Source organism: Parabacteroides sp. MSK.9.14 (assembly GCF_019041495.1).
In the GTDB taxonomy this organism is placed as follows: Bacteria; Bacteroidota; Bacteroidia; order Bacteroidales; family Tannerellaceae; genus Parabacteroides; species Parabacteroides merdae.
The window spans coordinates 1-57,671 of the sequence record NZ_JAHPXO010000010.1 but is presented as its reverse complement, the minus strand read 5'-3'; the positions used below and the strand labels follow the sequence as shown (position 1 = coordinate 57,671).

Sequence of the window (57,671 nt, the reverse complement as noted above, 5' to 3'; positions counted from 1 at the left end):
CCGATCAACTACATCAACAACTTTGCCGGCCTTTCCGCCAATCTGATCAAAGACTTGAAAGAAAACATTACGGACCAGCAGGCGATCATGTCAAAAGAGAACTACGCCGACAGCATCGAGATTCTCGATATGATCAACAGCAACTTGCAGAAGATAAACGAACACGGCTGCAACACTGTCCGGATCGTCAAAGCAATGGAAGAATTGTTAAAAGACCGTCACGGCGACGTCACTCCAACGGACATCTGCAACCTCTGCAAAGTGAACGTAGACGTGATCCGCAAGCAGTTCAAAGAAGACATTGAGAATAAGCAGATACAGATAGAACTCGACTGTCCGGCAGAACCCACGACCGCAGAGATCAACATTGAGCAGATGAACAAAGTGATGCTCAACCTACTCAAGAACAGCCTTTACGCATTGCTGAAAAAGTTACAGAAAAAGGACTTCACGCCAATCATCAACATACACGTAGAAAAGAGACTGAACGGGACAATTTTTCTCAGCATCCGCGATAACGGCATCGGCATCGAGGACAACATCAAAGCCAAGATATTCGAACCGTTCTTCACCACGAAGCCCACTGCCGAGGCTGCGGGTGTCGGTTTGTACCTCTGTCGTGAAGTCATCCTGAACCACCAAGGGTCCATCATCGTAAAAAGTGAAAAGGATAACTTTACCGAGTTTATGATTACGATTCCTATTTATCAAAAAAGCAACAACAATGAATGAGGACAGTATGAAAGAGTTAGAACGTCTGAGAAAACAGATCAGCCAACAGGAAAAGATGGCTTCACTCGGACTGTTGAGCGCAGGTATCGCACATGAGATACAGAACCCGCTCAACTTCGTGATCAACTTCAGCAAACTATCATGTAAGTTGCTGCAAGATATGGAAGACGTATTGGACGAACTGGAAAGCAAGCTCTCTGCCGAGGTGGACGAGGAGATTAGGGAAATCATGGACGACCTCAAAAGCAACATGTGCAAGATCGAGGAAAACGGCAACCGGGCATCAAGTATCGTCCGAGGCATCCTGCTCTATTCCCGCGGCAAAGACGATGAATATATAGCGACCGACCTCTGCCAGCTGACAAAAGAATATGTATGGCTTTCCTACCATGCTGTCCGCGCCAATAACAAGAGCTTCAATGTTACCATCATAGAAGAATACGACAATACACTCCCGTTGGTCAAAGTAATCCCGCAGGACTTCAGCCGCGCTGTTCTCAACCTGATGAACAACGCCTGTTATGCTGTCTTCAGCAAATCCAAAGGTGTCGCTGAAAATCCTTATAGTCCGACCATCAAGGTAAGACTGGCAAAAGACAGCGACCGGGTACGGTTGGTTATCGAAGACAACGGCCCGGGAATCACGAAGGAGGTCAAAGAGAAACTTTATACGCCGTTCTTCACCACCAAACCGGTCGGAGAAGGAACCGGTCTCGGCCTCTCTATCACCAAGTCGATCATCGAACAAAAACATAACGGAACGATCGAGATGGAATCGGAGCCGAACGAATTCACCCGTTTCACAATCACCATTCCGATTAAATAATCAGAGAAACAACGCTACTATGGCTATAAAAATATTAAGTGTAGACGACGAACTTGACCTGGAAATATTGCTGACTCAATATTTCCGGCGCAAAATAAAGAAAGGTGAATACGAATTCCATTTCGCCCACAACGGACTGGAAGCACTCCAAATGCTGCTTGCCATGCCGGACTTCGACGTGATCCTGAGCGATATCAACATGCCGGAAATGGACGGACTTACGTTACTCACAAAGATTAACGAGATGCGTAACCCTGCGCTAAAATGCATTATGGTATCGGCCTACGGCGATATGGAGAATATTCGTAGTGCCATGAATCAGGGAGCCTTCGACTTCACGACCAAGCCAATCAATCTCGAAGACCTCGAACGAACCATTGAAAAGGCAGCCGAGCAGATCGCTTTCATCAAGCAGGCACAAAGGGAACACACACAATTGGAATCCATCCAGAACGACCTGCATGTCGCCCAGGAAATCCAGCAAACAATCCTGCCCAAGACATTCCCTCCGTTTCCGGAGTTGAAATCGTTCGACTTGTATGCCTATATGAACGCAGCCAAATATGTAGGAGGGGATTTTTATGATTTCTTCCGCATCGACCAGGACCGCTTGGGCTTCGTCATTGCCGATGTGTCGGGCAAAGGTGTTCCCGCCGCAATCTTCATGGCTATCAGCCGGACTGTGATACGTGCCATCGCACTGACCGAAAACTCGGCTTCCATGTGTATGCAACGTTCCAACAACATTCTCTGCCAAGAAAGCGTAAACGACATGTTCGTGACCGTATTCTACGGTATCCTGAATATCCATACAGGCACCGTCACCTACAGTAATGCAGGGCACAACCCGCCTATCCTGATGAAAAAAGACGGTTCCGTTTCCAAAGTACCGTCCACTGGCGACATGATATTGGGGGCGATCAACGATGCCAGTTATCACGAAAAGGAACTGAAGATGTCACCCGGCGACAATCTCTTTCTCTATACCGATGGAGTAACAGAAGCGATGAATACGAAGCATGAATTATACAGCGAACAACGGCTGCTCGAAAACTGCCGGACACTTGCCGGAAAGAACCCGAAAGAGGTTGTGGAAAAGATAACCGAGACGGTTGGCGAATTTGTCGTCGGTGCTGTCCAATCGGACGATATTACATTGCTTTCGATCAGTTACAAAGGGTGACGAAAATGAATTGACCAAATTAAACGCACGAGTTACCAACTCATGAAAATGGATTCCCCCAAAAAATAAATATCCCAGCCTCCAATAGGAAGCCGGGATACTTATCTTTTTTATGTATAGAAATCTTGCTTACTTCAGCAAAGCATCGCGGATTCCCATGATCTCGGCATTAGCAGCACGAGCGCTCTGGATAGAAGCGACTTTTTCTTTCAGCGGAGCAATCGTTTCGCCTAACTGTTTCAAATCAGGATAGTAAGCAGCCAAATCGGCAACCACCTCTTCCAACATGCTGACACGTTTTTCCATATTTGTTGAAAGACCGGCAGAAGTAGCATCACCTTCTACAACCAATGTCGGATTGGCAATTAAACAAGCATATTCGGCAGAAGCAGCACCTAACATTTCAACTTCGGCATCTACTTTGTTTTCAGCAGCCATCTTTTCGATGATCTTGTCTTCCTGTGCGTTCAAGAAAGCCTGCAATTGTTCTTTAGTTGCATCTTTCGGAGCCTGTTCTTTCAGGATATCCAAAACAAACGACACATTCAGGTCTGTAGCCAACTTGGCTATTACGCCTTCCACTTCGGCTGTCGGCTTACCGATCGCTTTCAATACGTTATAATCAGCCATATACATACCCAATGCACGGGCTTTCTGTGTCGGTGTGCTCAATTCAGCAGCCTTGCCAACCGGCATCATATACTTGATATCACCCACATTTACTTTTACTTCACCTGTAGAAAGACGATAAGGAATATCAGAATCCGGCATATCCTTCAACAATTGAATTGTCTCTTGTTTCAACTCCTCAGTCAACAGATCTTTCGGAGCCTTACCTGCTATAACAGCAGCTTCTTCAGTCTTTTCAGCTTCTTCGCTTGTTTTCTTGGCTCCGTTGCAGGAAGTCATTCCAAACACTAATGCTGCTACGGCGAGCATGCTTAATACACTCTTTTTCATATTGTATAATTTAATAATTTATTATTTCGAGTCTTAAAATTCGTTCCGTTTCAAGAAACGTCCCGGAAACTCTGCGAATATAGCGATAATCGACAATAATGCAAAGAAACCTATAACCAATAAATTAAATTTATAAGTAGAAATATGATATCCGGCCCAATTTTTTTCATGGCTGTAGAAAGCGGCACGTCCGAAACGGTTGTCAGGCTCCACATAAACTTGCCCGATCGCTGGGTAGATACGATGGTTCGCTTCCTTATATAGATGACGTCCTCCAGTCCCCATAACCAGGTCTTCTATTGCCATATTATGATGGGCTTTCTTCATCTTCATCAGTTGCCCGGTCCCTTCTTTCCGGCCGCGTTCCTGCTGGATTTGATCGAGATAGGCAGTGAAGTTGTGCGCCCGTTCGTGCAAAGCGGCATCCACTTTGTCCAGATATGCCAGATATCCCTCTCCCTCCATGCGGGGAGCGATACGGGCTGCACGGCTCAATACGGCCAGCTCGTTCTCGACCGTTTTCCGCTTATCGGGATCATCTTTTAGCGCAATCTGTTCTACCAAGCTGCGCACCTCCGGTAAATGAACGTTCTCGTAATATTGCGCCAGATACTTTTCTTTCTCAATCGGGAAATAAGGACGGTTATAAGCGTTGTCGCAGAACTGCTCCACCATCAACGCTTCAAAAGCCCAGCGCGAAGGGATCACCTCGCCGATCAACGGCACGATGTTCTCATCCGAAGCCCGTGTATTGAGATCGTCAAACTTGATGACCAAGCCGCAAAGCAATATCTGTGGGATCAACAGAAGCGGGATCGTGATATAGATCGCAACAACCGAGCTCATCGTCTGCGAAAGGATCAGCCCGGTCAGATTCGCCAGGAACGACGTTGCCCACAGAATACTCCACCACGTGCCGAACATCTCGCTTCCCACTCCGATAATGGTATTCCCCACCCCGATGAACAAAAGCGATTGCAGCCCCGACACAGCCAATAGATACACCATCTTGGATGTCAGATAGCTGCTCCGGCTCAACCGAAGGAAATGTTCGCGCTTCAGGATCGTCCGGTCCTTTACAATCTCCTCGGCACTGATGCTCAATCCCATAAAGGAGACAACAATGACTGACATGAAGATATAAGACACGAAATTCTTGTTGGCAAGCAACGTATATTCATCCCCGTCCATATAGCGGGTCAGAAGGGCGACGATCAGCGCAAGCAAAGGGGCTTCCAATAGCGTGATAGCCAGATATTGCTTATTCGTCAGCTTCGTACGTATATTTCTTTCCAGGAAGATCAGGAATTGTTTGAACCAGGAAGGTTTCTTCTGCTGGTTCTTCGGTAATGCTTCCTCCTCGACAGGCGAAAAAGCGGGACGGGAAGCAAGATATTCGGCATGCCATTCCTCCGGTGTGAACTTTCGGATATTCGTTTGGTTTCCAGAGTCGTCGATCTTCTTAGAGTCAATGATATTCAAAATCAATTCGGGATTCACATTACCACAGACACTGCACACGCTGATATCCGGATCAGTATACTTGGCCGCCTGCTTGAAATAGGTGATTGCCTCTATCGGGTTCCCGTCATAGATCGGATAGCCTCCTCGGTCAAGTAGCCACAGGCAGTCAAACAACTTATAGATTTCGGACGAAGGCTGATGTATGTTCACCACCACCAATTTACCCCGGTGAGTCTGTTCCTTCAGGAGCATGATTACTTTTTCGGAATCGGAAGACGACAATCCCGATGTCGGCTCGTCAAGATACAGGATAGCCGGCTCACGTATCAGTTCGAGGGCGATATTCAAACGCTTTCGCTGACCTCCACTAATCGTCTTACGAATAGGGGAACCGACTTCGAGCCCCTTTATCTCTTCCAAGTCCAACTCCTTCAAAACCTTTTCCACACGTTGCCCAATCTCCTCGTCCGTCAAACGCGCGAAACAGAGTCGTGCCGTATACAAAAGGTTCTGATAAACGGTCAACTCCTCTATCAGCAAATCATCCTGAGGAACAAAACCGATCAATTGGCGTGCATCCGGAGAGTCGAGCGGATGGCCATTCACGGTGATCATTCCCTTATCGGGACGAATATTACCGTTCATGATTCCCAACAATGTCGACTTCCCGACCCCGCTCCCGCCCATAATGGCAACAAGCTGTCCGGATTCGAGATTGAAAGAGAAGTTATGCAACCCGTTATGGCTGTTCTTAAATGTAAAATCAATATCACGTCCGGCCAGATGAATGACCTCCTTGTGTTCGTTTTTATTAAAAACAGCAAGCAGGTTACTGTAATAGACCGGCAGGAACAAAGGCCCTTTCAGCACACTGCTATGTTGCCAGGCATAAAACATATCCGACGAAAGCGGAATATCATTCATAAATACCTGCCCGTTCCCATGATAGGTGAAAATATGCTTGTCGAAGCGACGGATATAGAGCACACGGATGACCCCTTCCATCCCTTTCCGCGTGATATGGTTGACCTCCGCCTCCTCCTCTCCGCTGATCGTCAGCAAAGACAAAGAAGTTTGCCCTGTGATAAAGGCAAGCGCATCATCAAATTCTTCCTGAGGGATCGAAAAAATATCAGCTACCAGGCGGAACAGAGCCAGATGTTGATCCGCCTCCTCGCTGTTCGTATAGGCAAACTCCACGAAACGGATCAGCAAAAGCAATTGTTCTTCGGCTCTCAACTTTACTTTCATCTGTTCGCATATATTCCGAACAATCTGCTCTTTGTCCAGTACAAAGAGCGAATCGTCATACATATCGCGCAATGCGTTGTAAAGTTCAATATACTCTTTATGGGAACGTACCCCGAAGTGGCTGGAGAGATAAGAATGAACGGCACGACTTGCCTGCTCCCTTTCAATCCGCACGGAGGAAGCGAAAATAGCAAATAGATTTAATAAACCGTTTAATATGGTCTCATTCATTTATTTTGTCTGTGTAAGATAAATTGCCTGCAAAGATAGTAAAGATTCGAAGGAAAAAACAAAGAATATCAGAAACGTAAACAGCCAAAGTTATACATGATACCTTACCGGCACTACCTGGAACATCTCTCAGGCAAGCGACCGACTAACCCATTTCATGCCATCAACTAAGTCAAAACACCCCAAGAACTAAATCAGAACATATAGTAAAGTATCTATTGGTAGTTACTACCTGTTGCTTATACGTAGTACTATCTATCATCAATTAGTAGTTACTACATATTCGCGATAGATAGTAACTACATATAAATAATATGCAGTATGTTTTGAATTAGTTTACTATGACTTCCGAAATAGTTTATGGCATGTTCCGGACCAGTTACTCTTTTAGAACAGACAGATTCCGAGCAAAGTAGCAGAAGACCAAAGGTTTCGGATCATAAGGAATATATACAATAATGTATAGAGAATTTTAAATGTCAGAAAACATTTTATCAATAGTTATTTTTACGGCTTGGGTTACTCTCTCTGAACTGCGCCCTAAAGCCTCACAGATAAAAAAGGTATTGACACCTGATCTCTTTAAGACTGTCCATAACGCTTTAACCAAATTGTATTCATATCAGAAAAAGAAATATCCAAATGCTTGTTGAATTTTATAAGAGAGTGCATAGTACATTTATACATATCCGCATAACGTAAACGATTTGCTGATTCAAGTTCTTGAATATACTGGTTAAAGACCTCTTGTACAGTTTTACGCTTTACTGGTTTGTTCACCTTCTCCATTAAAGACGTTGCAGTAAATTCTTTTTCCTGTGATTTGAACTCTATAACCTTATCTGTATAGACTTTTACTTTCTCTGCTATTAACCTTTCTATATACTCCTTATTTGGACATTTAGAAGTTGGTTTGTTGGCTTTAAAGTCCCAATATTTAGGCAATATGGAAATACCAAGACTTTGATATTTCATTTTTCGATCCTTACAAACACGAATCATCAAAGGTGATTCATTGTTTTTCAACACTTTAGATTTGTAACATACGACATTGACTGTTGTACTCATGGTTTAAACGCTGGTTTAAACATCGGTTTAAACAAACCACGAAAACCACAGAAAACACCATAAAAAAAGCAGTTACCTAAAAAGATAACTGCTTGATTTTGTGAGCCGAAAGCCGGACTTGAACCGGCGACCTACGCATTACGAATGCGTTGCTCTACCAGCTGAGCTATTTCGGCAACATTTACTTCCTGAATGCGGGCGCAAATATAATATGTTTATTTGACATCTGAAAGAAGTTTTGCTAAAAAATCATCCAAATCTGCATCCAAATCTTTTAAAAGAGGATCATCCAAACGAAGATTTTCATCGTCCAAGAACAGAAGTTCCTCAATGACAGAGAAATCCTCGTCAGTCAGGCTTACCGAGAACGGTTTCAGAAAACAAGGGTTATCAAAAACTTTTTTTGTAACCAGAACGGCAAGCACAGCTTTCAAAGTTGCAGCAACCTGTTGAGTAAATTGATCATCATCACATGCCGTATTCACCCAATCGAAAATGATTGTCTTCTCAACCAGCACATCCTCTTCATCATAAATAAGCAATTCACCACTTTCAGCATCTACCTGCACATATAAATCGCTGTAACAGTTGCCAGCTTCATTCGCAGCAAGCTTATTGATGGCCGAATTGAAAGTCGTTTCTATGACAGCCTGAACCTTTGCATTATTTGCACTCATATCTTAGTTATTTATTCTTTATTCGAAACGTCTGCCAAAAGTAATAATAATTCAGAGAATATAAGATTATTATTCTCCAAATTGCTTATTTAGTTTCTGATCTGAACGGATACGCTTGCCAAGAGCCTCTACATACAGCCGTTGCATTTTCGTGTAATTATAATCTTCGCCCTTTTTATTATTAAAAATCTCGTAAGATTTAGCAGCCCAGTCATAGGCATCCTTCAACTGAGTCTTCATTTCATAAAACAAAGCCAAGTTCGATGCAGCCTTTGCCCGCTCTTTCCAACGTGAAGAATTTTCATACACATGCTTCCAACGTGAAGCCGCTTCCTCCCATTTGTCAGACAAGGCATAGGCGGTCGCTTCTTTCCAACGCGCCCCTTCACCTTTATAGAACCAACGGCTTTCATTATCCCAATGAGGAACAAAGTTCGGAGTAACCTTCCTACCAATATACTGCCCAGCAGCCCGTAAAGCTTCATCCGGCGACGGTAAATAAAGTTTCAACAACTCCATATTATCCGCACTTTCAGACCAGAAAACACTATCCTGCACGTAAACAGTAGCCAACGGATTATCCCGTCCGGGAAGATAACCACGGACGACCCCAGTAATCTCGATATCGACTCCTCCCACGACAAAGCCTTCGGCAAAAGCGACAACATCCTTTTCCATCCGGAACAACAGGCGATCGAGCGAAATAACAGCATCCGTCCCTGTCTCCCGGCACAATTCTTTCACCGTTTCGGGTGTCAACTTTTCATCCACCAAATATTTTGTATCCTGACGAGTGCCATCATGATAGAGAAGAACATCATTGAAGAAAGAGACATCCACAATCGATTTGCCTAAGGAATGGCAGGCATCATACAAAGCACTATCCGCATGGGCACGGGCCGTGTCCTGCACAGTTCCATATAAATTATAGGTATAGCCGACATCGTCGGGCTGGGGAACGGCGTTATTAACAATCAAAACCTTGTCGACATTCTTCGGGAAAGTAATCTCGGCCGGATTATAAGTTTCTATTCCAATATATTCAATGGTGTTGCACGCCGAAAACAGGCAGGCCATCAATAGATACAACGTTGTTCTCATCTTTACATTTATGATTTATAATTTATGAATTATGCTTCACAACTTGTGCTTCATAAATCATAAATCACAAATCATAAATCATAATTCTTATCATGCCATATCACTAACGGCCTTGAAATAGCCGATAGACTCTGCGATACCGAGGAAAGGATCTTTCATGTCCTTTTCGAACTCAAGACTGCACATTCCTGTATAGTTCACCTCGCGCATCATACGAATCAATGCGGGGAAATCGATCTTTCCGCGCCCGATCTCAATGCCGCGTCCAGCCTTTGAAGAATCCGTCACATCTTTAATGTGCATATCGAACACACGGGTATGATATTTCTTCAAGTCGGCAACAGGATCGCAACCGTTACGCAGATCGTGACCAACATCCAGACACATACCGATACGCGGGTCCAAATCTTTCGTATGTTCCCAAACGTCCGTTGCATCCGGATAAGTCTTGATATCGGGTCCGTGCAAATGGATCGCATAATTGAAGTCGTACTCTTTCACTTTCTTGTCCACATAGGGCAAAAGTTCGTAATTCGGTACGCCGACAATCGTTTTCACGCCTACTCGTTTCGCATATTCAAAACCACGATCTATTTCAGCCTCGCTCTTCATATAGATAGGACCGACAGCATATCCAGTCACACCATAAGAAGCGCATTTGTCATGGAAAGCCTTGATTTGATCGTCATTGCTATCCAACGGCAGGTGAAAATCCTTGATACAAAGATAATGAATATCCAGACGCTGCAAAGTTTTTAACGTAGTTTCCAAGTCAAAGTTTACAAATGTATACCCGGCCATACCCAAATGAAAAGGATTTACGGCCTTAGCTGCCTTAGGCTTCACGGGATCGGGCAATCCGGCCTTTGCTACGCTTGCCGTACCCAACAGGATAGCTCCTGCCAGCCCTTTCTTAAAAAAAGATCTTCTTGATTTCTCCATGATATTAAATTAAAATTATGTGCTTGTATATTATGACAGCAAATATAATCTTTTTTTAGTGTGCACGATAACATTTGGAAAGAAAATAGAATACTTTGCAATAATTAATTCATATCGTCGCAAAGTCAACTCCCCCAACCGCTTCCTCCATCTTTTCTCCGGCAGGAAGAGCCATTAAAACAGAACGCAAACTATCTGTCTCATTGTTTGCATTCAACAAGACAGTAGTTTGCGTCAATAACATAAGGCCAACCAGAAGAAATACTTCATCTGGTTATATTTCTGAAACCTACTTCTTCAAAGCCGCGATGCTTTCTTCGATAGACTTGATTTTACTTTCTGCATCGGCCTGTTTCTTACGTTCCATTTCAATGACTTTGGCCGGAGCCTTGCTTACAAAACTTTCGTTGCTTAACTTTTTCATGACAGAAGCCAGGAAGCCTTGCTGGTATTTCAGTTCATCCTGAAGCTTAGCCAGTTCCTCCTCCACGTTGATCATATTACCCAATGGGACAGCATATTCCGTCGTACGCACCAGGAAGGAAGCAGAACCGGCCGTTTTTTCTTCCGTACGGATGATAGACGACAAATTACACATTTTGGCAATTACGGCGTTGAAGTGATCGTTGTGTTCACCCAATACCTGCAATTCCAATGCTTCCTTATTCGGTATATTTTTCTGAAGACGTATCGTACGCACTCCACCCACAATTTCTTTTGCAATTTCGAAATCTTCCAGATATAAGTTATCAACAGGAGCAACCTCCGGTATCAGTGCGACCATCAAGCTCTCGCCTTCCTTACGCGGCTCCAACGCTTGCCACAACTCCTCTGTAATAAAGGGCATAAACGGATGAAGCAGGCGAAGCAGGGCATCGAAGAAGCCAAGTGTCGATAAGTAAGTTGACTTATCAACAGGCTGTTGATAACCCGGCTTAACCATTTCTAAGTACCAAGAAGAGAACTCATCCCAAAAGAGTTTGTAAACAGCCATCATTGCTTCACTCAAGCGGTATTTGCCGAACAGATCGTCCATTTCAGCGATCGTCTTGTCCAGTTGCATCTTAAACCATTTGACAGCTGTGGCTGCCGCTTCGGGCTGTTCGATAGTTGAATCAACCGTCCATCCTTTAATCAGACGGAAAGCATTCCATATCTTATTGTTAAAATTACGTCCCTGCTCGCACAACGCATCGTCAAAAGGAATGTCGTTTCCGGCAGGCGCCGCCATCATCAATCCCATACGCACACCGTCAGCACCGTATTGCTCGATAAGCTGCAGCGGGTCGGGAGAATTTCCCAATGACTTGGACATCTTACGACCCAGTTTGTCACGTACGATACCGGTAAAATAAACATTCTTGAACGGCATCTTACCCCGATATTCGTAACCGGCCATAATCATACGGGCTACCCAGAAGAAAATAATATCCGGTCCTGTCACCAAGTCGCTCGTCGGATAGTAGTAGTTAATCTCCTGGTTGTCCGGATCGTTGATACCATTAAACAGAGAGATCGGCCATAACCAGGAAGAGAACCAGGTATCCAGCACATCCTCGTCCTGACGTAGATCAGCCATCGTCAAAGAAGCGTTACCTGTCTTTTCTTTTGCTATTTCTAAAGCTTTCTCTGCCGTTTCGGCTACAACATACCCCCCTTCGGGCAGGAAATAAGCCGGAATACGGTGTCCCCACCACAACTGACGGCTGATACACCAGTCCTTGATGTTTTCCATCCAATGACGATAGGTATTCTTAAACTTCGGAGGATAGAACTTGATGTCGTCCTTCATCACCGGTTCCAAAGCGATCTGTGCGAGGTGTTCCATCTTCAAGAACCATTGCATAGACAACTTCGGTTCGATAGGCACATTGGTGCGTTCGGAGAAACCGACTTTATTTTCATAAGCTTCCACCTTTTCCATCAAGCCGGCAGCCTCCAGGTCTTTTTCGATCTGCTTACGAACATCGAAACGGTCCATACCGACATACAAACCGCCAGCCTCGCTGATCGTACCGTTATCATTGAATATATCGATAGAAGGCAAATTATATTTTTCGCCCAACATATAGTCGTTCACATCGTGTGCCGGAGTTACCTTCAGACAACCTGTACCGAACTCGATATCCACATAATCGTCCTCGATCACAGGAATCACACGGTTTACCAACGGAACAATCACTTTCTTCCCTTTCAACCAAGTGTTCTTCGGGTCGTTCGGATTGATACACATGGCCGTATCCCCCATGATTGTTTCGGGACGGGTTGTTGCGACAATCGCATAACGGCCTTCCGGATCACCTTCCACCTTGTAGCGGAGGTAATACAGTTTGCTGTGCTCTTCCTTATATATAACCTCTTCGTCGGACAGGGCAGTCAGCGCTTTCGGATCCCAGTTCACCATACGGACACCACGATATATCAGTCCTTTATTATAGAGATCGACAAAAACCTTGATCACACTTTCGGAACGCAATTCGTCCATCGTGAAAGCCGTACGGTCCCAATCACAGGACGCCCCCAGCTTACGCAACTGCTTAAGGATGATGCCTCCGTGTTCTTCCTTCCATTCCCAAGCATGTTTCAAGAAATCTTCACGCGTCAGGTCAGTCTTCTTAATTCCCTGCTGTGCAAGGCGATTCACGACTTTCGCTTCGGTTGCAATGGAAGCATGGTCCGTTCCCGGCACCCAACAAGCGTTCTTCCCCTGCATACGGGCACGACGGATCAGAATATCCTGAATGGTATTGTTAAGCATGTGTCCCATATGAAGCACGCCTGTGACGTTTGGGGGCGGAATAACAATCGTATACGGCTCACGACCATCGGGTTTCGACTTGAAAAAGCCGTTATCCAACCAATACTGATACCACTTACCCTCTACTTCTGCGGGGTTGTACTTACTTGCAATTTCCATATTGTTTCGTTATAATTATATCTATGTTCGGCACAGACAAAAGAAGTCCGCTATTTTAAGATGCAAAAGTACAAAAATAATATAGATAAGCATATAAGAGCTAAATTTTATCAGGGCAGCTGCACCAAAATTCGGAACCACAGCAAAAAAGTATCCTCAAGCATGTACATGTAGATGAACTGACCTTTGAGATCTGAAATGTTCAACAGGGCAAGCATTACCTTGCTATGCATAAACTAGCTTTAACACATGACCTGCCCCGAAAGTGACGAAGAACCAAGTTTTCTGCAAATCCTCTATCACTCTATCACTACGAAGGTTGTAGCTATTAATATTCAAGTGTCAGAGGCAGTGATACAGGACGTTTTCTTCTATCACTCCTCTATCACTTCTGAGGCATGTCGTTTTTATCATACAATTGAGAACCAACATATTGTCTTCTATTACTTTTGAAAAAGCATATAAAATAATCGAATAAATAAATGTAAAAACGAATATAACAGGTATTAAATTGGCGGAATACGGTTCTTCATTCCACAAAAGCTATCTCTTTTTTTAACAAAGACAAGCACATCATTCCGTAAACACCCCCATGCTGCCATCCTTTACACCCGGATGTACCGGCCCTCTACACCCGGGTGTAAAAGGGGGCAACATGGGGGTGTTCGGCAACTAAAGTACCATGCCGGACAATGAAAACCAACCGGTTTTACCTATTTTACAGCTTTTTTTGAATAAAATGATCGAGTGAGTTGCAGGGATGGGGAACAATGTTTCAGAAGTGATAGAGGAGTGATAAAGGAGTGATAGAGGAAAACGTCCTGTATCACTCCTCTAACGCTTGAATATTAATAGCTACAACCTTCGTAGTGATAGAGTGATAGAGGATTTGCAGAAAACGTCAATCAAAAGTCTTTGTTAAGGACATAGTCTTTTGCAAATAGCAGCAAAGTAAAATCGGCAGGCAAGAAAGGAAGCGAAAATACATGGTAACCGTATCAAATAATCACTGCCGGAAAACTCCGATTTTTCCATCTTCCGTCAGAGTTTCAACCGTAATCCGGGGATATTTACAACGACTGTTGTTGTAAAAACGAATATAAGCCTTTCCCTGTTCATCCGTTGACAATGCCGGATTCCAATAAAGGGTACGACGATAATCATTTTCTTTCGGCAATACGCGATAATCGGGCTGATAGAAGTCTTTCACTTCACTATATCCTTCCAGCCAGGTTTTGCGTACGCCTTTTCCACCTTTCACAGAGATCTGATCTTCCGGATAAGTTTCGATCAAGACAACACACCGATATAATTTATCGATATTAATCGGTGTAAAACGCGGATCGGCATACCGGCAGATCGTTCCAAAGTCTTCACTGATATAAACGGATTTAATCGCCTCTAAAGGAAGTAAGCGGTACTTATTATAATCCATTTCATTGTGGTAGGTACGTTCGTAATTGATCGCAAAAAGGACCATCCGCCCTTTATAAAAAAGATATTCCTGCCCGCCTGGACTATGCTCCCGATAGAACTCAGAATTCATATTAATCATCAGTTCATGAATATCATCGCCGATAAAACCATTACGGTCCTGAATATCGTCCATTTCGGAAGCGACATCATAATAAGCGATCGACTTGGTCCGGGTTTTATAAACTTCGGCAGCTTTATCTAGTTTCTTGGCCTTAACCACCACTTCATCGATCCGATGAATCTTTTCGTCCATTCCCAGTTTTCGCAGAGAATCTTCATACGCCTTGAATAATTGCTCCATGTTTTCTTGCATAAATACCGTATCATTCAGCTGTGTATCGGGCAAAGAGACCTTTTCATCGCCTGAAATATGCACCTGCAATTCTGCCATTGGATATCTCCGAGGCTCCGGATGAAACACCCGGTCCAGAACAATCCGATGATCTTTCTTCTTCCCCTTTTCGGAAACAGATAGAATCAGATTCCATTTTCCTTCCACCTGAGAAATAAAAGAAAACCGTCCTGAACTATCCGTAGTAAAAACATCGAAGCAGGATGTATTCTGATCCGTCGGATTGTCTTCCTCGCCTCGCTTCGTCAGAAAAGAAGTTACTTGCACATCCGGACGCGGCTTACTACGAACCATTGAAACTACCTGGCCGTGCAGTTCGATTCCCTGCTCCGGCAGATACTTCAGTTCAAAAGGTTCCACACCGGCCCAATGCTTCCATTCATAACGCCTCCAGCCTTGCACCATCAACAATTCATCCAAAGCCCGACGATGCAACGTATCATCCGACTCAAAATACCAGGAAGGACGGCGTACATACCCTTTGATTTCCGACATCAGCAACAGATCCGTCAACATCGAATGCCTGCTTTCCACTTCTTCCCGGCCATCCCGGACCGACACCGACAAGAGCGTTTGTGCCGGCTGTCCTTGCGGATCATTCACTTCGAAAGAAATACCTATTGAATCATACGGAAGATACTGTTCTTTATCCGTCCGAACAGCCAACGACAAGGTATCCGGCTTTCCAACAAAAACCAACCGGTCAGCCAAAACCTGTCCGGCTTTATCAAACAAGACCAGTTGAGACACACCCACCGGTAAATTCTTCTTATCCAGTCGAAAAGAGAAGGGCTGATTCCTCTTGACCGTCAGCATACAGAAATTATATAATTTACCTCGGCTCATAACCGCTACTCCCAATACCTGAGCCGCCGTAAAACGATTCTTCTGTACCGTAATAGCCAAACTATCCGGGATACTTAGATTGTCAACCGAAAAAGCGAATCCCTGTTCCTCTGCTTCCGGTAAAGAAAAGCGATATTTCTTGTCTCGCCAAACAACTTCCGCCTTTACTTCTTCCGTATCAGCTACATAGGTAAAAACACCTTTTCCTTCGTGACTTGTCCGGAATGTCGAAACGACCTCTTTTTCCTTATTCAGGATACAACCGGAGACATCCACCGGATTACCGAAAGCATCGGTCGCTTCAAAGGCAACCCGCACCGGGACATCGCGAATCAACGTTCCGCCCTCAGGATAAAAGCGGAGATTCAGTTTCTTTTCTTTCCTGGTCTTTTCCCTTTTCTGCGGATACTTTCCCGGATGTCGGCAAATTTCTTTTTGGGTATAATCGCCTTCTGAATCCGGTTTGTCGAACACCGGGAAAATACGTGAGAAGACTGTTGCCTCTCCAAAGTTCAACATATATTTGGTATAAGCACGTACCTCATAAAAACCGGAATAGAAAGGTAAGTGCGTCAACGTAAAATTCCCCTGGCAACGACCGTTGCGGATTGGTAAAATCTGCCTGGAGACAATCTCACCTCCAGGATTCAGTAATTCCACATACAACGTCTTGCTCCACGCTGTAGGCCGATTGAATTCGGAAGTCACGACATAACACTGAAACCAAATCTGATCGCCCTGATAATAGCTGGTATTATCAAAATGCAGATATACCTTTTCCTGAGGCAAAGCCTTTCCAAACTGTTCTAAGGCAGAGACAAAACCCTGTAAGCGGACAGCAATACTGTCCGGAATCGGATATGCGTAAACCGAAACAAACCAGAGAAAGCCCAGCAATCCGATACCTCGTCTTATAAACTTACGTAAAGACATCGTCGTTTATTTAATCGCTTCTTCCAATTGTTTCTTCAGTTCTTCCATCTTCTCCGACGAAGCCGCTACTTTCTGACGTATCTTTCCATCTTTACCAATGATTACGCAATGTGGAATATACAAGGCTCCATTCGAACCAAACGTATCATAAATTTCCTGCTTGAAAGCCTCTTGAATGCGAATATGTTCCCCTTTCAGGTCATAATGAGCAGCCATCTTCTTCCATTTCTCTTCGGCTTCCGGATTATCAATCGAGAGATACAGCAAAACAATATCTTTTTCCTGAGCATATTCCTGCAACGGCTTTACAAAAGCAAAGGAATCACGGCAAGGACCACACCACGTTGCCCAAATGTCCATAAAGATAACTTTCCCTTTATACGGTGCGATAATATCCTGGAAAGTTTTCGCTTGTGAGACATCCGGGAAATGAAGATCTTCCGGAATCCGGGTGTGGTTAAACGCCCGGTTCTTTTCCATTGCTTCCTGCACCAGCGGTTGCCAGGAAGTTTCCGGATATAATTGCAGGAAACGTTCGGCATAAACCGGCATCTTCGGATCGTTCATCTGCCTTTCCTGATCTTCCAGGAAAAGCTGGGCCATGGCTGCCTCTTGTGCCTTGCCCTGTAAACGATGTTCAAAACCGTAATACATCAAACCGATACCTTTTTCTACACCTTCCGGAATAGATTCCTGACGCATATAATATCGGATACCAATTTCATTGGAGACCACATCATAAAAGGCCGGACTGAAAGTACTGTTCGGATTATCCGGGATACAAAAGGCCGTCATCTGATCCAACTCGACAAACCAATTCTGCCTTGTCGCTTCCGATGCCTGATAAAATGCACCCATCGTCTGGTTCTGAAAAGCCAGCAACAACTGCATCCGTATATCTTGCCGGGCTTTTTCCTGTAAGTCTTCATCCAAACCCGTCAATTGCGATTCCAGAGAGACTGCATCATCTTTCAGTTTTTGGGCTACAGATGTTGCTACAGTATCTTTAGCAATCTGCCAACGGTCGCCACGGCGGGCACGCAAATCCCAAACAGCGGCATTCAGTCGATTGAGCAATCGGGAAACGGCTACTGCCTTCTCATCCACTCCCCGGATAGTCAAAGGTTTTTGAGCCGTTGCATCTACATCCAATTGTATTTTTCCTCCTTTCGATATAACCGAACCCAATACCGCTTTTCCATACAAAATGAAATTCACCCGTTCATAATCTTCAACCGGTAACGTCAATGTAAATGTACTATCGCTTTGGATTTGTAACGTATCGATCGTTTTCGTATTCATCATGCCTGCGATAGATTGCTGGTAAACGATCATTCCACCGTTCAAGTTCCGCACGGTTCCGGTGATTTGGATTTCTTTCTGATCCGAACAAGACAATAGGGCTGTTCCTAAAAGAAGAACACAAACGGACTTCGGCATTTTTCTACTCCAATTCATGGTATCTCTATTTCATGGCTTAAATTTAGAGCCTGTTTAAAAATGATTGAAATCTTTTTTTAAAGAAGTTTCCGTATTAGCCGGATTATTTCTTTTTTAAAGTGACCAAACTTAAAAAAAATGTATCAAACTGATTTAACGGAAACCGAGTGCAATATATAACAAAAGTGTTGAACCTGCAAGAAAGAGGAAATATGATTCGCGACTGATTTGGAACGCCATATTTTATTTAGTTAAGACCGGTTGTCAATGGTAGATGCTTCCCCTAGACTTTTCTAGGTGGCAGTTGGTCTATTACTACTATCGTAAATGGGCTTCCCAATTAAACTTTGGTCACCATAGCCAATATGCATGACAGAAAAGCCGCATACTTACTGATAACAGAGAGGGAATTCCTAATAAATACAAAGAAAAACAGTAACAGCCGATTTATTTTATTTGTCCGCATCTCCTTGCAGCATTGACCAAAAGCCTGTATCTTTGTAAACTATATATAATTAGGAATATGGCAAGACGCTCAGAATACAGAGGCACAGATAGATCCAGAGCCCCTCGAGGACGTAAAGTTACAGTGAAAGAAGAGAATACGTTACTTCCTTTCCTGTTCGGTCTTTTAAACGAACAAAGTAAAAGTTCAGTCAAGGCACTACTCGCCCACGGACAGATTTCAGTCAATGGCACGGTAACCTCCCAGTTCAACACGCCGCTCACACCGGGCAACGAGGTGTTAATCAGCTACGAACGGGGAAAAGTCGAGTTCAACAATCCACTGCTCACAATTGTTTGGGAAGACGACGACCTGATAGTCGTAAACAAGAAAGAAGGCTTACTTTCGGTTTCCAGCACGCGCGTGAAGGAACGGACAGCTCTTCATCTGCTCAGCGAATATGTCAAGAAGACAGATCCACGTAACAAGATATTCGTGCTCCATCGCCTGGACCGCGACACTTCGGGGCTGATGATGTTCGCCAAGAATCTGCAAGTGCAAAAGGCATTGCAATCGAACTGGAACTCTGCCATCACGGCACGCACATACGTGGCCGTAGTGGAAGGACGCCCTGAGAAAGATTCCGACCTAATCGTCTCCAACCTGACCGAAAATGCAAAGATGCAGGTGTATGTGACAGCCGAAGGAGACGGGAAAGAGGCGATCACCCGCTACCGCCTGCTGCACAGCAACGGAGCCTACTCGCTGTTGGAACTCGACCTGGAGACAGGACGCAAGAACCAGATACGCGCACAGATGCAATCAATCGGACACTCCATCGCCGGCGATTACAAGTATGGTGCGGAGACAGATCCTACCGGACGGCTGATGCTTCACGCCCGACGGCTCAACTTCATTCATCCGGTAACAGGCGAAGAGATGCATTTCGAAACACGCATTCCTGATAAATTTACCTCTTTAGCTAAATAACAAAAATAGTAAAAATAATATGAAGAAGCTCTTTAGTACCTTGATGTTGGTGCTTGTCGCACTGACCGTACAGGCACAGATTCTCCAGCCTGTAAAATGGAAGATACAACTGAACGACTCCGGCTCCGCAGAGAAAGAGATCGTTTTTACCGCTACTGCCGATAAAGGCTGGCATTTGTATGACCAGGACTTGCCGGAAGGAGGCCCTGTCTCCACTTCGTTCACATTCGAGACACTGAAAGGAGCCGAGCTGATCGGCAAACCGACTTCATCTGTCAAACCGACCACCGTATACGACGAACTGTTCGCCATGAACCTGCGTTGGTATCCAGGGACCGTTTCGTTCACCCAAAAGTTCAAAGTGACCGACCCAGCCAAGTTCAAAGCCGAAGGTGAAGTGGAATTTATGGCTTGCAACGACGAGACTTGTCTGCCCCCCGATCGCGTCAGTTTTTCGTTCGACAAAAAGAATATAAAGATGACAGCCGCCGCCGAAACAGTGGTCGAAAAACCGGAAGTCGAACAAGACGATGTGACAGCCGTGCAGCCGGATACTGAAAAAGTGGTGGAAGAAGTGGCCGAGCTGAAGGCTCCCGCCCCTGTTACCAACAAGGACAAAGCAGAGAACAGGCCAGTCCGCGCCTCCAACGAGCTGACCGACGACGCAGCCCTCTGGACTCCTGTCATCGACCAGTTGAAGGCATTCGGCGACACGACGGTTTCAGCAACCGACACATCTTGGTTGTTCATCTTCTTCGCCGGTTTCCTGGGTGGATTGATCGCCTTGCTGACACCTTGCGTATGGCCGATGATCCCGATGACGGTCAGCTTCTTCCTTAAACGGACGAAGGACCGCAAGAAGGCGATACGAGATGCGATGACGTACGGACTTTCAATCATTGTGATTTATCTGGTGATGGGATTGCTGATTACGGGTATATTCGGGGCAAGTGCGCTGAACGACCTGTCGACGAATGCGATCTTCAATATCATATTCTTCTTGTTGTTAGTAGTCTTTGCCATCTCTTTCTTCGGAGCGTTCGAAATGGTATTACCCTCCTCCTGGACGAATAAACTGGACACGAAGGCGGATTCGACGACGGGCATTATCAGTATTTTCTTCATGTCGTTCACGTTGGTGTTGGTTTCCTTCTCTTGCACAGGTCCGATTATCGGGACTTTGCTGGTACAGGCTGCTTCGATGGGAACGGCGGTAGGACCGGCCATCGGCATGTTCGGTTTCGCTTTGGCATTGTCTATTCCGTTCAGCCTTTTCGCCATCTTCCCGAACATGCTGCAAAGCATGCCGAAATCCGGAGGCTGGCTGAACTCCGTCAAGGTGGTGTTAGGCTTCCTTGAACTGGCACTGGCGCTGAAGTTCCTTTCGGTTGCCGACCTGGCTTACGGATGGCGCTTGCTGGACCGCGAAGTGTTTATCGTGCTTTGGATCGTGATCTTTATCCTGTTGGGTTGTTACCTGTTGGGTAAGATCAAGTTCAGCCACGACAGCGACCTTCCGTACGTATCCGTGCCGCGCCTGTTCATGGCGATCATTTCTTTCTCTTTTGCCGTTTATATGGTTCCGGGCCTTTGGGGGGCTCCTCTAAAAGCGATCAGTGCTTTCGCTCCTCCCTTGTACACTCAGGATTTCAACCTGTACAACAGTGAAGTGCATGCTGCTTTTGACGATTACGAAACCGGTATGGCTTATGCCAAGAAGGTGAACAAGCCGGTCATGATCGATTTCTCCGGTTTCGGTTGCGTGAACTGCCGCAAGATGGAAGCATCCGTTTGGACCGACCCGAAAGTGAAACAGATATTGGAAAATGATTATGTCTTGATCACCTTGATGGTCGATGATAAGACGAAGCTGCCGCAGCCGATCACAATCGAAGAGCATGGCAAGACTCGCAAATTGAAAACAATCGGCGACAAATGGAGTTACTTGCAGCGTAGTAAGTTCGGTGCAAACGCCCAACCGTTTTACATTCTGCTGAATGCCGAAGGCAAACCGCTCGGCCCGTCGTATGCATTTAACGAAAGTGTCCCCGACTATATCAAATTCCTGGAAAACGGGCTGAAGGTATTTAAAGAACAAGAAAAGAATAAATAACATCTTATAGGCTGTGTGTTAAAAGATAGAGAATTCAATCTCTTGCCGGGGAATTCATCTCCCGGCAAGAGAAAGATGAAATTTGACACACCTCCTTCCTCTCCAACCAAACAACTAAAAATGGCAACAAAACAAGAAAAGATGGAAGCCTTCGGACAGCTGCTCGACATTCTGGACGAGCTTCGTGTGAAATGTCCGTGGGACCGTAAGCAAACGAACGAAAGTCTTCGCACGAATACGATCGAAGAGACTTACGAATTATGCGATGCCATCATGAAAGATGACAACAATAACATCAAAAAAGAATTGGGCGACCTGCTCCTGCACATTGTCTTCTATGCCAAGATCGGTGAAGAAAAAGCGGTGTTCGACATCAAAGACGTGTGCGACAGCCTTTGCCAGAAACTGATCTACCGCCATCCGCATGTCTTCGGAAACGCTCAGGCCGAAACAGCCGGCAAGGTTGAACAGAGCTGGGAACAACTCAAACTAAAGGAAAAAGGCGGCAACAAGACAGTTCTCGAAGGTGTCCCCACTTCACTTCCTTCCGTAGTCAAAGCTCACCGCATCCAGGACAAAGCCCGCAACGTGGGTTTCGACTGGGAACAACGCGACCAGGTCTGGGATAAGGTGCACGAAGAGTTTACCGAACTGAAGACTGAAATCGACAAGATGGATGCAGATAAGATGGAAGCAGAGTTCGGAGACCTGTTCTTCAGTCTGATCAACGCAGCCCGCCTTTATAAGATCAATCCGGACAATGCCTTGGAACGCACAAACCAGAAATTCACCCGCCGTTTCAACTATTTGGAAGAGCATACTATCAAAGAAGGCAAGTCATTAAAGGATATGTCTTTGGAAGAAATGGACCGGATCTGGAACGAAGCAAAAGCGAAAGGGCTATAAAAACAAAAGGGGAACCGACATCACGTCGCCACCCCTCCCTTAACTTAAACGCCAAAACTAAATCTAAACAAAAAACACAAATAATGATAATATTTTATTTCTTTCTATTCTCTTCTTTTCTATCGTCTCCTCCTCTCATAAATTCCCGCGCAAACTTTCCTTCCGCACGTTTATATCTATAAAGTTTCTTTGGAGACAATATCTTTTTAAACTTTTCATAATACTCCTTTTCCAACTGTGCCTGCCTCATGTTCACGCTCACACACTCATCAATCACCTTCAGGTAATCAGCATCGGTTGCATTTTCATTATGCTTTAAATCTTTGGATAGTTTACGACATTCACGACCGGCCTCAAACATCTTTTCTTGCAGTTCGTTACAAAGAGGTATAAATGATGCTGCCTCTTCCGGGGTTAACCCCATCTCTGCCGTAATAAAAGCATTCTTCTTAGCAAAGAACGCTTCTCTATCAAAATTGCGATGCTGTTTCCCACTTTGAGCGTGAGCACTGAATGAGAACACAACTGAACACGCCACAAATGTAATAAAAAATATTTTATTCATACAAGCATTCTTTCAAAAATATTTTGTCAAACTTTATTTTTTTTCAATTTATTCGGTTTCCCCTATTTCTTCTGCCAATATATAACCGGCATATTGCTCTTCCAGGTACTCCAAGTATTCTTCATCCTCGGCCGCTTGCAAAGCAGAAACTGAGGCTGGAGACACTTCTGTTTTTACGAGTAGCGAGTCGGTTTTCGCCGCTTTATCTTCGGATCCGACCAAAACTTTAAAAAACAACCCCAATCCGGCAAAAACGGCTGCCATATATAACCAGGGACGAACACGATCCATCAAGGAAACCTTTTTCACCTCCTCTTCAGGCTCTCTTTCGGGAAGCTGACTCATAATGTTTGCCGTCAATCCCTCCATATACCCCTCAGGTACAGTAAAAGGATTTTTCCCTTTAAGACGGTCCAGATTGTTTTGTTCTGTTTTCATATCATCTCTCTTTTATGTTCTTTTGACAAATGGTAACACGAAAGGTTTAAATGTCTTTTGTTAAAAACTCCTCTACTTTCTTCACCGCATGATGATAGGAAGCTTTTAAAGCGCCTACGGAAGTTCCGAAAATCTCAGACATATCTTCATATTTCATATCGTCAAAATATTTCATATTAAAAACGGCACGCTGTTTCTCCGGCAATGTCAGGATGGCTTTCTGCAGTTTCATCTGTGCGGCATCCCCGTCGAAATATTCGTCTCCTTTCAGGCGCTCCAGCAAAAACACGTCCGTATCGTCAATCGAGACATTGTTCTGCACACGCTGGCGGTTCAGAAAGGTTATACATTCGTTTATCGCAATCTTATACAACCAAGTCGACAACTTCGCCTCTCCCCGAAAATAGTCGATATTCATCCAGGCTTTCAGGAATGTATTCTGCAATAAGTCGTTGGCATCGTCATGGTCCAACACCATCTTTCGTATCTGCCAATACAACTTCTCCCCGTAGAAATTGACAACCTGCGCGAAGGCATCACGTTGATGCGCCGGATCACGTAATTGTTTTATTATCTCTTCCTCTATATATTGTTGCATTCCTACTCACTAATTTGGGGTAAATATAAGAAAATAATCATTATCTCCTTCCGTTCCCCTTCTATAAGAGACGGAAATAATGGTTCAAAGTTTAATCGAACCTCATAAGGGAATATAAAAAAAGCGGACAACCATATAAGTCATCCGCTTTGAAGTGCCCAGAACAGGACTCGAACCTGCATGCCTCTCGACACACGCACCTGAAACGTGCGCGTCTACCAATTCCGCCACCTGGGCAATTCAGCACTTTTCAGTGAATCAATCTCTCTTGATTGCGGTTGCAAAGGTAGCAACTTTTTTGAAACTGCCAAACTGTAACCATACTTTTTAAATAAAAAAACGGCCACCTCCCTTTCGGGAAGCAGCCGTTTCAGATTTTATGCTTATGGGAAGAATTACATCATACCGCCCATGCCACCCATACCCGGGTTCATGGCAGGAGCTGCCGGAGCTTCTTCTTTCTTTTCAGCGATCACACATTCCGTAGTCAGGAACATACCAGCAATAGAAGCGGCATTTTCCAAAGCTACACGTGTTACCTTAGCAGGGTCGATTACACCGGCTGCACACAAGTTTTCATACTTGTCTGTACGGGCATTGTAACCAAAGTCACCCTTACCTTCTTTTACTTTCTGAACAACTACCGCACCTTCTTTACCTGCGTTAGCAACGATCTGGCGCAACGGTTCTTCAATAGCACGTTTAACGATTTCGATACCGGTTGTTTCGTCTTCGTTTTCACCCTTCAGACCTTCCAGTGCTTCGATAGCACGGATATAAGCAACACCACCACCAGGAACCGTACCTTCTTCGATAGCGGCGCGAGTTGCATGCAGAGCATCGTCAACACGGTCTTTCTTTTCTTTCATTTCAACTTCAGAAGGAGCACCTACATACAATACGGCAACACCACCGGCCATCTTAGCCAGACGTTCCTGCAGTTTTTCTTTATCGTAGTCGGAAGTCGTATTTTCGATCTGAGTCTTGATCTGGCCGATACGAGCCTGGATAGCATCCTTATCGCCTGCTCCGTTTACGATAGTAGTCGTGTCTTTGTCTACCGTAACCTTTTCAGCCGTACCCAGCATATCCATAGTAGCACCTTCCAGCTTTAAGCCTTTTTCTTCGGAGATCACAACGCCACCTGTCAGGACAGCGATATCTTCCAGCATAGCTTTACGACGATCACCGAAGCCCGGAGCCTTGACAGCACAGATCTTCAAAGAACCACGCAGACGGTTTACAACCAAAGTTGCCAATGCTTCGCTATCGATATCTTCAGCGATGATCAACAGAGGACGACCGCTCTGAACTGCCGGTTCAAGAATAGGCAGCAAATCTTTCAATACAGAGATCTTCTTGTCGTAGATCAGGATATACGGATTTTCCATCTCGCATTCCATCTTTTCCGTGTTGGTTACAAAATACGGAGAGATATAACCACGGTCGAACTGCATACCTTCTACCACGTCTACTGTTGTTTCCGTGCCTTTAGCTTCTTCTACAGTGATAACACCTTCTGTTTTTACTCTCTGCATAGCTTCAGCGATCAGTTTACCGATAGCTTCGTCACCGTTAGCAGAAATCTTGGCAACATGCTCGATCTTTTCGAACTGGTCACCAACAGCTTCAGACTGGGCAGCGATGCTTTCTACGACTTTAGCCACCGCTTTGTCGATACCACGTTTCAAGTCCATAGGGTTGGCACCCGCCGTTACATTCTTCAGACCGACACCGATAATAGACTGTGCCAGAACTGTTGCAGTTGTCGTACCGTCACCGGCATTGTCGTTAGTCTTGGAAGCGACTTCCTTAACCAACTGAGCACCCATGTTTTCAAACGGGCAAGCAACTTCAACTTCTTTAGCTACCGTTACACCGTCTTTTGTAATGTGCGGAGCACCGAATTTCTTTTCGATGATCACATTACGTCCCTTCGGACCCAGTGTTACTTTTACTGCGTTAGCCAATTCATCCACACCTTTCTTCAGAAGGTCGCGGGCATCCATATCGTATTTAATTTCTTTTGCCATGATTTCTATCGTTTTATATAAATGTATAAATATTTCTTAATTGTCAATTATCCACTATCAATTGTCAATTGTTTAGATAATAGCCAAAATATCAGACTGACGCATGATAAGATATTTTTCACCGTCCAGTTCGATTTCCGTACCTGCATACTTGCCGTACAGTACAGTATCTCCGTTCTTTACAACCATTTCTTCATCCTTTGTTCCGTTACCTACGGCGACAACTTCACCTTTTAAAGGTTTTTCTTTTGCTGAATCGGGAATAATGATTCCGCCAAGTGTCTTTTCTTCTGCTGCAGCAGGCTTAATCAGCACTCTGTCTGCTAATGGTCTAATGTTCATCGTTGTATATTTTTTAGTTGTTAATAATATTACGTTAATCTTGTGCTTTCTTATCGCACATAAACGTCTATGCGAATACTGTGCCAAAACTGTTGTCAGGAAAAAGACTGACAATTTTGCATTTTAGAAAGACAGACAATGCAAATATATCTGACAGGATGACCATCCTGTTACAAAAAAACTTCCCCATTACAACAAGAAAATGAATGGGGAAGTTCAATTATCAGTCTATTTATAGTAGAAACGGGTGTACCTAAAGGCACAAAATTGAAATTGCAGCTAGAATCTTTCGATCAGTTCTTCTAATGTGACAAGAGACTGTTCGCCTGTCAACATGTTTTTCAGATTGATCTTGCCTTCATTTATTTCGTTTTCACCGACAATCGCCACAAACGGGATCTTTTTCGTATCGGCATATCCCATCTGCTTCTTCATTTTGGCTGATTCAGGATACAACTCCGTACGGATACCGGCAGCACGCACTTTCGAGATCAGAGGCAACAAATAGTTTTCTTCCTTCTCGCCGAAATTCACGAACAACAGTTGCGTGGTCTTCAAAGAATCAACCGGATAAAGTTCCAACTGGTTTAGAACATCGAAAATACGATCGGCACCGAAGGAAATTCCGACACCTGACATACCGTCCATACCAAACACACCGGTCAAATTGTCATAGCGTCCCCCCCCCGTGATACTTCCGATCTGGACATCCAACGCTTTCACTTCGAAGATAGCACCCGTATAGTAGTTCAGACCGCGTGCCAACGTCAGGTCCAGTTCCAAATCAGCTGTCAGCTCTAACTTCTCGATGCGGTCCAGGATAAATTCCATCTCGGCAATACCTTTCATCGCTATTTCCGATGCTGCCAGTTCCTTTTTCAAAATAGCCAGCTTTTCACGATTCGTACCTTTCAGCATAATGATCGGCTGCAAACGGGCTATCGCACCTTCAGACAATTCTTTAGAACGCAATTCATCATTTACATTATCCAGACCGATCTTATCCAGTTTATCTATAGCAACCGTAATATCGACAATCTTATCGGCTTCACCGATTATTTCGGCAATGCCGGAAAGAATCTTACGGTTGTTCATCTTGATACAGACACGGATTCCGAAACGGCGGAATACCTCATCCATAATCTGGATCAGCTCGACTTCATTTACCAACGAATCGGAACCTACCACATCTCCATCACATTGGTAAAACTCACGGTAACGACCTTTCTGCGGACGATCGGCACGCCATACCGGCTGTATCTGGTAACGCTTGAATGGGAAAGCGATATCATTACGGTGCTGTACCACATAACGGGCAAAAGGAACCGTCAGGTCATAACGCAAACCCTTCTCGCAAGCTTTCATTCCGAATCTTACGGCATTGCGCTCCGACAGTTCTTCATCCGTTATTCCGGAAAAGCAATCGCCGGAATTTAATATTTTGAAAAGCAACTTATCGCCTTCTTCTCCATACTTGCCCATCAGCGTAGACAGGTTTTCCATAGCCGGCGTTTCGATCTGCTGAAATCCGTACAGATGATATACTTCGCGGATAGTATTGAATATATAATTACGCTTCGCCATTTCTTCTGGCGAAAAATCTCTTGTTCCTTTAGGGATAGACGGCTTTTGCATGATTCACTAATTTATATTTATTTAGGCTGCAAAGGTAATGCTTCCTGTTTAATCCCGGCTTCTTCCCCCCAGGAAAATCATGATATAATATAATAATGTAGCAAGCGAACCCAAGGCAGCCACTACATACGTGTAAGCAGCAGAACGCAAAGCATCTTCAGCCTTGTCATGCGTATAGACATTTGTGATGCCGGCATTGCTCAACCATACCAAAGCCCGCTGGCTGGCATTGATCTCGACCGGTAGTGTAATGAAACTGAATAAAGTCGTCGATGCAAAAAGAATAATACCAAACAGCATCAACTGGGGAAACGTATTAATCAACAGCATACCACCCAACAGCACCCATGTCATAATGTTGGAAGCAAAGCTGACGACCGGAACCAAAGCCGAACGCATCCGAAGAGGCGCATAAGCCGTAGCATGCTGGACAGCGTGTCCGCATTCATGAGCTGCAACGGCTGCGGCAGCAATACTGTTACTGTAATAAACCGATTCACTCAGATTGACGGTCTGGTTTGCCGGATTATAATGATCCGTCAAATGTCCGGGAGTGGAAATCACCTTTACGTCATAAATCCCGTTATCATGCAACATCTTTTCAGCCACATCCTTTCCTGTCATACCATTCGGCATAGGAATCTTGGAATATTTTTCAAACTTGTTCTGGAGTCTGGAAGAAACCAACCAGCTAAGAAGGGCAAAACCGATAAATATAATCCAATACATGCTCATATTTTTCTAATTTATAATAGTTATACTAAATCATAAACGACAAAAAGTCTGCCAAAAATAAAAATGGCAGGAGATCATCCTTCCGGGATGTGGTCTTCTGCCATTTTGTATTATTTTCAGGTTTTATTCTTCGGTATATCTGACAATTGTTTGCTCACGGTCAGGACCGACAGATACAATCTTGATCGGAACTTCCAGCTCTTCTTCCAAGAAAGAGATGTAAGCATTGAACTCTTCGGGAAATTCGTCTTCACTTTGCATTTTCGTCATATCGACATTCCAACCCGGCATTTCCACATATACGGGTTCGATGCCTTCATTGATTTCAAACGGAAACTCTGTTGTTTCTTCGCCATTGACTTTATAAGCAATGCAAGCCTTTACTGTTTCGAAGCCATCCAGCACATCGCTCTTCATCATGATCAGTTTCGTCACACCGTTGATCATGATCGCATATTTCAACGCAACCAAGTCAATCCAGCCGCAACGACGTTCGCGTCCGGTTACAGCGCCATATTCATGACCGATCTGACGGATCTTGCTGCCTGTTTCATCAAACAGCTCTGTCGGGAACGGGCCGCTACCGACACGTGTGCAATAAGCCTTGAAGATTCCATAAACTTCACCGATGTTACGCGGAGAAACCCCCAAACCGGTACAGCAACCAGCACAAATCGTATTGGAAGAAGTCACGAACGGATACGAACCAAAGTCAATATCCAGCATAGTGCCCTGTGCACCTTCGGCCAAAACAGACTTGCCTTCTTTCAAATAGTTATTAATCACATGTTCGCTGTCGATCAAACGAAACTGTTTCAAATAATCCAAAGCCTTGAACCACTGTGCCTCCAATTCAGTAATATCATATTCATAATTCAGAGAACGCAGAATCGCTTCATGTCTTGCTTTTGCAGCTGCATACTTTTCATCGAAATTATGCAACAGGTCGCCTACGCGCAGACCGTTACGGCTGATCTTATCCGTATAAGTCGGACCGATACCTTTACCGGTCGTACCGATTTTACCTGACCCTTTCGCAGCTTCGTAAGCAGCATCCAATATACGGTGAGTAGGCAAGATCAAATGAGCTTTCTTAGAGATACACAGTTGTTTGGTCAGGTCGTGCCCGCTGGCAGCAAGCGCTTCCGCTTCCTGTTGGAACAACAACGGATCCAGTACGACACCGTTACCGATAACGTTTACCTTACCCCCTTGGAAAATACCGGAAGGGATGGAACGTAATACATACTTTTCACCGTTAAACTCCAAAGTATGTCCAGCATTGGGACCTCCCTGAAAACGAGTTATCACATCGTAATTCGGAGTCAAAACGTCGACAACTTTTCCTTTGCCTTCGTCACCCCACTGCAATCCTAATAGAACGTCAACTTTCATCGTTTATATATTATATAGATGTTAATATTCTTACTTCTTCCGCTGAAGCCGGTACTTACATTTGCTACATAAGCCATAAATGTAAAGCGCATGATATTCCGGAGTGAAACGCGATATCTTCAACGCTCCGACATCTTTCTTTAGTGTTGCATCCTTCAGCTCTCTGATTGCCCCGCATTTCATACAGATCAGATGCAAGTGTGTCTCCGCCAGCATCCGTAATTCATACTGTACAGCCTGGGCCGTCAGCTGATGGCGCACAATTAAGCCGCTGTCTACCAAAACGTCGACCGTGTTATAAACAGTAGCCCGACTGACATGAAAATTCATTTCCTCCAGTTTCTGATGAAGCAAACACATATCAAAATGACCGGGGAAACTGCATATACACTCCAATATGGCATAGCGTTCCTCCGTCTTTCGTAGTTTTTTCTCGGCAAGATATCTGGTGAACAGGTCTTGCATCTCTGTGTACTTTTTTGCATCCATCTTCAAGTTGCGACTCCACGCGACCGACAAAGTTAGCGCATTTATTTTAAACGCAAAGCCTTAACGGCAATATTCAAATTCAAATTTTAAATCATTATATATTTCCTGCCCTTCGGGCGTCTGCATGAATTCAGGAAAATCATCGAACCCGCCCAACATTTGCTGCGCCCGTTCAGCCGACTGTCTTCCATAAAATTTCATGGCTTTCATCGCAGCCTGCTTTTCTTTGAAGGACGCCTCGAAATCAGTCTGGGCAAGCGTCCGCATACATTCCGCGACAAATGCGGTCCTCACCGGTGCTATCAAATCCTTTCCTTCCTTAAACAGTTCGGCCCAGACTAGATAAGCCACCGTACGTGCATATTCGTCTTCCACATTAAAAATCAACCCGAGCAGCAAATCCTCCACATCCGGCAACTTATAAAACAAATTGTGGCTGCACTGCTCTGCAATTTCCAAATAAGGGATTTCTTTCACCCATTGCTTCGCCTCTTGGGACGAGAACTCGTCTACCGGCTGCAAGAAAGAAGCCAATATCTTGAATTCACGGATGTCTTCTTTCCACAAAGCAGCGGCCAGCTCAGAGTCCGGTTTATGTGTAGTGGCAATCTGCTTGATTTCAGGCAAAGGAACACCGAAATTCAGCTTATAGACAATACCCTTCTCGCGCATGCTGGTAGAGATCACCCCATTCATCGCCTGGCGAAGCTGGGTCCGTATTTCTTTTAATTCATTCTGTAACATACGCTTTATTATTCATTATAGGAAGGTAAAAACGAATACTCCTTGCTGTAGCGAAGCATCTGATCGGTATACCCTTCGGTATAATCCAGCACAATATCCGTTACATCTCCCTTATCGTTCTTGACTTCCTTCATCACCGGGTTCACGAATCCCTTATACGGAGCCAGGTTCAATTTGGCATAGCGTTCGAGCACTTCGGCATGAAGAGCCGGATCGACCTTTACGGCATACTCCTCCACCAGTTTCTTTCCGGCGGAAAAATCACCTTCACTCTTGATACGCTGCACTTCCGCCAACAAAGTTCCGAACAGTTCACGCAGCTTGGCATAGTCATTGACCACCACGTATGTCTTGCCATCCCGCTGTTTCAGTTCAATCACGTTATCAGCCTTTCCTTTTTCATATACCCATTTGGCAATCAGCTGACGGTTGCGCATATGGGCTTCTTCAACATTCTTACCTTGCTCGATCCGGACCAGCTGTGTCATCAGGCCATTCATTATATATTTATAGTATTCAGCCTTATAAGCCTCTGCATCCGGCACAAGTCCGAGTTCCACCAGCTTGGCATCTCCAAGATAGTACAAACCGAAAAGATCGGCACGCGCCTCTTCCAAAGTCGAACTGTAGGCCTTCAAAGCATCCGGATCGGTATCGGGAAGCAATTTACCGGAACCATGTCCCAAGCATTCATGCAAATCGGTATGCAGATTGTCGGTGATGAATCCGTATTTCTTCAATCCTTCTCGCTCCTTCTCACTCCAGACAAATTCCTCATTGAAACCATTTCCCTGAGAAGCTTTGTCGTATGCCTCGGTGATATTCTCGATCGTAACGGATTTCGAACCATGATCGCGGCGAATCCAGTCGGCATTCGGCAAGTTGATGCCAATCGGAGTTGCCGGATAGCAATCACCTCCCAACATGGAAACCGTAATTACTTTGGCACTGACTCCTTTTACTTTTTCTTTCTTAAACCGTTTATCTACAGGAGAATGATCTTCGAACCACTGCGCATTATCGCTGATCACTTTTGTTCGCTTCGTTGCCTCCTTATTGATAAAGTTCACGGTCGACTCCCAGCTGGCTTTCATTCCTAACGGATCTCCGTATGTTTCGATAAAGCCGTTCACAAAGTCGACATCCGATGCCGTATCTTCCACCCATAGGATCGAATAGGCATCGAAGATTTTCAAGTCGCCGGTCTGATAATATTCGATCAGTTTCCCGATGATTGACTTTTGCGCATCGTTCTCGGCAAAAGCCACGGCTTTCCGCAATTCCGACACGATCTTTTCAATTGCCGGCGAATAGAGACCGCCTACCTTCCACACTTTTTCGACCAACTTGCCGTTCTCTTTTACCAAACGGCTGTTCAAGCCGTAAGAGATCGGAGAAATCGTGTCTTTCCCAGCTTTCATCCGGGCATAGAAATCCTCAACTTCTACCTGGGTAACTCCTTCGCCATAATAATTGTTGGCCGAAGCCCGAATCAGGTCGACATCGCCACTCTGCACCGTACGCTTCGCCATCACAGCCGGATCAAAGATCACGGGACTGATCTCGGCGACAAACTGTTCCACCGTCTGCCCTTCACGTAGCGGAAGTGCGGAAGCACCGATCTGCGAGATACAAGTCCGGAGGAACTCAGGCGTAAAGCCGGGAACAAATTTGTCTTCCGCATAATAGTGATGGATGCCGTTGGCAAACCAAACCCGTTTCAGATAAGTTTCCAAAGCAACAAACTGCGGATCCGTACGATCTCCTTTATAGCCGGTATAAACAGCCTCCAGCGCACGGCGGATCGGCAGATTATAACGACAGTTCTGGTCGAACAAAATATCCCGGCCCATCAGGGCAGCTTCCGACAAATGATATAATAATTGTTTCTGCTTCAAAGAAAGGGATTCAAATCCCGGAACCTGATAACGCAATATCTGAAGATCAGCAAACTGATCCACGACATAATTGAAATTATCCTGAGTAGCTTCCACCTTCTCAGCCTTCTGCCCCGTACAGGCAGTCATAACCATTGCAGTCATAAGCGATAACATTATATTTTTCATATACTAACTTTTAGCTTTTCCTAATATTATTATTAAAAAGGTTTTCTCGCAAAGGTACAGATATTTCAGAAATTATACTAGTCATCTTCCTTTATTGCAATCTGAATACAGATAACTTATAAAGCAGAAATATGAGTAGATTTGATTTTTTTATTCCAAGGACATAGAAAGAGAAGAAATTTAATAACTTTGCCAATAGTAATGTTGACATAAAACAAAATGCGATGAAAACAAACATTCCTGAACGTATTGCCGCCCTAAGGGAAGCAATGAAACAGCATAAAATCGATGCTTATATTATTCCGACTTCCGACCCTCACATGAGTGAATATCCTGCCGACTGCTGGAAATACCGTGAATGGATTTCCGGATTCACAGGTTCGGCCGGAACAGTTATAATCACAGCCGATAAAGCCGGGCTTTGGACCGACTCCCGATATTTCCTGCAAGCCTCTACCCAACTGGAAGGGACAGGTATCGAACTTTTCAAAATGATGTTGCCCGAAACCCCGACAATCCCGGAGTTCCTGACACACGAACTAAAAGAGGGACAGACAGTCGGACTGAACGGCGAGATATACAGCCTGGCAGATGCCCGCTCACTGGAAAAGGCATTAGCGGAAAAAGAGATCAAACTGAATACAAACGCTTCGCTGATCGATCCGATCTGGAAAGAACGTCCCGCCATCCCTGAAGCTCCGATGTTTGAAATGCCGATCGAACTCAGCGGAAAATCAACAGAAGACAAACTACTCGATATCAACAAGATGCTACACAAGGCAGGAGCCGACTGCACCATTCTCTCCGCATTGGACGAAGTGGCCTGGACCTTCAATATCAGGGGTACGGACGTTGCCTATAATCCGGTCGTCATCAGTTATGCATTCGTTTCCGAGAAGGAAAGCGTACTGTTCGTGAATCCGAAGAAGATACCCGCTGAAATAGCAGAACATCTAAAAAAAGAAGGAGTGACACTGGCCGACTACGGCATGTTGGCGACCTTCCTGTCACGGCTGCCGGAACGGACACGGGTGTTCATCGACAGCAAACGGACCAACGTAGCCATCTACAATGCACTGCCCAAAAGCAGTATCCTGATAGAAGGAATCTCGCCCGCCAACCACTTGAAAAGCATCAAGAACGAGACAGAGATAAAAGGATTCCGCAACGCTGTCCTGAAAGACGGCATCGCCATGACCAAATTCTATTTCTGGCTGGAAAAGATGCTTAAAGCCGGAGAAAAGGTGACGGAGCTGAGTGCCGCTGCCAAGTTGACGGCTCTGCGCTCCGAACAGCCCCAATATGTCATGGACAGCTTTGCCAGCATATCCAGCTACGGTCCTCACGGAGCGGTCGTACACTATTCTCCCACACCCGAAACGGACACGGAGTTGAAAACGGACAGTTTGTACCTGCTCGACTCCGGAGCCCAGTATTTGGACGGAACGACCGACATCACCCGTACGATCGCCCTTTGCGACGAGCCGAGCGAGCAAATGAAGAAGGACTTTACCCGCGCCCTGAAAGGCACTATCGGAATTGCCAAATGCAAATTCCCCGCAGGCATACGGGGCTGCTTGATCGACGCCTTCGCCCGTAAAGCTTTGTGGGATGCCGGCATCAACTATCTGCACGGAACCTGCCACGGCATCGGCCATTGCTTAAACGTACATGAAGGGCCGCAAAGCATCCGCATGGAAGAAAACCCGGTAATCCTGGAACCGGGCATGGTGATGAGTGACGAACCGGCCATGTACCGCCCCGGCGAATATGGCATCCGTACCGAGAATATGATCCTGATCCGTGAAGACAGTGAAACGGAATTCGGAAAGTTCCTCGGTTTCGAAACTTTGACGTTATGTTACATCGATACGAAGCTGGTTATCCCATCCATGCTCTCCGTACGCGAACATGCCTGGCTGAACAAATACCACCAGATGGTGTACGACTTGGTAAGCCCGCATCTGAACGAGGAAGAGAAGGCTTGGTTAAAAGAGAAAACGGCAGAAATTTAATCAACGGACAATTGACAATGGACAATTGGTTTGCCGTTGTCCTCCTTAAATTGTCAATTGTCAATTATTAATTGTCAATTAAAAAGTTATGGCTTTAATAAAATCAGTAAGAGGCTTTACTCCCCAAATAGGTAAAGACACGTTTTTAGCAGACAACGCCACTATTATCGGCGATGTAGAGATAGGCGAAGGTTGCAGTATCTGGTTCGGGACTGTGTTGCGAGGCGATGTAAACTCCATCCGGATCGGCAACGGGGTGAATATACAGGACGGCTCCGTCCTGCACACCTTATACGAAAAATCGACGATTGAGATCGGCGACGATGTGTCGGTCGGCCACAACGTCACGATCCACGGGGCAAAGATATGCAACGGCGCCCTGATCGGGATGGGCTCGGTCGTACTGGACCATGCCGTAATCGGTGAAGGAGCGATCGTCGCTGCCGGTTCGGTCGTACTGAGCAAGACCATCGTCGAGCCGGGAAGCATCTACGCCGGTGTACCGGCCAAGTTCGTAAAGAAGGTGGACCCGGAACAGGCAAAAGAGATCAACCAGAAGATAGCCAAAAACTATCACATGTACTCATCTTGGTATAAAGAAGAGCACCGACCCACTATCACGGGACAGGATAAACAATACAATTGCAAATGAAAGAGTACAAATACATCCTGCTGGACCTGGACGGGACGATTACAGATCCGATGATCGGCATCACCCGATGCGTCGAATACGCATTGAATCATTTCGGCATACAAGTGAATGACCTTCGCGAGTTATGTCCTTTTATCGGTCCTCCTCTTCTGGACTCGTTCCGGGATTTCTATCATTTCACAGACGAACAGGCCAAAGAGGCTACAGAAAAATACCGGGAACGTTTTGCCGACACCGGCATTTATGAAAACAAACTGTATGACGGCATGAAAGACTTTCTTGAAGAGGCAACCCGGCAAGGGCGCATCCTGATGTTGGCGACATCCAAACCGACAGTCTTCGCCAAACGCATCCTGGACTATTTCGATATCGCCCGTTACTTCACTTTCGTCGCGGGCAGCGGCCTGGACGGTTCCTTCTATACAAAAGGAGATGTGATCCGTCATGTATTGGAAAGCAATAACCTGACGGATCATCCATCAGTCGTCATGATCGGCGACCGCAAACATGACATCATCGGGGCCAAAGAGAACAGGCTCGATTCGATCGGTGTGCTTTACGGTTACGGTGACCGGGAAGAGTTATCGCAAGCCGGGGCGGACTATATCGTAGAGGATATCGCCGGACTGCGCAATCTGCTGTTCCATCAATAGCACGCCCATTTTATCAGATAGCGGCAAAGCACATCTCCGCCGAAGATCCCCACGCAGTAGAGGATTCCCAACCTGTAGCCTTTCAGGTTACAGGACACTTTCAATGCCTGGAACATCCAGACCAGTGCCCAGATCAAAAAGACAAAAGAGACAAGCGACAACCAGATCCCGACAAGGAATCCGGGCTGTTGCATGATCTCTGCCGGAGGCATGTTCACATCTATCTGTGCGAGTTTCTGCATAGGCGGCAAGAAGTTGAAAAGGTTCATGACGATCAACGGCAATTGTGCGAAAACGACCGTTCCCAACACATCGACCATCCGTTTGCGTGAACGGGAAAGCAGCAATCCTCCCAAATAAAACATAACAGCCGGAATCAGCCAGACGGCAAGGTGCTCCACCGCATAACACCACCACGCCGGATTCGGAGCCGGACCAAAATGCAGCAACCCGTGATAATGCCAGCCGGAATAAAAAGAAAGAGCTGTCGATACCACCATTCCAGCCAGTCCCCAAAGCAATGCTTCCAGACCGGCAATCCGTTCAAAAGGATTAATCAATCCATAAAGATGTTGTTTGTTCATAACCTATTCGATTTTATTTAGTTTATCAATCAGATCGTCTAATACATTCCGGACAGTAGGGTAACTGACTCCCATATTCTTCGCCATATCCTTCAGGCTTCCGCTGGATTTGATGAAGTCGATTACAAACTGCTGTTCCTTATCCGTCAGTTTTGCCAGTACAGGCAGTTCAAATGTACCGCACACCTCCGTATCGCATTGCCCACAAAACATCCGACCCACTTTCAAAGGCGCGTCACAAGCCGGGCACTGCAAGGGGAGTCTTCTTTTGATCTCGTTATTCATAGATTTATTTCTTATTCTTGTTTATACTTGACTAAAAGATTACTTTACAACAAAAGTATTCAATAATTTATAAACATGCAATAAATAATAAATATTATTCATTACAATATAAATATTATTCAAATACATATACAATTATATCATTCATCCTCGTTCCAACATGAACCAGGCAAGGGAGCTAAATGAGCCACCGAGTAACCTCCATATAAAGAAATTAAACTACTTTTGTGACAAAACACTTAAAAAACTAAACAAATTATATCATGAGAAAGAACAATCTGTGGATAACAGCCCTTGCATTCGGGCTATCGTTATCGGCTTACGGACAGCAGGCAGAGGGCGGCATCTCGTCCGGAATGTTGCAGGAAATCAAGCAAGCCTACAAAGGAACGCCGGCCGACAAAGCCATTCACAATGCAATCGCGGGCAACGACATCAACAAACTGGCAGTCAACAATGACAGCAAAAACAATTTCGACACCTACTTTTCAAACAAAGTGAACAGTAAAGGGATCACGAACCAGAAATCCTCCGGCCGTTGCTGGTTGTTTACAGGATTGAATGTTATTCGTGCGCAGGTCATCGCCAAGTATAACCTGCCGGAATTCGAACTCTCGCAGAACTACAACTTCTTCTGGGACCAGCTTGAAAAAGCAAACCTTTTCCTGCAAGGAATCATTGATACACGGGAAAAGCCGATCAACGACAAAATGGTGGAATGGCTGTTCAAGAATCCGATCGGAGACGGCGGACAATTCACCGGCATATCCGACAACCTGATGAAATACGGCATCGTTCCTTCCGGTGTCATAGTCGAAACCTATAGCAGCGACAATACCAGCCGTATGTCCAACCTGATCGGACTGAAATTGAAAGAATACGGATTGGAACTACGCGACGCAAAAGACTCGAAACCGGAAGCGCTGGCAAAACGCAAAACCGAGATGCTGGGCGAAATCTACCGTATGCTGGTCCTCAACCTCGGAGAACCTCCTACGAAATTCACCTGGACACGCAAAGACGCAAGCGGAAAACCGGTCGAGACAAAAGAATACACCCCGCAATCATTCTATCAAGAATTCGTGGGCGAAGATTTGAAGAACAACTATGTCATGCTGATGAACGATCCGAGCCGCGACTTCTATAAACTATATGAGATCGACTTTGACCGCCATGCCTATGACGGCAAGAACTGGACATACGTCAACCTTCCGATAGAAGATATCAAAGAGATGGCGATCGCCTCCATCAAGGACAGCACCATGATGTATTTCTCCTGCGACGTGGGCAAATTCTTCGACCGCAACCGCGGAGTGCTCGATGTCAACTATTATGACTACGGCTCGTTGATGGGCACGACTTTCGGTATGGACAAGAAACAACGCATCCAGACATTCGCCAGCGGCTCTTCCCATGCCATGACACTGATGGCGGTAGATTTGGATGCCAACGGCCAACCTAAAAAGTGGATGGTGGAAAACAGTTGGGGACCGGGTGCCAACAACGGCCACCTGATCATGACGGACGAATGGTTCAACGAATACATGTTCCGCTTGGTTGTCAACAAGAAATACATCACCGACAAAGTCCGGGAAGTATTGAAACAGACACCGACACGGTTACCGGCTTGGGACCCGATGTTTGCAGAAGAAGAGTAATGGAAATTGAAAGTTGAAAATTGAAAATTATAAAAACGGTCATTGTTCTTGGAACGGAATTTAATTTTCAATTTTCAACTTTCGATTTTCAACTATCAATAGTATCCTTCATTCTGCGCCTCTTCGGCAGATGGCTTCGGAGACAGGCGGTCGATATGGTTCTGCGGAATCGGACGTAGTTTGTGATATTCCTTTATGTTCGGAGCGGCATCCGGATTAAACTCTTTCACACGCTCGTACAACGTTTCCGTACGCACCAAGTCTTCCCAGCGGTTCATCTCGCCATATGTTTCACGGGCACGCTCATCCAGCATAAAACCGATAAAATCGTCACTGATCTCTGCCGGCGTCACCAGCATCGACTTTTCAGTCGAACCAGCCAGGTTAGCCATATCGCCACCATCTATCTGCCACCACTCCTGCGGTTTGGCTTCTCCTTCTTTGTAGGCGGCACGTTTACGGACGACGTTGATCAGCGAAGCCGCTTTCTCGAAATCCCCCTTTCTGCCATAAGCTTCGGCAGCTATCAGATACGTCTCACCCAGCCGCATACGGACAAAGTTACGTCCTCCCTGTTCATAGTTCATATCCGGACGTTGCGTATCGAGCCATTTCTTCAGGCAAGGGAAAAAGTGGTTCGTGTTTTCATCGATCGGAATCAATGTATAAGGCGCCTTTGCGATGTCCAATTGCATCTGGCGGTCTTTCGCTTTGTCGATCACAGCACCTTTATAATCTTTCGCGCCATAATATTTCGGGATAAAGTAAGCCGCCGTATCTCCTAAAGCGAACTTTGGTTTGCCAACCAGTTCAGCAGGCGTTTCATAAAGCAAATCACCCGTCTCCTCTCCATTTTCATTTACGTAATAATATTTGTCTTTCCAGACAGGGATGGAAGATTCTTTATTCGCATAGAACACCCAACTGAACATCTTATACATACGGGAGTCATTCAGGTGGTCGAACAACTGGGTTTGCAAATAAGGAGTCGGCCGCATACGTTTCCAAGCACGCCCTTGCTGAAGGTCGCGTTGCAAACCCGGCAATTTTTCGTAAGTCGGAACCCAATACAGGTGCATCTTGTTTCCTTCCGAACCGTTAAACAACACATCGTTTGTAAACTCGACACCCCAGATTGTTTCAGAAGACACCTTCTGTCTGTCCTGATCGAATGTCATTGAATAATCCGAATCCAAGGCGAACTTTCCGGAGTTGATAACCGCTTCGGCAAAATAAGCCGTACTATCCATATCGGTTGGTTGTTGTCCGCGCTGATCTTTGATAGCGCTCCCCCTTGTCAAATAAACTTTCGACAACAAATTAGCCGCCGACCATTTGGTTGCACGACCACGATCCGCCTGCATGGCCACATCAGGCAACACTTCATAAGCCTGACGCAAATCGCTAATAATAAACGCATACACATCCGCCACCGAAGCACGTTTAAAGTCGGTCTTGATTTCAGAAACGTTTCCTTCCGTCAATAAAGGAATACGTCCAAATTGCTGAACCAGATCAAAATAGAAATAGGCACGCATGAAACGAAGTTCACCTTCACGCGCCGTTTTCTCGGCATCGGTCATATCTCCCACTTTCGGCAGATACATCAAAGCCGTATTGGCCCGTGTAATACCTTTATAAGCATTTTCCCAAAATTCATACAACATACCGAAAGAAGAGTTCAACTGATTGCTGTATTTATTGAAAGCATCCTTATTACCGCCATCGGCCCCTTCCCAGACATAATCCACGCCATACTCGGTCAGGCAATAATAACGCTCGCCACCGACATACCAGCGCATAGTCGAATAAACGCCGTTCACAGCAGTTTCTATACCGGTCTTTGTTTCCAGATAATCATACGACACCCCGCTGACCACCTTTTCATTCAGGAAAGATTCACACGACACGCCGGCCGCTGCCACTAAAGACAGCAAACCATATTTTATTATATTTTTCATACTATCGTCTATTTATCATGTTAGTTATTATCAAAAGCTCAGGTTCACACCAAACAGATACGTCCTCGGCATCGGTTCATTGAAGTCACCGCCACTTTCCGGGTCCGTACCTGAATAGCCCGTAAAGACATACGCATTCTGTACGGTTGCATATACACGCAACTTCTGGATACCGACATTCTGCAACAATGCCTTCGGCAACGTATAGCCCAATGTCACCTGGCCGATTCTCAGGAACGAAGCGTCTTCCTTATAAAGGGAAGAAATGTAGTTCGGGTTCTCGAAGTCGATATTCGGGCGCGGAGCTTCGTTACTGCGGTTACTGATCGGGTTGCCGTTTTCATCCTCGCCGATAATACGCCAGTAATTTACTTTCGCACCACTATAACGTCCGCTCAAACGGAGTTCACGGTTGAAAGATTTCGTCTGTCCGAAAGCACCATTCAGGAAGAAACTGAAATCAAAATCCTTATAATTAAAATAATTACTCATGCTCAACGTCACGTTCGGATTCTCATGACCGAGAATAAAGCGGTCTTCGGAAGTGATCTTATAGTCGCCATTGCGGTCGACAATCTTGATATCGCCAGGCTTAAAGACGCCTCCCCACTTTTCGAGTTCGGCAGCATCTTCCAGTTGCCAGATACCGTCGGCCTTATAATCATAGAACACTTTCACGGGCTGGCCGATAAACCATTTATTTCCTTCGTCGTCGACTTTCCCGTTATAGAGTTCCACGATCTCTTCCTTGTTGACGGAGAACATGAAGTCGGTCGTCCACTTGAAATCTTTCGTATCGATATTGACCGTATTCAAGGTTACTTCCAGACCTTTGTTACGGATCTGCCCGATATTGGTCGTCACATTGCCGAAACCGGAAACGATCGGCAACTGGCGGTCCATCAAGAGGTCGTTCGTATTCTGAAGATACAAATCCACGCTCCCCCCTATCCGGCCGTTCAAGAAACCGAAATCGATACCGGCGTTCCATTGCTCGGTCTTTTCCCATGACAAGTTCGGGTTCGGCATCTCCTTCTGATAGAAGGCCAGCACACCGTTCGAACCATAGCTGTAACGCCCGTACTCAAGGTTACCCTGCGTCTTATAGGGATCGATAGCCGTGTTGCCGGTGATACCCCAACCCAGGCGGAGCTTCAAATTGCTCAGACAGTCGGCATCTTTCAGGAACGATTCTTCCTTGACACGCCATGCAAGGGCAGCAGAGGGGAACAACACCCATTTATGCCCCGGAGCCAGACGGGAAGAACCGTCGTAGCGGGCAGATACCGTAAGCAGATAGCGGTCTTTGTAATTATAATTCACACGTCCCATGAAAGAAGCCAGATTCCAACGCTGGTAATCACTCGATACGGACTCGATCGTCTGGGCCGAACCGACATTGTTCCAAGTCTGGTTCTCGTAAGGCAGGTCTTTCACCTTGATTTCCGACTTCTCGTATGTTTCCTGCTGGATAGACTGCAAGAAAGTCAAGCCTAAAGTATGATCTTTTTTGAAGGTCTTGTTATAGAACAACAGATTTTCCCACGTGTACATACGACGGTTGTCACGGGCATTGACAGCACGCGCCGGACTACCGGAACGGTCCGAACTCAACGCCCCGTAGAACTCGTTGCCGTACCAGGGACCTATGTCGATACCGACATTCGAACGGTATTTAATATCGAACGGAAGCGTAACATCCAGATAATAACTTCCCAGAAAGCGATCTTTCTTTATCTCCTTCTTCTCATGTTCTATATTCAGGAATTTATTCCACAGCTGCGGATCATTACCGGGACGGGCTTCAATAATGTTTCCATTTGCATCATAAATGTCAGCCAATGGATATGTCAGTTTCACTCCATCATAAAGATTCCCCCCGTTGTTACGATCAAGATGAGAGAAAGAGGTTGAACCGCCGACCTTCACATATTTGTTCAAAGTCCAGTCGAAATTGACGCGAACCGAATAGCGCCGATAATCTTGTCCCTTCACGACACCATCTTGTCCGAAATAAGTTGCGGAAGCGAGCATCTTCAGCTTCTCCGTACCACCTCGAACACTGACTTCATGATTGTGGATCGGAGCAACACGCAAGGCCTCCTCTGTCCAGTCGGTGTAAGGGACACGGTCAGAATGCCAGACACCGTTTTCGTCATATCCCTGTTCGATCTTGTTCATTATACTCGGATCTGCATTGAAATAACCGATCTTACGATCCCAATCCAATGTCGGGACAAGCGGATACGGAGTAGTCTTGTTTGTGGCACGATTCGCCTCGCGTACCATTTCGACCCACTCTCCGCCATCAAACATTTCAATCTTACGGGCAGCTTGCTGTACACCTACATAGCCGTTATAATCGACCTGCACCTTACCCTCTTTCCCCTTCTTTGTTGTTACCAGAATAACACCATTCGCACCACGCGACCCATAGATAGCCGTGGCAGAAGCATCTTTCAACACTTCGACCGATTCAATATCGGATGGACTCAATTCGCTCAATGCCACCACGATAGGAATACCGTCCACGACATATAACGGATCGTTTGTCGCTTTTAAAGAACGGTTACCACGCACACGAACCTGCACATCCTCGCCCGGTTTTGCACTCGTTGACAAAATCGTCACACCGGCAGCCCTTCCTTGCAACGCCTGTGCCGCACTGAAAGAAGCCGTCTCCTGCAACTTCTCCCCCTTCACGGAGGCTACCGAACCGGTCAAGTCCCGCTTCTTGGCCACACCGTAGCCGACAACCACGACTTCGTCCAAGTTCTGCAAGTCCTCTTTCAATGTGATAATCACACTCCCTTGTCCTTTGTAAGCATAGTCTTGCGGCTGATACCCGATGTAGGAAACAGACAACGTAACAACCGGTTTAGAGATGGAAAAAGAGAATTTACCGTCGATGTCGGTAATGGAACCATTCGTAGTCCCTTTCTCGACTACGTTCGCCCCGATGATAGGCTCACCGGTCACATCCTTGACAACGCCGGAAACCATATGCTGGGCATAGGAGAGCGTGGTCGTGCACACACAAAACAAAAAGACCAGCATGGGCAAATGCAGCCTTTCAAACATTTTCGTTTTGTTCATAATAATAAAGAATTTAATTATCCGGCAATTCCCGAACCGGATGATTTTTTCATAAAAAGAGGCGTGGGAACTGTTGATATACCTGATATTGAGGCCTTCGACTGCCCGACCAGTGATATAAACAACAGCCCACGCCCTTCTATTCTTGAAGACATACCCATGCCAGGCATGAATATATATAACAAGGAAGGTACGTGAGCGTTCAGTTGCCTATTATCCTCTGGTCTGAAAGTGTCGAAGTTTCAATATCCGGATAATATCTTTTAAACGCTTCTTGTAATCAATAAAATGCAGGGACCTGCAACGCCATGCAAGTGTACGGACACAAATATAGAGAGAAGAAACTATACAGGCAAACAAAAGTAAGTATTTCTCGTTTTTCTTACGAACAGGCTATATTTAGAGGATAGCAATCATATTACTATTGCAAAACCATGCAACCTATAAACATTTGACCTTTGTCGAATACGTTTTTGACCTTAGTCAAAAGGGCTTTCGACCTTAGTCAAAAACCTTTTCGACCAAGGCCGAAAGCTAAAGAAGTTAGCAAAAACGACATAAATATCCATATCATTGCATATTATACAATATCAAATACCACTTTAGGACGGGACAGTTTGTCTGTTGTTTACATTTATGAATAACCTATAACAGGATTTTTTAATACACAGTCAACCTATTTCAGGACGAGACAGGGTGAAGCCAGAAAACGTCTCTCCGCCGAAAGGTATCATCTGATCAATCTTTTCCCCAATCCGAAGGTTTTGCGCCCATTTGGAGGACAAGCGTTCCACCGGCCGCCAGATCATCGTGCGTCAGGTAACATTTATCATACTTCTTCCCGTTGAGTGTCGCACTTTGGATATAGATATTCTCCGGACTGTTGTCACGGGCTTCGATCACAAAAGAGCCACCGGCAGCATAAGCCGGGTCCAGACGAAACTCCACCCGGTCGAATACCGGACTGGTGATCTCATAGCGGCCATCGCCCGGACATATCGGATGTATGCCGGCAGCCGCCAACACATACCAGGCCGACATCTGCCCGACATCTTCGTTTCCTACCAAGCCGGTCACTTTGTCGTGATAAGCGTTTCGGCAAATGTCGCGTGTCCATTTCTGGGTAAGCGAAGGCATCCCTAACCTGTTGAACAGGAAAGGCACATGATGGACCGGTTCATTGGCATGGTTATAATAGTCATTCCAGAGATAGTCGCCCGGTGTTTTCTCAAACATATCCGTCAGGTCGGCCAAAACCTTTTCACGGCCTCCCATCAGGCGGATCATCCCTTCGACATCGTGCGGCACGAACCATCCTTGCTGGTAAGGATTGGATTCCACGCAGCCATAACCCTCTTGCAAACGTCCTTTTTCAGGCAAAGAAGAAAAAACGCCTTTCTCATTACGCGGACGGAACCATCCCGATTCAGGATCGAAGATAGTTGCATACGACAGGGCACGCTTGTCAAAATGAGCCCGGTCGCCCTCTTTCCCCAACCACTCGGCCAAACGGGCCATGCACCAATCCGTATAATCGTATTCCAGCGTGCAGGATATATTGCCGGGCGTATAGCCGTCGTCATTATTGCCAAAGCGCCGGGAGGTATTCAGAGCATAGCGGTATGCTTTCTCCACGTCATAATCCCGAATGCCTTTCCGGTAGGCATCACACAAAACCGAAATGGCGGGATTGCCCACCATGCAGCCGGAGTAAGCATTCAAGAGCTCCCACCGTTCGAGATATTCGTTACCACTCTGGTCGGCTATCTCCACAAGCGAGTTGACAAGATCGTTCACCATCTCCGGGTTGATGATGGTCTGAAGAGGCATCTGGCTACGGAAGACATCCCATCCGCTGAAGATCGTCCGTTTACGGAACTTGCCAGTCTGATGGATCTTTTTATCCGCCCCGGTGTACTCGCCGTTGATGTCGCTGCAAAGGCGCGGATCAATCAACGTATGATAAAGAGCCGTGTAGAAAACCCTCTTTTCCTCGTCGGTTCCTCCCTCGACAGAGACTTTCGCCAACTCGTCATTCCAAAGACGGACACACTCGGCATGCGTCCGGTCAAAATCGAAGTCTTTCATCTCCGCCGCCAAATTCTCCTCCGCATTCTTCAAACTGGTATAAGAGATACCACTCTTTAGCAAGATCACTTCATCTGGTTTGGTTTCAAAATTGGCATAAAAGCCTAAATGCTTGCCTTCAAATGCCGAAACGGAAGGATGGATGGCGGATTGGCGGATTGCTTCGCGATAGCGCACGCTACAAACATCTTCACGTTTACGTCTCCAATCGTCCGGAATATCGGCAGACCAAACGCCATGTCCGGAAAAAGGTTTGGAAAATTGGGCATAGAAATAGACCGTATAGTCGGCCTTGCCGTCTCCGTTTCCCCAACCGCCTCCATCAGGCGTGCATTGCATCCAGCCCTTGATGGTATGGTCGTCCACCACCTCTACGCTCTGAAGTGTCGATGTTCCTCCTACCCGCCGGGCCAGATCGACTTGTATGCGGGCCTCCTTGCTTTCCGGGAAAGTGAAACGAAGCATTCCGCTATGAGGCAAAGCGGTCGCTTCCGCCTGAATCTTATAATCGGAAAGAAAAACAGAGTAATAGCCTGCCGAGGCTTTTTCGGTCGACTTGTCATACCGGGAACGATATCCTTCTTCCGGCTTGTCTTCCGTGCCGGCGAATGTATGCAAATCCCCGATTGTAGGCATCACCAGAAAGTTCCCCAAATCGCCGTACCAGCCGATACCGGACATTTGCGTAAATGCGAATCCTTCGATGGTCGTATGCTCATAACTATAGCCGGGACCGTTGTCGCCTCCGGTAATCGTGTTGGGGCTGACCTGCACCATACCGAAAGGAGCTGTCGCCCCGGGAAACGTTTTTCCAAGTCCATGACTCGCGCCCGCCAGTTCTGTATTCGTTGAAGCTCCTACAAACGGATTTACATAAGAGGACAGAGGACGCCCGTCTGCTTCCTGCTCCACCGTATGGCAGGAAAACAAAGAAAGGGGCAAGAATAGCCCCAACAAAAAATGTCTAATATTCATTATTACCAGATTAAAAAAAGGCGGCATCAAAAGTCGTCATCCGTCATCCCCGGATCAAGTCCGCCATGACAAGGACACTTTTGATGCCGCCTCGTTCTACAAAGCTTATAAAGCCAATTCCTTCAATATCCCATCCGTCGCACCCGCATTGCCTTTCACAAACTGGCCGGCACTCTCGCCGGCAGCCTTCAAGACCTCTGCATAGGTCAACAGCTCATCCATCTTGGCCACGAACTCATCTTTCGATGCGACCGAGAATCCTCCGCCCACTTTGATCAAGTCACGGGCCTCCTTGAACTTCTGAAACCGGGGACCGAACAACACCGGAATACCGTAAACCGCCGCCTCCAACGTATTATGGATACCGGCTCCGAAACCGCCGCCGATATAGGCGATCGTCCCATACCGATAGATGGAAGACAGCAGCCCGAAACTATCCACGATCAAACAATCTTTCCCTTCGAGCAGGCTCTTGTCCTGCATCACATCGGACAAGCGGACAGACGGGCGTTTCAACAACGACTCGATATACATCAGATGTTCCCGGTGAATCTCGTGCGGGGCGATGATCAGCTTCATCTCCGGATGCTCGTTGAAATAAGGGATCAGTATCTCCTCGTCCTGCGGCCAGGAACTCCCGGCGATCAGCGTCTGACATCTTTCCCCTACAAACCGTTCGAATTCTGGCAAATCACGCGCCTGATTACGCACGTCCAACACACGGTCGAAACGGGTATCGCCGTAGACCGTCACGTTACGGATGCCATATTGCCCAAGCAGTTCCTTCGAACGTTCGTCCTGCACAAACAAATGCGTAAAGCAGTACAGCATCTTTCGGTAAGGAACTCCGAACCATTGAAAGAACAACTGGTCGGGACGGAAGATCGCTGAAATGATATAAACCGGGATTCCCCGCTTCTTCAACTCACGCAAATAGTTTCCCCAAAACTCATACTTGATGAAAACAGCCACAGCAGGATTCGCCAGATTCAGGAACTTCTTTACCCGGTAAGGCGTATCGAAAGGCAGATAGCAAACGATATCCGCCCCGTTATAGTTTTTCCGCACTTCATAGCCTGAGGGAGAAAAGAATGTAAGCAATATCTTATATTCCGGATATTGCGCCTTGACCTTTTCGATCATAGGACGCCCTTGCTCAAACTCTCCCAACGAAGAAGCATGAAACCAGATGTACTTCGCATTCCGGTCTATCTTCTCACGCAAAATGCTATTCGTCTTCCACTGGCCGAAACGCATCAGGCGTGCCTTCCGGTGGAAAGGAGAAATCATAGCGACAATAAAGGCATAGAAATGTATGAGTAAGCTGTACATGATAAAAGAATTATCAATTGTCAATTGACAATTTATCTATCGCTCTCTGGATACGGCGGATAGACTCTTCCTTACCCAAGGCTTCCGTTATGTCGAAGATATGCGGACCTTTGCCTTCACCGACAAGGGCCAGGCGGGTTGCATTCATTATATTTCCCAAATGGTAGCCTTTGCTTTCGATCCAGGCTTTTACCTCTTCTTCCGTACCTTCGATATCGAACGGTTCACGTGCGCGAAGCACTTCGATCAGTTCGGCAAGCTGGGCGGCACTGTCTTCCTTCCAGCGTTTTTTACGTGTCTTTTCATCATATTCCGTCGGAGCGATGAAGAAGAACGAGCAAAGATCCCACAAGTCCTTGATAAAGGTGGCACGGTCTTTCATCATGGCTACGACCTTCTCCACATAGGCTGGGTCTGCTTTCACGCCGTGGCTTTCGAGGATCGGCATAAAGAGGGCGGCAGCTTCCTTATTGTCCATAGCCTGGATATAATGATGGTTGAACCATTTTCCCTTTTCATAATCAAATTTGGCTCCGCTCTTGCTGCAACGGCTTAGATCGAAGCTATGGATCAGTTCGTCCATGCTCATTACTTCCTGATCATTACCAGGATTCCATCCCAACAAGGCCAGGAAGTTAACAACCGCTTCGGGCAGATAACCGCTCTCGCGATAACCAGAAGAAACCTCACCGCTCTTCGGGTCATGCCATTCCAACGGGAACACCGGGAAGCCCAGGCGGTCACCGTCACGCTTGCTCAACTTGCCGTTGCCTTCCGGTTTCAAAAGCAACGCCAGGTGTGCAAACCGGGGCATCGTGTCTTCCCATCCGAAATAACGGTACAACAGTACGTGAAGCGGGGCACTCGGCAACCATTCTTCACCACGGATCACATGCGTCACTTCCATCAAATGATCGTCCACGATATTGGCCAGATGGTAAGTGGGCAACTGGTCGGCTGATTTATATAAGACTTTATCGTCCAGGATAGAAGAGTTGATAATTACTTCTCCACGGATCAGGTCGTTCACATGGATGTTCTCATCCGGTTCGATCTTGACACGGACCACATACTGATTGCCGGCATCGATCAATGATTTCACCTCTTCCTCGGAAAGAGTCAGCGAGTTGCGCATCTGCATACGAGTGGATGCATCATATTGGAAATTGGGAATTTCCTTCCGTTTGGCATCCAGCTCTTCGGGGGTATCGAATGCGATATAAGCACAACCGGCGTCCAACAACTGATCGACATACTTCTTGTAAATATCCCTGCGTTCACTCTGACGGTAAGGCCCGTATTCGCCTCCGAAGCCGACACCTTCGTCAAACTTGATCCCCAACCAGGTAAGCGCTTCTATAATATAGGCTTCCGCTCCGGGAACAAAACGCTGCGAGTCGGTATCTTCAATACGGAGAATCAGATCTCCACCATTCTGTTTGGCAAATAGATAATTGTATAAAGCTGTACGAACACCTCCGATATGCAAGGCCCCAGTGGGACTCGGTGCAAACCGGACTCTAACTTTCCTTTGAGTCATAATCTTTCTATGTGATTTATGATTTGTGATTTATGAATTGTGATTTATAACGACGCATAAATCACAATTCATAAATCATAATTCCGTTTACTGCGGCAAAAGTAGCCCTTTTTTTTCTCTTAGTAAACTTTTTTATGTACATTTCGCCTTTCAATACATAAAACAGAACATTATGAAAGCAAATAACTATAGCATACATCCGAGTGTCTATTTTATTGTGGCGGCCTTGTTGATCGCTTACTTCTTTCCGAGGGAAGGAAAATTCCGTTACCAATTCTATGAAGGAAAACCTTGGCGGTACGGGTTGCTTACCGCTCCGAGCGACTTCCCGATCTACAAGACTGATGCGGAAGTACAGGCCGAACGCGACAGCGCTCTCAAAAAGTTCGAGCCTTATTACCGACTGGATACCACAATCGAATCTGAAGAGATAGACAAACTACGCGCCGACTATCAGGGCACGCTGAGAAACCGGGCGACTCCGGCCTATATGCAGTATATCGAAAACAGCTTGCAAAAGCTATACCGGGATGGTATCATTTCTACCCAGGACATGGATGAACTCAAAAAGGAGGAATATCCCCGCATCAACCTGCTCGCGGGCAGCGTAGCGCACCCCCATTACAGTAGCGATTTTTTTACAGTCAAGACGGCGTATGAGTTTATCATCAACAATTGCCCCTCTTATCTGGACAAGTCGGTATTGCAATCTTGCGATATCAACAATTATTTGGTGGAAAATATCACATACGACAAGACGATGTCGGAAAAAGTCAGGGAAGATATCCTGAACAGCATCCCGCTGGCCAACGGCATGATACAGGCAGGAGAACGTATCGTCGACCGGGGCGAAATCATCGACAACCATACTTACAATGTGCTCCGTTCCCTTAAGATCGTACACGAGACCAAGTCCGGAGGAGCCCAACGGCAAGGTATCATCATGGGAGGCCAGTTCGTGCTGGTATTCGGTATTCTCTTCTGCTTCTGGCTGTACCTGTGGTCTTTCCGGTTGAAAATCCTGCATAACAGGAGGAATGCGCTTTTCCTCGTACTATGCGTATTCGTGAGCTGCATACTAACAGAGCTTTGCGTGACGTACGGGTTGTTCAATGTCTATATCCTCCCGTTCGCTATCGTGCCGATTGTCGTACGCACGTTCTTCGACTCGCGCACGGCGCTGTTCACACACCTGATCATCGTGCTGATCTGCTCACTGATGGTGCCTTTCCCGCACGAATTCCTGTTGCTACAGGTGATTGCCGGCATGGTCGTGACATTCAGCTTGAGGGATTTATACGAACGTTCCCAACTGATCCGCTGCGCTTTCTTCATCTTCATGTCCTATGCGCTCTGCTACATCAGCCTGTCCATCTACCAGGAAGCGGACTTCAAGAAGATCAACTGGATGATGATGCTCTATTTCGGCATCAATTTTATCCTGCTGATGTTTACTTACATATTAGTCTATATGCTGGAAAAGACATTCGGCTATGTGTCCAGCATTACGTTGGTCGAACTCTCCAACATCAATACGCCGATCCTAAAAAAGCTGTCCGAAATATCTCCGGGAACCTTCCAACATTCTTTGCAGATGTCGATCTTAGCGTCGGAAGCGGCTGCCGCTATCGGAGCAAACGCGCAGCTCGTACGTACAGGAGCCATGTATCATGATATCGGTAAGATGGCGAATCCGGCATTCTTTACCGAAAACCAAAGCAGTATCAATCCGCACAGCCAGCTATCGTTCGACCAAAGCGCGAAAATCATTATCAATCATGTGAACGACGGTGTCAAGATCGCAGAAAAAGCAATGTTGCCAAAAGCCATCATCGATTTTATCCGTACCCATCACGGACGCGGAAAAGCCAAATACTTCTATAACTCTTTCAAAAACCAGTATCCCGACCGCGAAATAGACGAAGAGGCTTTCACCTATCCGGGGCCGAACCCGTTCTCGAAAGAGACTGCCGTCCTGATGATGGCTGATTCCGTAGAAGCGGCCTCCCGTAGCCTGAAAGAACACACGGAAGAAAACATTCGTGCCTTAGTCGACAAGATCATAGACGGACAGATTGCCGACGGACTGATGCGTAATGCCCCGCTGACGTTCAAGGATGTGGAAACGGTTAAGAATGTCTTTGTGGAAAAACTGAAGATCATGTACCATACACGAATCAGTTATCCGGATTTGAAGAAATAAACTGTACAAGCTCATCCAGTAGCCCAGCGCAAGCATCCTCCAGCAGATCAAGGACCAGCTCGAAACCTTCCGCTCCACTATAGTACGGATCGGGGACATGGTCATACAGCTTGTTCTGGGAATATTCCGTCATCTGATGTATCTTTTCCACGGATTCCAAATCCGGGGCTTTCCGTTTCAGATCGTCTATGTTACGGTTGTCCATTCCGATAATCAGGTCGAAGTCGAAAAAGTCTTCCGTACATACCGGACGGGAGACCGAATCTAACTTATATCCCCTACGGGCCGCATGCGAGCGCATACGCGGATCGGCTTTTTCTCCTGCGTGATACCCAATAATACCGGCAGAATCGATCTTGATCCGGCCATCCAGTCCCGCATCCTGAACCAACTTCTTCATCACGGCCTCAGCCGACGGTGACCGGCAAATATTTCCCAGACACACAAACAATATCTTATATTCTCCTTTCTTCTCTTCCATCATTCTTAATTTACAATTTACACCGGGGGATTAATCCCCCGGCTATTGACTCGGGATTAATTTCTCCTGACAACCGACTCTCAAGCCGGATCTACATCATAGTGCACGATCAACTGCTTAAACGGCAAGTAGCGTTGCATTTCAGTGTGTACCGATTCCAGTATCTCACGTACCGGAGCAATCGCAGCGGCAATCTCTATCTTTAAAACGATTTTCCGGATATGGAGAGTTTGCACACGGGTTATCGGCGGAGTGACCGGACCCAGCACGCGTTCGCCCAAACGACGACGCAGGTTCTCGGCATACAAAACAGATAGTTCCTGCAGGATCGAATCATTCCGACTACGCAAGACTATCACTATCAAACGATAGTAAGGCGGATAACGGAACATGCTCCGCTCACCCAATTGAAGACGTACCATTTCCTTATAGGCGAAACGTTCTACCATCCGGATTAGCGGATGGTCAGGCTGAGAAGTTTGCAGGACAACCGTTCCCCGCTTATCCCGCCTTCCGGCACGGCCGCTCACCTGTACCATCAACTGGAAGGCGCGCTCATGGGCACGGAAATCCGGGAAGTTCATCAGGCTATCGGCATTCAGGATACCGACCACACTGACGTTCCCGAAATCCAGACCTTTCGAGAGCATCTGAGTTCCGATCAATATCTGTGTCTTACCTTTCTCAAAGTCCGCGATGATCCGCTCATAGGCCGCACGGGTACGGGCGGTATCGAAATCCAGACGCTCGACCTTGGCGGAAGGGAAGAGAGTAGCAATCTCTTCCTCCACCATCTCAGTCCCGAACCCCATCGTACGAAGTTCCAGGCTCTGGCATTCCGGGCATTGATGAGGCAACTGGATTTTATATCCGCAATAGTGGCATACCAACTCATTACGAAACTTATGGTATGTCAGGCTGACATCGCAATTGACACAATGGGGAACCCAACCGCACTCCTTGCACTCGATCACCGGAGCGAATCCCCGGCGGTTCTGGAACAGGATCACTTGCTCTCCCTTTCCTAACGCCTCGCTCAACTTTTCTACCAAGACCGGCGAAAAAAGCGTGTCTTTCATTATCTTCTTACGCCTCAACTCCTTGATATCGACCGTCAGTATTTCCGGCATCAGCCGGTCGCCATAACGGGTAGTCAGTTCCACCAGACCATATTTGCCGATAGTGGCATTAAAATAAGAATCAATGGAAGGGGTAGCGGAGCCCAACAATGTTTTCGCCCCATGCATACCGGCTAACACCAAGGCTGCATTGCGAGCATGATAACGCGGAGCCGGGTCCTGCTGCTTATAGGTATTCTCATGCTCCTCGTCTATAATAATCAGACCTAGATCCTTGAATGGCAAAAACAAAGAGGAACGAACGCCTAACACTAGCATCGGCTCGCCCGTATGCAGCAAACGGTTCCAGACTTCCACCCGTTCGTTATCAGAAAATTTGGAATGATAAACCAGCAACTTGTCGCCGAACAACTTGGCCAGCCGTTCCGTGATCTGGGTGGTAATGGCAATCTCAGGCAGCATATACAAAACCTGGCGTCCCATCTTCAGCACCTCATCGATCAGCCGCACATAGACTTCCGTCTTTCCACTGGAAGTAACACCGTGCAAGAGACAGACTTCTTTCTCCCGGAAAATATCATGTATTTCCCCGTAAGCCTTCCTCTGCGCCTCACTTAAAGGGTTCAAGGGCTGTAAACGGCAAACCGGAACCTGCAACCTTCCTACCTCTTTTTCATAACTTTCCAGCACACCTCGCTTCAGCACACCGTCCAATATGGCTGGAGAACAACCGCAGTTCTCCAACAATTCCTTCTTCGACAATTCGCGTACCAGTGCCGGATTAAGCGCATGACTGAGTTCTAGAAAACAGATCAGCAAGTGTTCCTGCTTCTTCGCCCGCTTGAAGTCCGCAAACACGGCCTGTAATTTTTCTTCATCCTTATACACCTCGGCAAGACGGATAAAGGTCTGCATTTTCGGCATAAAGCCCCGTTTCAATTCCTCGCTCACCTCAACCGCACCTTTAGCCATCAGGGAGGCGACAACAGGTACGACATTCCGTAGCCCGGTTTTCTTTTCCAATTCAGAAACCGTCAGTTTCAAAACACCGGTAAAGGCATCCAGCACAGCCTGCTCATTTGGACGCAAGGACCCATCGGCTTCGAAATCTTCATTATAAGTAACAGCCGTTTCACTCTCCAGTTTTAGCCCGGAAGGCAAAGCGGCCTTGTAAACATCTCCTAATTTACACAGATAATAGGATGCGATCCATTTCCAAAAACGAAGTTGCGGACGACGGAGCACAGGCGTGGCATCCAGCAAAGCATAAATCTCCTTTGTCTCGTACTGGCTATCGATCCCACGCTCATGCACATCCATGACGATAGCCGTATAATAACGCTTCTTTCCAAAATGGACGATCACTCGGCAACCGGGTATTACCGCTTGTTCCAGATCGGATGGTATGCTATAGGTATAGCTATTCTCCAACGGGAGCGGGAGTATAACGTCTGCGTACTTCATTCTTATTCTTATTTATACGAACAATGTTCATAGCGATGCCAAAAGTAACAAAAAAGGCCGGACTGCTAAAGTCCGGCCTCTGTTTATCTGCCATCAGATATTCTTTATTCTTTTTAGAACAGGATGGCAGCCGTAATCGACCACCCTCGGTTCTTACCGTTTAATTCCAATTTTGATGCACTATAATCATCCGTCAAACCAAGAGCATAATTGAAACCTACCTGCAAATGTTTGATCAGCTCCACACCGGCACCCAGATTCAAACCAGCATTAAAGCTTTTTGCCTTCAACTGGTCTCCGACTGATCCCGGAATATCCCATAACTTATCGCCACCCACACGGAAACCGACATACGGACCAGCCGCCAGATATCCTTTGATAATAGGCAAGCCGAATTTCCATTTCAAGTTAACCGGAACATCTATATAATCGTTCTTTATGTCTTTCTCACTCTTCACACCTATCCCTTTTTGCGAATATAGGATAGCAGCATCAAAACCGACTCCCATTATCGGAGCCATTACCTCCACCATCGGACCAATATTAAATCCAGTCACATTATCCTTTCCGACGAGATCCTTGTTGAAATGGACAGAGGAAATATTCAAACCGCCTTTTATACCGAACTTAATCTGGGATTTCGCAGGTACGGCAATCAACACCATCACCGCCAACAATATAAGCCCAACAATCTTCTTCATACTTTTTTCCTTAATTAGTTAATACGAATTACAAATAAACGCACTTTTCCTATAATAAACAAATATCACCACCTAAGTGTTGCTGCTGTGTAGAATTTTGTGTAGTACCAAAGTAGCATCAATTATCCAAATCCGAAACAAAGCAAAAAACGCTAATCGCCTTATTATCAGCAATTAGCATTTTATCAAGTGGTGCCACCAGGAATCGAACCTTTTATTTCGGTTTATTCTAAAACCCTGATTGACTGCACATTTACTACTTTATCTTTTATGAAAGCCATTGAATTAACACTACACTAAATTCATCGCTTTTCGTAATTGTCTTTACAATCATCATCTCTTTGACAATGTAAAGGTAGATAAAAAGTTCGATTTCCGCAAATGTCAATAGGGATTTTTATGAAATATTTTTTGCTCAAACCTGATAATGTTCCTAAAAGATGGCTAAGAGCCTGTCTAAATCTTACTCAATTCTATTTTGAGAGTTTTATCCAATATCTTTCAGCCATAGGCTGTAGCCTGTCTCTTATTACCTTCATCACAGTATCGAAATCAAGCGCCTCTTTCCATTGAATTTTTCTAAGAAAAGCCTTCCAACGGCTTATGCGTGCCCCGTCTGTAGCAAAACTATCCGTAAACAGTTGCAAATCGGGGTTGTATGCAAGTCCTCGATTGTCGAACGTCGCTTCGATGGCGTCATACAAAGCGTCGTCATTCAAATTTCTCTTCGTCAGGAGCTGATAACAGTCAAAGAAATCTTTCATGCGACTGTTGAGAACATCACGATCTATCATCGTATGGAACTTCTCGGCAATAACGGTTTCTAAAGAATATGCCTGTATATTCACAGAAGGGATATCCGATAAAAGCAGAGGAAAGTCTATAGTTGTTGAATGTGGAATGACGACATCACCAAAGCCAATATCTACAGACATATTATAAGCTATGGTATCCATATGGGCAGTAAAATAGAATCTTGTACCAAAATATTTCTTTTCGACTGTGATCGGT

The 57,671-nt window shown here is 45.9% G+C and carries 42 protein-coding genes and 2 tRNA genes (1 of these 44 running past the window's edge); 11 read left to right on the top strand and 33 right to left on the bottom strand.

All coding sequences use genetic code 11. From position 1 onward, the window contains the following. The 3 genes in view from KTG12_RS07325 to KTG12_RS07315 are tightly spaced (at most 19 nt apart) and all read left to right on the top strand, a layout consistent with a single transcriptional unit that may run on beyond the window. On the top strand, positions 1–732 hold the 3' portion of the coding sequence (locus KTG12_RS07325) for a sensor histidine kinase (protein ID WP_005640675.1). Its footprint begins 390 nt before the window's first position; 732 of the gene's 1,122 nt are visible here — the last part of the coding sequence; its start codon lies beyond the left edge, outside the window; its stop codon occupies positions 730–732. Next, positions 725–1,558: a sensor histidine kinase gene (locus KTG12_RS07320; RefSeq protein WP_005640673.1), complete on the top strand. Its 834-nt coding sequence runs from the start codon at positions 725–727 to the stop codon at positions 1,556–1,558. The genes KTG12_RS07325 and KTG12_RS07320 overlap by 8 nt, the downstream gene beginning before the upstream one ends. A gap of 19 nt (positions 1,559–1,577) precedes the next feature. Next, positions 1,578–2,741, top strand: a complete 1,164-nt coding sequence (locus KTG12_RS07315) for a PP2C family protein-serine/threonine phosphatase (RefSeq protein WP_005640671.1) — start codon at positions 1,578–1,580, stop codon at positions 2,739–2,741. 129 nt (positions 2,742–2,870) lie between these two features. On the opposite strand, the gene KTG12_RS07310 is transcribed toward KTG12_RS07315, so the two are convergent. From KTG12_RS07310 to KTG12_RS07265, 10 genes are all read right to left on the bottom strand, one after another. Then, positions 2,871–3,701 carry a hypothetical protein gene (locus KTG12_RS07310; RefSeq protein WP_005640669.1) on the bottom strand — a complete coding sequence of 277 codons (831 nt, stop codon included), beginning with the start codon at positions 3,699–3,701 and terminating at the stop codon, positions 2,871–2,873. A 33-nt stretch (positions 3,702–3,734) separates the two neighbouring features. Then, positions 3,735–6,647, bottom strand: a complete 2,913-nt coding sequence (locus KTG12_RS07305) for an ATP-binding cassette domain-containing protein (protein WP_138273207.1) — start codon at positions 6,645–6,647, stop codon at positions 3,735–3,737. Between the two features lie 582 nt (positions 6,648–7,229). Continuing rightward, on the bottom strand, positions 7,230–7,715 hold the full coding sequence (locus KTG12_RS07300; RefSeq protein WP_138273206.1) for a phage integrase SAM-like domain-containing protein: 486 nt from the start codon (positions 7,713–7,715) through the stop codon (positions 7,230–7,232). Between the two features lie 103 nt (positions 7,716–7,818). Next, a tRNA-Thr gene (locus tag KTG12_RS07295) sits at positions 7,819–7,891 on the bottom strand. A 39-nt stretch (positions 7,892–7,930) separates the two neighbouring features. Next, positions 7,931–8,392 carry a hypothetical protein gene (locus KTG12_RS07290; protein ID WP_005640660.1) on the bottom strand — a complete coding sequence of 154 codons (462 nt, stop codon included), beginning with the start codon at positions 8,390–8,392 and terminating at the stop codon, positions 7,931–7,933. Between the two features lie 69 nt (positions 8,393–8,461). Continuing rightward, positions 8,462–9,493 carry a DUF6340 family protein gene (locus KTG12_RS07285; RefSeq protein WP_005650872.1) on the bottom strand — a complete coding sequence of 344 codons (1,032 nt, stop codon included), beginning with the start codon at positions 9,491–9,493 and terminating at the stop codon, positions 8,462–8,464. Between the two features lie 90 nt (positions 9,494–9,583). Then, positions 9,584–10,435 carry a sugar phosphate isomerase/epimerase gene (locus KTG12_RS07280; RefSeq protein WP_005640657.1) on the bottom strand — a complete coding sequence of 284 codons (852 nt, stop codon included), beginning with the start codon at positions 10,433–10,435 and terminating at the stop codon, positions 9,584–9,586. Between the two features lie 289 nt (positions 10,436–10,724). Continuing rightward, complete coding sequence (locus KTG12_RS07275) at positions 10,725–13,352, bottom strand: valine--tRNA ligase (protein ID WP_005640652.1); 2,628 nt, start codon at positions 13,350–13,352, stop codon at positions 10,725–10,727. Positions 13,353–14,358: 1,006 nt separating this feature from the next. Then, entirely contained in the window at positions 14,359–16,959 is a 2,601-nt protein-coding gene (locus KTG12_RS07270) for a hypothetical protein (RefSeq protein WP_005636668.1), read from the bottom strand. A 6-nt stretch (positions 16,960–16,965) separates the two neighbouring features. Then, a complete protein-coding gene (locus KTG12_RS07265) occupies positions 16,966–18,417 on the bottom strand; it encodes a TlpA disulfide reductase family protein (RefSeq protein ID WP_005636669.1) in 1,452 nt (483 codons plus the stop codon). 505 nt (positions 18,418–18,922) lie between these two features. Here KTG12_RS07265 and KTG12_RS07260 point away from each other — a divergent pair. The 3 genes from KTG12_RS07260 (at position 18,923) to mazG (ending at position 22,853) form a co-directional block, all read left to right on the top strand. Continuing rightward, positions 18,923–19,834 (top strand): RluA family pseudouridine synthase, encoded by a 912-nt coding sequence (locus KTG12_RS07260; RefSeq protein ID WP_005636671.1) that lies wholly within the window; start codon positions 18,923–18,925, stop codon positions 19,832–19,834. A gap of 19 nt (positions 19,835–19,853) precedes the next feature. After that, entirely contained in the window at positions 19,854–21,947 is a 2,094-nt protein-coding gene (locus KTG12_RS07255) for a cytochrome c biogenesis protein CcdA (RefSeq protein WP_005636672.1), read from the top strand. A gap of 120 nt (positions 21,948–22,067) precedes the next feature. After that, the gene (gene mazG / locus KTG12_RS07250) at positions 22,068–22,853 is read left to right on the top strand and encodes a nucleoside triphosphate pyrophosphohydrolase (protein WP_122205130.1); all 786 of its coding nucleotides are present in this window, start codon (positions 22,068–22,070) and stop codon (positions 22,851–22,853) included. 94 nt (positions 22,854–22,947) lie between these two features. Here mazG and KTG12_RS07245 read toward each other — a convergent pair whose 3' ends face one another. The 12 genes from KTG12_RS07245 to KTG12_RS07190 form a co-directional block, all read right to left on the bottom strand. Then, positions 22,948–23,418 carry a hypothetical protein gene (locus tag KTG12_RS07245; protein ID WP_005636674.1) on the bottom strand — a complete coding sequence of 157 codons (471 nt, stop codon included), beginning with the start codon at positions 23,416–23,418 and terminating at the stop codon, positions 22,948–22,950. Positions 23,419–23,466: 48 nt separating this feature from the next. After that, the gene (locus KTG12_RS07240) at positions 23,467–23,856 is read right to left on the bottom strand and encodes a hypothetical protein (RefSeq protein WP_005636675.1); all 390 of its coding nucleotides are present in this window, start codon (positions 23,854–23,856) and stop codon (positions 23,467–23,469) included. 46 nt (positions 23,857–23,902) lie between these two features. Next, positions 23,903–24,454, bottom strand: coding sequence for an RNA polymerase sigma factor (locus tag KTG12_RS07235; RefSeq protein ID WP_005636677.1), 552 nt, complete (start codon positions 24,452–24,454; stop codon positions 23,903–23,905). Positions 24,455–24,609: 155 nt separating this feature from the next. Beyond that, positions 24,610–24,691: transfer RNA gene (locus KTG12_RS07230), tRNA-Leu, on the bottom strand. A gap of 158 nt (positions 24,692–24,849) precedes the next feature. Next, a complete protein-coding gene (groL, locus tag KTG12_RS07225; protein WP_005636680.1) occupies positions 24,850–26,487 on the bottom strand; it encodes a chaperonin GroEL in 1,638 nt (545 codons plus the stop codon). 72 nt (positions 26,488–26,559) lie between these two features. Further along, positions 26,560–26,829, bottom strand: coding sequence for a co-chaperone GroES (locus tag KTG12_RS07220; protein ID WP_005636683.1), 270 nt, complete (start codon positions 26,827–26,829; stop codon positions 26,560–26,562). 279 nt (positions 26,830–27,108) lie between these two features. Continuing rightward, on the bottom strand, positions 27,109–28,464 hold the full coding sequence (hisS, locus tag KTG12_RS07215; RefSeq protein WP_046452408.1) for a histidine--tRNA ligase: 1,356 nt from the start codon (positions 28,462–28,464) through the stop codon (positions 27,109–27,111). A 48-nt stretch (positions 28,465–28,512) separates the two neighbouring features. Beyond that, a complete protein-coding gene (locus KTG12_RS07210; RefSeq protein ID WP_005636689.1) occupies positions 28,513–29,199 on the bottom strand; it encodes a zinc metallopeptidase in 687 nt (228 codons plus the stop codon). A 123-nt stretch (positions 29,200–29,322) separates the two neighbouring features. Continuing rightward, the gene (locus KTG12_RS07205) at positions 29,323–30,594 is read right to left on the bottom strand and encodes an adenylosuccinate synthase (RefSeq protein ID WP_005636690.1); all 1,272 of its coding nucleotides are present in this window, start codon (positions 30,592–30,594) and stop codon (positions 29,323–29,325) included. Positions 30,595–30,624: 30 nt separating this feature from the next. After that, positions 30,625–31,083, bottom strand: a complete 459-nt coding sequence (locus tag KTG12_RS07200; RefSeq protein WP_005636692.1) for a Fur family transcriptional regulator — start codon at positions 31,081–31,083, stop codon at positions 30,625–30,627. 60 nt (positions 31,084–31,143) lie between these two features. Beyond that, positions 31,144–31,827, bottom strand: coding sequence for a DNA alkylation repair protein (locus tag KTG12_RS07195; protein WP_138273260.1), 684 nt, complete (start codon positions 31,825–31,827; stop codon positions 31,144–31,146). A gap of 8 nt (positions 31,828–31,835) precedes the next feature. Further along, positions 31,836–33,893 (bottom strand): dihydrofolate reductase, encoded by a 2,058-nt coding sequence (locus KTG12_RS07190; protein WP_173022976.1) that lies wholly within the window; start codon positions 33,891–33,893, stop codon positions 31,836–31,838. Between the two features lie 224 nt (positions 33,894–34,117). On the opposite strand from KTG12_RS07190, the gene KTG12_RS07185 reads away from it, so the two are divergent. The 3 genes from KTG12_RS07185 (at position 34,118) to KTG12_RS07175 (ending at position 37,213) form a co-directional block, all read left to right on the top strand. Then, positions 34,118–35,908: an aminopeptidase P family protein gene (locus tag KTG12_RS07185; RefSeq protein ID WP_155143619.1), complete on the top strand. Its 1,791-nt coding sequence runs from the start codon at positions 34,118–34,120 to the stop codon at positions 35,906–35,908. An 88-nt stretch (positions 35,909–35,996) separates the two neighbouring features. Next, positions 35,997–36,560, top strand: coding sequence for a gamma carbonic anhydrase family protein (locus tag KTG12_RS07180; protein WP_022322621.1), 564 nt, complete (start codon positions 35,997–35,999; stop codon positions 36,558–36,560). Then, positions 36,557–37,213: an HAD hydrolase-like protein gene (locus tag KTG12_RS07175; RefSeq protein ID WP_022322620.1), complete on the top strand. Its 657-nt coding sequence runs from the start codon at positions 36,557–36,559 to the stop codon at positions 37,211–37,213. Before KTG12_RS07180 ends, KTG12_RS07175 begins: the two co-directional genes overlap by 4 nt. Here KTG12_RS07175 and KTG12_RS07170 read toward each other — a convergent pair. Beyond that, positions 37,207–37,797, bottom strand: coding sequence for a YIP1 family protein (locus KTG12_RS07170; RefSeq protein ID WP_216945421.1), 591 nt, complete (start codon positions 37,795–37,797; stop codon positions 37,207–37,209). The genes KTG12_RS07175 and KTG12_RS07170 overlap by 7 nt on opposite strands. A gap of 3 nt (positions 37,798–37,800) precedes the next feature. Then, positions 37,801–38,082 (bottom strand): DUF2089 family protein, encoded by a 282-nt coding sequence (locus tag KTG12_RS07165; protein WP_005650858.1) that lies wholly within the window; start codon positions 38,080–38,082, stop codon positions 37,801–37,803. A 263-nt stretch (positions 38,083–38,345) separates the two neighbouring features. On the opposite strand from KTG12_RS07165, the gene KTG12_RS07160 reads away from it, so the two are divergent. Continuing rightward, the gene (locus KTG12_RS07160; RefSeq protein ID WP_155143617.1) at positions 38,346–39,740 is read left to right on the top strand and encodes a C1 family peptidase; all 1,395 of its coding nucleotides are present in this window, start codon (positions 38,346–38,348) and stop codon (positions 39,738–39,740) included. A 95-nt stretch (positions 39,741–39,835) separates the two neighbouring features. Here the strand turns inward: KTG12_RS07160 and KTG12_RS07155 are convergent, their stop codons facing one another. The 5 genes from KTG12_RS07155 to gltX form a co-directional block, all read right to left on the bottom strand. Next, on the bottom strand, positions 39,836–41,701 hold the full coding sequence (locus tag KTG12_RS07155; RefSeq protein WP_155143615.1) for a RagB/SusD family nutrient uptake outer membrane protein: 1,866 nt from the start codon (positions 41,699–41,701) through the stop codon (positions 39,836–39,838). Positions 41,702–41,731: 30 nt separating this feature from the next. After that, entirely contained in the window at positions 41,732–44,797 is a 3,066-nt protein-coding gene (locus KTG12_RS07150) for a TonB-dependent receptor (protein WP_240142593.1), read from the bottom strand. 738 nt (positions 44,798–45,535) lie between these two features. After that, entirely contained in the window at positions 45,536–47,860 is a 2,325-nt protein-coding gene (locus KTG12_RS07145; protein WP_155143613.1) for a GH92 family glycosyl hydrolase, read from the bottom strand. 105 nt (positions 47,861–47,965) lie between these two features. Next, positions 47,966–49,192 (bottom strand): 3-deoxy-D-manno-octulosonic acid transferase, encoded by a 1,227-nt coding sequence (locus tag KTG12_RS07140; RefSeq protein WP_155143611.1) that lies wholly within the window; start codon positions 49,190–49,192, stop codon positions 47,966–47,968. Positions 49,193–49,205: 13 nt separating this feature from the next. Then, complete coding sequence (gene gltX, locus KTG12_RS07135) at positions 49,206–50,732, bottom strand: glutamate--tRNA ligase (protein ID WP_022322611.1); 1,527 nt, start codon at positions 50,730–50,732, stop codon at positions 49,206–49,208. 172 nt (positions 50,733–50,904) lie between these two features. On the opposite strand from gltX, the gene KTG12_RS07130 reads away from it, so the two are divergent. Then, positions 50,905–52,935, top strand: a complete 2,031-nt coding sequence (locus tag KTG12_RS07130) for an HD family phosphohydrolase (protein ID WP_055285094.1) — start codon at positions 50,905–50,907, stop codon at positions 52,933–52,935. Here the strand turns inward: KTG12_RS07130 and KTG12_RS07125 are convergent. The 4 genes from KTG12_RS07125 to KTG12_RS07110 all read right to left on the bottom strand — a co-directional run. Next, the gene (locus KTG12_RS07125) at positions 52,910–53,419 is read right to left on the bottom strand and encodes a low molecular weight protein-tyrosine-phosphatase (protein ID WP_005636733.1); all 510 of its coding nucleotides are present in this window, start codon (positions 53,417–53,419) and stop codon (positions 52,910–52,912) included. The genes KTG12_RS07130 and KTG12_RS07125 overlap by 26 nt on opposite strands. 77 nt (positions 53,420–53,496) lie before the next feature. After that, positions 53,497–55,959: a primosomal protein N' gene (priA, locus tag KTG12_RS07120; RefSeq protein ID WP_215667999.1), complete on the bottom strand. Its 2,463-nt coding sequence runs from the start codon at positions 55,957–55,959 to the stop codon at positions 53,497–53,499. Positions 55,960–56,072: 113 nt separating this feature from the next. After that, the gene (locus KTG12_RS07115) at positions 56,073–56,660 is read right to left on the bottom strand and encodes a porin family protein (protein ID WP_005636741.1); all 588 of its coding nucleotides are present in this window, start codon (positions 56,658–56,660) and stop codon (positions 56,073–56,075) included. Positions 56,661–57,133: 473 nt separating this feature from the next. Further along, positions 57,134–57,671, bottom strand: a 538-nt coding sequence (locus tag KTG12_RS07110; protein WP_216945420.1) for a nucleotidyl transferase AbiEii/AbiGii toxin family protein, incomplete at its 5' end; no start/stop codon positions are given.

Bases quoted from the DNA above. Each gene is read 5' to 3' on its own strand.
- KTG12_RS07125 (WP_005636733.1), bottom strand. From the start codon at position 53,419: ATGATGGAAGAGAAGAAAGGAGAATATAAGATATTGTTTGTGTGTCTG.
- KTG12_RS07150 (WP_240142593.1), bottom strand. From the start codon at position 44,797: ATGAACAAAACGAAAATGTTTGAAAGGCTGCATTTGCCCATGCTGGTC.
- KTG12_RS07175 (WP_022322620.1), top strand. From the start codon at position 36,557: ATGAAAGAGTACAAATACATCCTGCTGGACCTGGACGGGACGATTACA.
- KTG12_RS07320 (WP_005640673.1), top strand. From the start codon at position 725: ATGAATGAGGACAGTATGAAAGAGTTAGAACGTCTGAGAAAACAGATC.
- KTG12_RS07300 (WP_138273206.1), bottom strand. From the start codon at position 7,715: ATGAGTACAACAGTCAATGTCGTATGTTACAAATCTAAAGTGTTGAAA.
- KTG12_RS07260 (WP_005636671.1), top strand. From the start codon at position 18,923: ATGGCAAGACGCTCAGAATACAGAGGCACAGATAGATCCAGAGCCCCT.
- KTG12_RS07235 (WP_005636677.1), bottom strand. From the start codon at position 24,454: ATGCAACAATATATAGAGGAAGAGATAATAAAACAATTACGTGATCCG.
- KTG12_RS07160 (WP_155143617.1), top strand. From the start codon at position 38,346: ATGAGAAAGAACAATCTGTGGATAACAGCCCTTGCATTCGGGCTATCG.
- KTG12_RS07290 (WP_005640660.1), bottom strand. From the start codon at position 8,392: ATGAGTGCAAATAATGCAAAGGTTCAGGCTGTCATAGAAACGACTTTC.
- KTG12_RS07190 (WP_173022976.1), bottom strand. From the start codon at position 33,893: ATGAAAAATATAATGTTATCGCTTATGACTGCAATGGTTATGACTGCC.
- gltX (WP_022322611.1), bottom strand. From the start codon at position 50,732: ATGACTCAAAGGAAAGTTAGAGTCCGGTTTGCACCGAGTCCCACTGGG.
- KTG12_RS07140 (WP_155143611.1), bottom strand. From the start codon at position 49,192: ATGTACAGCTTACTCATACATTTCTATGCCTTTATTGTCGCTATGATT.
- hisS (WP_046452408.1), bottom strand. From the start codon at position 28,464: ATGCAAAAGCCGTCTATCCCTAAAGGAACAAGAGATTTTTCGCCAGAA.
- KTG12_RS07270 (WP_005636668.1), bottom strand. From the start codon at position 16,959: ATGTCTTTACGTAAGTTTATAAGACGAGGTATCGGATTGCTGGGCTTT.
- KTG12_RS07220 (WP_005636683.1), bottom strand. From the start codon at position 26,829: ATGAACATTAGACCATTAGCAGACAGAGTGCTGATTAAGCCTGCTGCA.
- KTG12_RS07115 (WP_005636741.1), bottom strand. From the start codon at position 56,660: ATGAAGAAGATTGTTGGGCTTATATTGTTGGCGGTGATGGTGTTGATT.
- KTG12_RS07310 (WP_005640669.1), bottom strand. From the start codon at position 3,701: ATGAAAAAGAGTGTATTAAGCATGCTCGCCGTAGCAGCATTAGTGTTT.
- KTG12_RS07255 (WP_005636672.1), top strand. From the start codon at position 19,854: ATGAAGAAGCTCTTTAGTACCTTGATGTTGGTGCTTGTCGCACTGACC.
- KTG12_RS07145 (WP_155143613.1), bottom strand. From the start codon at position 47,860: ATGAATATTAGACATTTTTTGTTGGGGCTATTCTTGCCCCTTTCTTTG.
- KTG12_RS07315 (WP_005640671.1), top strand. From the start codon at position 1,578: ATGGCTATAAAAATATTAAGTGTAGACGACGAACTTGACCTGGAAATA.
- KTG12_RS07275 (WP_005640652.1), bottom strand. From the start codon at position 13,352: ATGGAAATTGCAAGTAAGTACAACCCCGCAGAAGTAGAGGGTAAGTGG.
- KTG12_RS07205 (WP_005636690.1), bottom strand. From the start codon at position 30,594: ATGAAAGTTGACGTTCTATTAGGATTGCAGTGGGGTGACGAAGGCAAA.
- priA (WP_215667999.1), bottom strand. From the start codon at position 55,959: ATGAAGTACGCAGACGTTATACTCCCGCTCCCGTTGGAGAATAGCTAT.
- KTG12_RS07185 (WP_155143619.1), top strand. From the start codon at position 34,118: ATGAAAACAAACATTCCTGAACGTATTGCCGCCCTAAGGGAAGCAATG.
- KTG12_RS07265 (WP_005636669.1), bottom strand. From the start codon at position 18,417: ATGAATTGGAGTAGAAAAATGCCGAAGTCCGTTTGTGTTCTTCTTTTA.
- KTG12_RS07130 (WP_055285094.1), top strand. From the start codon at position 50,905: ATGAAAGCAAATAACTATAGCATACATCCGAGTGTCTATTTTATTGTG.
- KTG12_RS07155 (WP_155143615.1), bottom strand. From the start codon at position 41,701: ATGAAAAATATAATAAAATATGGTTTGCTGTCTTTAGTGGCAGCGGCC.
- KTG12_RS07280 (WP_005640657.1), bottom strand. From the start codon at position 10,435: ATGGAGAAATCAAGAAGATCTTTTTTTAAGAAAGGGCTGGCAGGAGCT.
- KTG12_RS07165 (WP_005650858.1), bottom strand. From the start codon at position 38,082: ATGAATAACGAGATCAAAAGAAGACTCCCCTTGCAGTGCCCGGCTTGT.
- KTG12_RS07195 (WP_138273260.1), bottom strand. From the start codon at position 31,827: ATGTTACAGAATGAATTAAAAGAAATACGGACCCAGCTTCGCCAGGCG.
- KTG12_RS07210 (WP_005636689.1), bottom strand. From the start codon at position 29,199: ATGAGCATGTATTGGATTATATTTATCGGTTTTGCCCTTCTTAGCTGG.
- KTG12_RS07180 (WP_022322621.1), top strand. From the start codon at position 35,997: ATGGCTTTAATAAAATCAGTAAGAGGCTTTACTCCCCAAATAGGTAAA.
- KTG12_RS07245 (WP_005636674.1), bottom strand. From the start codon at position 23,418: ATGAATAAAATATTTTTTATTACATTTGTGGCGTGTTCAGTTGTGTTC.
- KTG12_RS07305 (WP_138273207.1), bottom strand. From the start codon at position 6,647: ATGAATGAGACCATATTAAACGGTTTATTAAATCTATTTGCTATTTTC.
- KTG12_RS07285 (WP_005650872.1), bottom strand. From the start codon at position 9,493: ATGAGAACAACGTTGTATCTATTGATGGCCTGCCTGTTTTCGGCGTGC.
- KTG12_RS07200 (WP_005636692.1), bottom strand. From the start codon at position 31,083: ATGGATGCAAAAAAGTACACAGAGATGCAAGACCTGTTCACCAGATAT.
- groL (WP_005636680.1), bottom strand. From the start codon at position 26,487: ATGGCAAAAGAAATTAAATACGATATGGATGCCCGCGACCTTCTGAAG.
- KTG12_RS07240 (WP_005636675.1), bottom strand. From the start codon at position 23,856: ATGAAAACAGAACAAAACAATCTGGACCGTCTTAAAGGGAAAAATCCT.
- mazG (WP_122205130.1), top strand. From the start codon at position 22,068: ATGGCAACAAAACAAGAAAAGATGGAAGCCTTCGGACAGCTGCTCGAC.
- KTG12_RS07170 (WP_216945421.1), bottom strand. From the start codon at position 37,797: ATGAACAAACAACATCTTTATGGATTGATTAATCCTTTTGAACGGATT.